Genomic DNA, 55,432 nt, shown 5'->3' with positions numbered 1-55,432 from the left:
GGCGCGCCGCGCCGGCAGCGGCTTCGGCAGCCGCGGCACCCGCACATTCTCGCAGCCGCCGGTCACCCGCACGGCCCCGGCCGATGCGACGCCGATCAACCGGACGATGACCCCGCAGAGCCAGGCCACCACGCCCGGCGCTGCCCAGCAGAACATGGGCCAGGCGGCCCGTCCCCAGCGTCCGGGCGGTTTCTTCGGCGGCTTCGCCGGCTCCATGCTCGGCGGTCTGGCGCTTGGCGGCCTGATCGGCATGATGATGGGCAACGGGCTTGGCGGCGCTGCCGGCTTCCTCGGGCTGATCCTGCAGATGGCGCTGATCGCCGGTGCGGTGATGCTTGCCCTGCGCTTCTTGCGCGGCCGCCAGACCGCGGCGCCAGCAGGCTACGCGCCGCGTGAGGCCGCTGGCAGCGCGCCGATGCAGGGTTTTGGCACGCAGGGCCAAAGTTCGGGTTCGGGCTTTGGATCGGGCATGCCGTCCTTCAAGATCCCTTCTATCGGTGGCGGGGCAGCGCGTCCGGCGCAGCCGCGCATGGCCGATCAATCGACTGACGAAATCGGCGTCGGCGAGGACGATCTTGGCCAGTTCGAGGCGATGCTGAAAAAGGTTCAGGCGGCCTATGCGGCAGAAGATTACGGCACGCTGCGCAAGCTGACGACGCCGGAGGCGATGTCGTGGCTGGCCGAGGAACTCAGCGAGAACGCCACGAAGGGCCTGAAGAACGAGGTCAGCGACGTGCATCTGGTTCAGGGCGATGTGGCGGAAGCCTGGAACGAAAACGGCGACGACTACGCCACCGTTGCCATGCGCTACGAGAGCATCGATGTCACCCGCGACCGCGTAACCGGCCGCGTCGTCGAGGGCGATCCGGACAAGCTGACGGAGGCCGTCGAACTCTGGACCTTCCTGCGCAAGCGTGGCGGCGATTGGCAGGTCTCGGCCATCCAGGGCATGGCGGCCTGAGCGCAGCTTCGACCGCCGGCWTTGCCGGCGGTCGTCCACCGTTGGCTTCCCCGCGGTTTCCTCTAAAGTTGCTTCCTGGCGATTGCCCCCTCACATCCGCTCACCCGGCAGATCGCTGGCCTGTCGCACCCAAACGGCCAGCTGCGCCTCATCCAGTTCATCATTCTCATAGATATGAAAATACCGCGTCTCCGCGTTCTTGGAACCGACCGGAGGGACGGGGGTGAGCGAGGTGCCGCGGAAGAAGGCGAGCTTGATGTATTTGGCGAAGCAGTGGATGCCGAGGAACCAGCCCTTGTCTTCTATTCCGTAGAGGGGCGAGTTCCATTTGACGGCCTTGTGCAGGCCGGGAACGGTGCGGGTGATCAGCGCGTCCAGGCGGCGGCCGGCGTCGCTTTTCCAGCCGGGCATGGCGGCGATATAGGCCTGCACGGGGGCGTCGCCATCGCCCTTGGGTATCTGGGGATTGCCGCCCGACAGAAGGACGGGTTTTGCGGGTGCCGCGGCGTTTTCGGCGGGCGCCGTCGTGGGTTGTTTCTTCGTTGCGGTCTTGCTGCGCGTGGGGGCGGGCGTTTTGCCCGGATTGGCCGGGGCCGTTTTCTTGGCGGTCTTTTCCGGCTTTCCTGACGGTTCGCTGGTCATTGTTCTCCTCCGCTAATCGAGGAAACATAGTCAACGGGGCCGGATTGGACCAGATGCCGGGCGTGCGGCCAATGTCTGCCGCAAGCTGCAGGACGAATGGTCGGACAGGCCCCGCAGGGCCTGTCCGATGGCGATCGGATTTCGCCGGGCGGCGTCAGGCGGCTTTCACGGCTGTCCCATAGGGATCAAACCGGCCATAGAACGTCTCGCCCTTGGCGGCCATGTCCTTCAACAGCGGCGTCGGCTGGAAGTGGTCGCCGTAGGAGGCGGCCAGCTTTTCGCACAGCGCCACGAAGGTCTTGACGCCCATGCCGTCGATGTAGCTCAGCGTGCCGCCGGTATAGGGGGCAAAGCCGAAACCGAGGATGGAGCCGACATCGGCCTCGCGCGGGTCGGTGACGATGCCTTCCTCGATGGTGCGGGCGGCTTCAAGCGCGATGGTGACGAGGAAGCGTTGCTTGATGGTCTCGACGTCGAAGGTCTCGGCCGGCTTCTGCTCGAAGAGGTCTTTCAGGCCCGGCCAGAGCGACTTCTTGGCGGGCTTGGCCGGATAATCGTAAAAGCCCTTGCCGTTCTTGCGGCCGCGGCGGTCGAGATCGTCCACCAGCTTGTTGATCAGCGTCATATGGCACGGATCGACCGAGGCTTCGCCCAGATCGGCGATCGAGGCCTTGAGGATCTTCTGCGAGAGGTCGATCGCCACTTCGTCGTTGAGCGACAGCGGGCCGACCGGCATGCCGGCCATCTTGGCGGCATTTTCGATCATCGCCGCCGGCACGCCTTCGATCAGCATGTCATAGGCTTCGTGGATATAGCGGAAGACGCAGCGATTGACATAGAAGCCGCGCGTGTCGTTGACGACGATCGGCGTCTTCTTGATGCTGGCGACGAAATCCAGTGCCGTGGCCAGCGCCTTGTCGCCGGTTTCCTTGCCGAGGATGACTTCCGTCAGCATCATCTTCTCGACCGGCGAGAAGAAGTGGATGCCGATGAACTGGGCCGGACGCTTCGAATTCTTGGCAAGGCCCGTGATCGGCAGGGTCGAGGTGTTGGAGGCGAAGATGGCGTCTTCGCCAAGCACCGCCTCGACCTTCTCGATCACGTCCTTCTTGACCTGGCGATCCTCGAACACGGCCTCGACAACGAGCTTGACGTCCTTCAGGTCGTTGTAGTCGGCAGACGGAGTGATCAGCGCCAGCAGGGCCTCGCCCTGTTCTTGCGTCAGCCGTCCCTTACCGATCGAGTCCTTCACCAGACCATCGGAGTGTGTTTTGCCCTTGGTGGCAGCCTCCATGTCGCGGTCGATCAGGGTGACGGCGATGCCGGCGGCGGCGGCGACATAGGCGATCGAGGCACCCATGAAGCCGGCGCCGACGACGCCGATCTGCTTCAGGTCCGACTTCGGGATGCCGGCCGGGCGGCGGGCGCCCTTGCCGAGTTCCTGCATCGAGATGAACAGCGAGCGGATCATCGAGAAGGCCTCGGTGGTCTGCAGGATCTCGGTGAAATAGCGTTGCTCGATCTTCAGTCCCGTATCGAAGGGGACTTGCAGGCCTTCATAGACGCATTTGAGGATGGCAAGGCCGCCCGGATAGTTGCCGGCGGTCTCGCGGCGCAGGATGGCCGACGCTGCCGGCCAGAGCTGGGCCGCAGCCGGCGTCCAGATGCCGCCGCCGGGAACCTTGTAGCCCTTTTCGTCCCAGGGCTGGACGGGCTTCAGGCCGTTCCTGATCATGGCCTTCGCCGCATTGATCAGCTCGGCGGGCTCGGCGATCTCGTGGATCAGGCCCATCGCCTTGGCGCGCTGCGGGGTGAGCGAGGAGCCGGTGGTCATCATCTGCAGGGCGTCCTGGGCGTTGGTCAGCCGCGGAACGCGCTGCGTGCCGCCGGCGCCGGGGAAGATGCCGACCTTGACCTCGGGCAGTGCCAGCTTCACCGTTTTGGAATTGGCGGCGACGCGGCCGTGGCAGGCCAGCGACAATTCAAACGCGCCGCCCATGCAGGTGCCGTTGATCGCCGAAACCCATGGCTTGCCGCAGGTTTCGAGCTTGCGGAACAGGCCGGTCATCTTGCCGGTCAGGTCAAACAGTTTTTGCGCGGCATTGTCAGGGTCGAGTTTCTTCTGTTCAGCTTGAAGCGTGAACATGCCCTTGATCATCGACAGATCAGCGCCGCCGGAGAAGGTCGACTTGCCCGACGTGAAGACGACGCCCTTGACGGCGGCGTCGGCGACGGTCTGATCGACGATGGCGTCGAGTTCGGTCATCACTTCGGCCGTGAACACGTTCATCGACTTGTCGGGCATGTTCCAGGTGACGAGCGCAATGCCGTCGGCATCGGTTTCGATGGTGAAATTGGTGTAGGTGCTCATGATGGGGTTCTCTCCCTGAAATTCTGTTCCGGTCATTCGCGCGTTCTCCTCTCCGTCATCCTCGTCCTCGGGTTGAACCCGAGGATGACCCGAGGATCCATGCCGCGGGGCTGTGGATGGTCGGGTCAAGCCCGACCATGACGAAGGCCTGGACTAGACCCGCTCGATGATCGTCGCCGTGCCCATGCCGGCACCGATGCAGAGCGTGACTAGCGCAGTCTGCAGGCCGCGGCGTTCCAGCTCGTCGAGCACGGTGCCGAGGATCATCGCGCCGGTGGCGCCGAGCGGATGGCCCATGGCGATGGCGCCGCCGTTGACGTTGATCTTGTCGTGCGGGATGTCGAAGGCCTGCATGTAGCGCAGCACGACGGCTGCAAACGCCTCGTTGAGCTCGAACAGGTCGATATCGGCGATGGTCATGCCGGCGCGCTTCAGGAGTTTTTCAGTGACGTCGACCGGGCCGGTCAGCATCAACGCCGGATCGGAGCCGATATTGGCAAACGCCTTGATGCGGGCGCGGGGCTTCAACCCCATCGCCTCGCCGCCGGCCTTCGAGCCGAGCAGGACTGCGGCCGAGCCATCGACGATACCCGACGAATTGCCGGCGTGGTGGACATAGTTGATGCGCTCGATTTCCGGATGCGCCTGGATGCCGACGGCCTCGAAGCCGCCCATCTCGCCGGGCATCTGGAAGGAGGGGTTAAGCTGGGCAAGGTTCTGCATCGTCGTCGTCGGACGCATGTGCTCGTCCTTGGCGAGGATGACGATGCCGTTCTGGTCCTTTACCGGGATGACCGACTTGTCGAAATAGCCTTTGTCCCAGGAATGGCCGGCGCGCTTCTGGCTCTCGACGGCATAGGCGTCGACGTCATCGCGGGAGAATCCGTATTTGGTGGCGATCAGGTCGGCCGAGACGCCCTGCGGCATGAAATAGCCGGGGAAGTTGACAGACGGGTCCATGTACCAGGCACCACCGGACATGCCCATGCCGACGCGCGACATGGATTCAACGCCACCGGCAATCACGATGTCGTCGGCGCCGTAGGCGATCTTGCCGGCGGCGAAGTTGATGGCGTCGAGGCCTGAGGCGCAGAAGCGCGAGATCTGCATGCCGGGGGCCTTGTTGGAATAACCGGCCTCGAAGGCCGCGGCCTTGGGGATGACGGCGCCGGCTTCAAACACCGGATCGACGCAGCCCATGATGATGTCGTCGACGGTGGACGTATCGAGCCCGTTGCGGTCGCGGATCGCCTGCAGCACCTTGGCGGCGAGCCGCGGCGTCGGCACTTCGTGCAACGCGCCATCCTTCTTGCCCCGGCCGCGCGGCGTGCGCACGTGGTCGTAAACGAAGACGTCGGTCATAGTTTCATCTCCCTATGGGGCGCGCTTGTCAGCGCCCTTCCATTCATGAATTCTATTCAAACAGTGTCGAAACCCGGGCCAGAACCTCATCCGTGATGAAATCCGGTACGGCTTCCGAAAATCTTGCATTTCGCGCCTTCAGGTCGATGGCGCGAAGCTGATTGCAAAGAACGACGCCGTTGGCTTTGGTGCCGGCTCCCGACAGCGACACCGCAAACCCCTGCATCCGGACGAATTCGCCGCCGCTGGTGATGGGTGCCACGACCGGTGTGCCAAGCTGATTGAATGCGCGTGGCGTCAATACCAGTACATATCGTGCCTTGGCTTGCTCGCGTCCCTTCGTTGGCTCCAGGTCGACATGCCAGATCTCGCCACGCTCCATCAGATGATTTCCCGGCCGACTGGCGGGGCGTCCATCCACTCACGGTCTTCGGGCGTCAACGGCGCATCCGGATCGCATTGAGCGAGCAATTCTTCCAGCGTGTACTTCGGACGGGCCTTCGGCACTGCCACAAGTTTGCCGTCCTCGATCGTCACATCAAGCTTGGCATTCGCCGTGAGGCCGAGCGTTTCGAGCAGGGGCTTCGGGATGGCCATCATCACCGAACCGCCCACATTGCGTAGTGTCGATACAGCCATTTTCATCTCCATCGGAAAGTTATATCAGTGTATAACTTTCCTTGGGTTTGTCCAACGCCTCAAAACGCCGCCGCATCGAGCGCCATCATCGTGTCGGCGCCGGTTTCGATGCGGGCTTTGCGCAGTGCCGTTTCCGGCATGATGCGCTCCATGAAGAATTTCGCCGTGACGAGCTTGTTCTTCAAAAAGGCTTCGCGGCCGCCAGCACCTTCCGCCAGTTTTTCCTCCGCGGTCTTGGCGATCTTCGCCCACATGTAGCCGAGCACGACGAGGCCGAAGAGGTGCATGTAGTCGGTCGAACCGGCGCCGGCATTGTCGGGCTTGGCCATGGCATTGCCCATGAACCACATGGTCGCCGCCTGCAGGTCGTTCAAGCCCTTCTTCAGACCCTTGGTGTAGGGACTAAGATTCTCGTGGGAACGGTTTTCCTCGCAGAAATCGCCGATTTCCTTGAACAGGGCGGTGATCGCCCGGCCACCGTTCAGCGCCAGCTTGCGGCCGACGAGGTCGAGCGCCTGGATGCCGTTGGCACCTTCATAGATCATGGCGATGCGGGCATCGCGGACATACTGGCTCATGCCGTGTTCTTCGATATAGCCGTGGCCGCCGAACAGCTGCTGGGCCATGACGGCATGGTCGAAGCCCTTGTCTGTCAGGACGCCCTTGAGGATTGGGGTCATCAGGCCGAGGATATCGTCGGCTGTCTGGCGGTCAGCGTCGTTGTCGCCGCGATGGGCGATGTCGGACTTGAGCGCCGTCCACAGCGTGAAGGCACGGCCGGCCTCGTTGAAGGCCTTGATGGTCATCAGGACGCGGCGCACGTCGGGATGGACGATGATCGGGTCGGCTTTTTTGTCCGGAGCCTTGGCGCCGGAGAGCGAGCGGCCCTGGATGCGGTCGCGGGCATAGTTGGCGGCGTTCTGATAGGCGACTTCGGCCACCGACAGACCCTGCAGACCGACGCCGAGGCGGGCCTCGTTCATCATCACGAACATGGCGTTCAAGCCCTTGTTCTCCGTGCCGATGAGATAGCCGACTGCCTCGTCATAGTTCATGACGCAGGTCGCGTTGCCGTGAATGCCCATCTTGTGTTCGATCGCACCGCACGAAACCGTATTGCGCGCACCGACGGAACCGTCTGCCTCGACATGGAATTTCGGCACGATGAACAGAGAAATGCCCTTCACCCCTTCCGGCGCACCTTCGATGCGGGCAAGCACCAGATGGATGATATTGCCGGCCATGTCGTGTTCGCCGGCAGAGATGAAGATCTTCTGGCCAGAAATCTTGTAGGAGCCGTCGCCTTGCGGCACGGCCTTGGACCGGAGCAGGCCAAGGTCGGTGCCGCAATGGGGCTCGGTGAGGTTCATGGTGCCGGTCCAGTCGCCCGCCACCATCTTCGGCAGATAGGTTGCCTTCTGCGCGTCGGTGCCGTGGACGAGGATGGCGGCGATCGCGCCCTGGGTCAGGCCCGGATACATGGTCAGCGCCATGTTGGCCGACGACATATATTCGCCAACCGCGGTGTGGAGCGTATAGGGCAGGCCCTGGCCGCCGAATTCTTCGGGAACCGACAGGCCGAGCCAGCCGCCCTCGCGGTACTGGTCGAAGGCCTGCTTGAAGCCCTTAGGCGTGGTCACCGTCGCATCGTCGTTGCGCTTGCAGCCTTCCTGGTCGCCCGAAAGGTTGACCGGGAACAGCACTTCCTCGGCGAGCTTGGCCGCTTCGCCGACGATCGCCTCGATCATGTCGGGCGTCGCATCGGCAAAGCCGGGCAAGTTGTTGTGGCGCTCGATGCCAAGAACGTCGTTGAGAATGAAAAGCGTGTCTTCGACCGGGGCCTTATAGCTGGGCATGTCTCGTGTTCCTCACCTGTAACCGTGTCATGGAGCAGCGTTTCCTGAACCGCTCCCATGTCATTTTCACTACGCTACAAAATTTTGACGTGCGCGTAAACGTCAAAATTTGTTGGCCGGCAAATTTTGATCGCTCATCGGCCGGCAAGCCGGCTATGCCGACACTGTCCTGTGGAAGCCTCCCGACGCCAGCATGCGCGCAAATCGTTAAAAAATTTTCAGTCAGGTTAACGGCTTATTTACCACGTTTCGTGAAAGTGCGTGTTGAGATGGTCACAGTTGCAATAGTCTTTGTCTTCGCGTCGTTGCAGCTCTGTCCGGATCGGTACCGGAACGCCCGGAAGGCGGGATTTGCCTTTCAGAAGCCCGGATTCCGATCAAGGCCGATGAAAGAGGCGAAGTACGATGAACGGATCGCGATCAAACACTCCACGTCCGGGCGCCGAGTCCTATGGCGACAGGTCATCCCTCGATGCGCTGAACCGCACGATCGAAGGGCTGGAAGCGCGCATCGAAGGATTGATGGGAGCAGCCGGGCGTGATCAGCGGGGCCGTGGCGCGGCCGAGCACGATCGTCCGCTGGCCACTCCCGACCCGATCACGGAAATCATGCAGCGGCAGCGCACACTGACGGCCACGCGGGAGCGCGATGCCTTTCGTGAACGTGACACCGTTCGCGATCGTATCCAGCCACCTTCGGAACCGCGTGCCTATGAAGAGCGCAGCGTTCCTTCGTTTCAGGCTCCGGCCTTCCAGCCTCCGGTGCAGTCCCGTCGTGAGCCCCCGGTGGCGCCGCCGCTCAGCGAACCGCTGCGCAGCGAGACCTATCGCAGCGAGCCGTTCCGTCGTGAGCCGGCCCGTCCAGACAACCTGCGTCGGGAAAACCTGCGCCCGGACACCATCCGCCAGCGCCCGGAACCTGTTCGCAGCGAACCGCTGCGCTCGGAGCAATACCGCAGCGAGCAACAGCGCCCGGATCCGGCCATGGCCGAGATCGCCCAGGCGCTTGTCGGTCTGCGCCAGGAATTGAAGAAGGACATTGCCGACGGATTGTCGCGCGAGATGACGGCGCTGCGCGCGGAAATCCGCGGCATCACCGCAGATGCGGCACAGGACCAGACGATGGCGGAGGATATCCGCGGCGATCTGCAGCGGTTGTCCGACAGTATCAACCAGCTTGGCCGGCAGGCATCGCCCTCACAGGCCGACGCGCTCAAGGTCGAGTTCGACGAGTTGCGCTTGATGATCGATGGTCTTGCCCGCGAGGACAGCGTGCATCGCATCGAGGCGCGCTGGACCGGTGTCGAAGACCGGATGAACGCGTTTGATGCGAACCGCGACGACGAGCTGGTGGCGCTTGCCTACCGGCTCGACGAGATCAAGTCGCAGATCGGCTCGATGAACAGCGGCCCGGCTATTCACGCTTTGGAAGACAAGCTGGTTTCGGTGGCGCAGGCGATCGAGATGATCGGCCGCCACATGCAGCCGGACGGCCGCCATATGGCGTCGCAATTCGCCGATCTGGATGCGCGTCTCGACGAGATCAGCCGCGCCATTGTTGCCAGCGGCCGTACAGCCGTTCCCGACAGCGCCGGCGTGACCCGTGTCGAAGGCCGTCTTGCCGATCTTTCCCGCCAGATCGACACCCTGCAGCGGCCGGCCGACGCTGGCGTCGGCTCGCGCATCGAGGCCCTGGCCGCGCGGGTCGAGGAACTGGCCAACGAAGAGGCAGCGGTGCGCCTTGAAGAGCGCCTCGAACAGCTATCGCAGATGCTGGAGCGCTCGCAGAAGGTTTCCGCCCAGCCGGACCTGACGGGATATCTCTCCGATATTTCCCGCAAGATCGATGCGCTCGACCAGGGTTCACTCAACGATGCGCTTGCCGAACGTCTCGACGATCTCGCCCGTCGGATCGACCAGCTGGACATGCCGCAGGCGTCCTATGCCGGCGATGCCCGTTTCGAACGGCTCGAAGGCCAGCTGTCCGATATCGCCATCCGCCTCGAGGAAACCCACGCGGCCCCTTACGATGACAGCGAGATGCTGCGCAGCCTGCAGGAGCAGATCGCCAACCTGTCGAGCCTCGTCAGCCAGCCGCGCGAAATGACGCCTGCTGCCGTTCCCGCCGAATTCGAAGGCCGGATGAGCGCGCTTGAGGATTATCTGGCGACCAGCGACGAATACATCATCGAGGCAGCCCGCCAGGCGGCCGAAGCGGTGATGGAGGCCTATTCGAAGAACGGCATGGGCCAATCCGCTTCGGGTGGCACGGACATGGCCGCGATCTCGGCGCTGGCCGACGATCTCAAGGTTCTGGAAGACATGAGCCGCTCGAGCGAGGAGCGCACGGCGCGCACCTTCGAGGCGTTGCACGAAACTCTTGTCCATATCGCCGAAAAGCTGGAGCGGCTGGAAGAGCGCGGCCAGCAACAGGACGTGCCCCGCGCCTTCGGTTCGCGTGGACTGGACAGCCAGCCGCAGATGCCCCGGGCGGCACAACCGGCCTTCGAGACGCAGGATGATCCCTTCGCCGAAGCTGATTTCGGACGCCGCTACGAAGATTTGAAGCGCGACATGCACGGGCTCGCCGATGCGGCGGAGCCTGCCGGCCCATCGCGTGAAGAGGTAGCTGAAGCCGTTGCCGTGGCCGCCGAACAGGCGGCCGTGCATCAGAGCGATATCAAGACCGCGCCGGCGCCCGCCGGTAAGCCCGGCCTCCTTGCCGGGATTGCCAAGCGGTTTACCGGCAAGCATACGGAGCCCGTTCGTGCCGTCGAGCGTCAGGTCATCGACCCGACGCCGCCGATCGACGCGGCTGACACGATCGAGCCGGATGTGGCCAACCAGTTGCTGGAGCCGGGCTCCGGCGTTCCGGACGTGAAGAAGATCCTCGAACGCGTGCGCGCCGGCCAGACCGGCCGCAGCGTGCCGCCGAGCGAAACGGACAAGGCAGACTTTATCGCGGCTGCCCGCCGTGCCGCACAGCAGGCGGCTGAAGAAGTCGATACGATGAACCGCGGCAAGGGCGGTGCGAGCGCATCTCCGATCGGCGGCGCTCTTTCCCGTCATCGCCGTCCGATCCTGATGGCGGTTGGCGCCGTACTTCTGGCGATCATGTCCTATCCGCTGGTCAATACGCTGATCCGTGGCGAGCAGGCACCTGTCGAGGCGCCGGTGGCCGCCATCGAACAGCCGGTGACCAATGAAATTCCCGTGGCAGCGGAAACGCCGGCAATGGCCAATGCCGCTCCTGCGACAGAGGCGGCCGACACCGATACCGACGTCGTGCCGCTAAGTTCGTTGCAGCCGCCGACCGAGGAACTCACAGCCGGAGAGCCCGCCGCCGGGCCGCAGACGATCCAGCCGGAAACGGCGGCATCCGGAACAACCGTGCAGCCGGAAGCCAAATTGCCGGACGCCGCGCAGGCCATGCCGGAAACCGGAGAGGCCAGCATCAAGATGCTGTCGCCAGTCATCGAAGGTGGAGCACCGGAAGCCGCAATAGGCCTGGACGGGGCAAAGGACGCTGCCACCACCGCCACGGCCCAGCCCGCCGCAGGCGAAACCGCGCTTGCCGTTCCCGCCGAGATCAAGCCGGAGGCGCTGGCCGAGGCTGCCAGAAAGGGTGATCCCCTGGCAATGTTCGAAATCGGCGCGGTCTATACCGAAGGCCGCGGCATCAAGGCTGATCTCGCCCAGGCGGCGAAATGGTATCAGCGCGCGGCCGATGCTGGCGTCATTCCCGCCGAGTACCGGCTGGCCAGCCTCTACGAAAAGGGCACCGGCGTTGGCCGCGACCTGAAGAAAGCCCGCACGCTCTATCAGCAGGCTGCCGAAAAGGGCAATGCCAGCGCCATGCACAATCTTGCCGTGATGCTGGCAAGCGGCGGCGATGCCGCGCCGGATTTTGCCGGTGCCGGTAAATGGTTTGCCATGGCCGCCGATCGCGGCATCCGCGACAGCCAGTTCAATCTCGCCATCCTCTTTGCCCGCGGCAACGGGGTGAGCCAGGATCTGGAAGAATCCTACAAGTGGTTTTCCGTTGCTGCCCGTGACGGCGATGCCGATGCCGCTCAGAAGCGCGACGAAGTCGGCAAGGCGCTGAAGCCCGAACAGTTGACGAGCGCCAAGGCGAAATTCGACGCCTGGAAACTGACGCCGCTCGACGCCAAGGCCAATTCGGTCGATGTGCCCGACACTTGGGTCGGCAAGGGTACCAAGACTGCCTCGATCGATATGAAAAAGGCGATGCGCAACATCCAGGCGATCCTCAACAATAACGGCTTCGACGCCGGCAAGCCGGATGGCGAGATGGGCAGCAAGACCATCGCCGCGATCAAGGCTTTCCAGAAATCGATCGGCCAGGAACCGACCGGACAGATCACCGACGCGCTGGTCAAGGAACTCCTGAAGCGGAACGGCTAAGCCTGTGGCCATTCGGGCACAGGCCGGCGATTTGACCGGCCGTGCTTCGCAACGGCGTCTGCGGCCGCAATAATGCCGCAGACCGGCCGGACACAGAGGCGTGCTTCGCGCTACTGTATAATTTCTTAAGTCGGTTCCGATCTAAGGAAAAATTATGCAGCAGATTTAAATGCTACAGCGACCTTTGCGTGTCATGAATGACGCGCGGCGCTATAGGGTTAAAGCTTGCAAAAGGTTGACAGGCCGGACCCCGGGGCGCATGACGGAACGACGTTGAATTCACGATTTTAACAATTGGTTTTCAAGGCTGTTCCATTCCTTATCTCCCGTGGTGAATCACTTGCCACTTTGATGTTTTCCGCCCGCCTTGCGGGCTATTGGCATATTTAGAGGTCTGGCCGTGACGGTGTATCTGCCCATCGCAGAGTTGTCGGTGAACATTCTGATCATTCTCGGCATGGGCGCGGCCGTCGGCTTCCTGTCCGGCATGTTCGGCGTCGGCGGCGGATTCCTCATCACGCCGCTCCTGATCTTCTACAATATCCCGCCCGTCGTCGCGGTCGCCACCGGTGCCAACCAGGTCGTCGCCTCCTCGATCTCCGGCGCCATCACCCATTTCCGCCGCGGCACGATCGATATCAAGCTGGGAACAGTGCTGCTCTGCGGCGGTCTGGCGGGGGCGACAGTCGGTATCTGGATCTTTTCGCTGCTGCGCCGCATCGGCCAACTCGACCTGGTGATTTCGCTCGCCTACGTGCTTTTGCTTGGAACCGTCGGCACGCTGATGCTGTGGGAGAGTATCATTGCGCTACGCCGTGCGTCGAAAAACGAGGCTGTGACGCTGCGCAGGCCGGGGCAGCACAACTGGATTCACGGACTGCCGCTGAAGATGCGGTTCAAAAAATCGAAGATCTACCTGAGCGTCATTCCGGTCGTCACGCTCGGCTTCTGCATCGGCATCCTGACATCGGTGATGGGGGTCGGCGGCGGCTTCATCATGGTGCCGGCGATGATTTATCTGCTGCGCATCCCGACCAATGTCGTTGTCGGAACCTCGCTGTTCCAGATTATCTTCGTGTCGGCCTATACGGTCATCGTCCAGGCGTCGGCCAACTACACCGTCGATATCGTGCTTGCCTTCGTTTTGATGATCGCCGGCGTCATCGGCGCACAATACGGCGTGCGGGTCGGCCAGCGACTGCGCGGCGAGCAGTTGCGGGCGCTTCTGGCCTTGCTGGTTCTGGCCGTCGGTATCCGTCTTGCCGTCGAGCTGGTGATCCCGCCGAAGGAGATCTATTCGGTCGTATCCGCGGGGCTCGGCTTCTGATGCGGGCTGGTCTGGCGCTTCTGTTCTGTGGTCTCCTGTTTGCAGCGCCGTTTGCCGCGCAGGCGGAGCCAATCGACTTCACCGAAAAGCTCGATATCGGCATCTCGACCGACGAGATCGCCATCACCTCCGATTTCCGTGGCGCCGACCTGACGATCTTCGGCGCCATTGACGGGGCCGACCCCGGGCTTCTGGTGCAGGGCAAATACAATATTGTCGTGGCGCTGGAAGGACCGAAGGAAAATACCACGGTGCGCAAGAAGGAGCGCATCTTCGGCATCTGGATCAACACCCATTCGATGACCTTCGAGAAGGTGCCGGAATCCTATTCCTTGTCGAGCACACGCGATATCGAGACGATAGCGCCGCCCGGCGACATGAACAATATGGGCATCGGCGTCGATCATATGCCGCTGACGCCGATCGGTTTTATCGGCGACGGCAGCAACCTCACCGAATTTCGCGACGCGTTCCGGCGGCTGCGGGAAACCACCGGCGTCTACCAGCGCGACCCCGGCGGTGTGCAGTTCATCAGTTCCAGCCTGTTCAAGGCCTCGCTGCGCCTGCCGGCCGACGTGCCGAACGGATCGCATATCGTGCGCGCCTATCTGTTTCGCTCCGGCGTTTTTGTTGCTGCCAAGGCGCTGGAGCTGCGGGTCGTCAAGACCGGGCTAGAACAGGCGATCACCGCGGCCGCGCATCGACAGCCGTTCCTGTACGGTCTGGTGGCCGTGCTTCTGGCCGTCATCACCGGCTGGCTGGCAAGTATCGTCTTCCGCAGGGACTGACCGGATCCCGTCTTTGCCTCGTCGCCAAAACAGGCTATTTGCGATCGAAACATCAGGAGACTGAGCCATGAAGCCGATTTTCGTCCAGCTGCAATGCGCGCCCGGCAAGACCTACGAGGTCGCCGACGTGATCTACAAGAAGGAGATCGTCTCCGAAATGTATTCGACCAGCGGCGACTATGACCTTCTGATCAAGGTCTATGTCGATGAAGAACAGGACATCGGCAAATTCATCAACGACAACATCGCCACGGTGCCGGGCATCAACCGGTCATTGACGACATTGACGTTCAACGCGTTCTAGAGCCGTTTTCGACCTCGTAGGTGAGGATTGCCGCGCCGCCTGCCGTCGTCGTGGAAGTTGCGAGTTTCAAGGCCGTCTTGTCGCGGCCGGGCTTGAAGAACGGTGTGCCCCGGCCAAGAAGCACGGGCACGACGCAGAGCATAATCTCGTCAACGAGGCCGGCCTTAAGCAGGCTGTCGCAGAGTTCGCTGCTGCCGAAAATGCGAATCGGCTTGGTGGCCGTCTGCTTCAGGCGGCGTATATCCCCAATGATATCGGCGGTGACCGTGGTGTTGTTCCAATCGCTGGTCGTGATGGTGTGCGAGGCGACGAGTTTCGGCAGGCCGTTCATGAAGGCCTTGACCTCGTCATCCTCGTCCGTCGTCGTCCAGTAGGCCTTCATTCCCTCATAGGTGATGCGGCCGAAGACGAGCAGTTCGGTCGTCTCGCCAAACTGCTTCGAAAGCGCAGCGAGTTCCGGCCCCCAGGCGCGCCCGTGAAATTCCAGATCCCATTTTTCCTCACCTTCGAAAAAGCCGTCCAGTGTTACGAGGTTCCAGATGCACAGTTTGGCCACGGTCATTCTCCCAAAGCCGGGTTTAATTTGAAACTGGTCCTACAGTGAGTAATCTGATTGCAAACTGCAATCTGTTTTTGACTGGTTGTTTGGCTTCGGCCAAAGGCGGACTCAGGGCGGCGCTTTCGACCGGAAGACTGCCTTCTCCTCGGGTGGCAGCTTTTCGGTCGCCATTCGCATAGCAGTTGCAGAAAGACGGCCCCGGTTTTCGGTGAGGAAGGTTTTCAGTTTGTCCCGGTCGGCCTCGCCAGCGGTGCGGACCCATGAGCCGATCGCCTTTTGCACCATATCGTGCGGGTCGGCCGCCAGCAGGGCGCAGATGGAAAACGTGTCATGCAGGTCAGCCTTGCGGATGAAGTAGTAGGTCGCGACGATCGCGGTGCGACGCCGCCACGGATCGGAGGAAGCAGCAAGGTCGTAGAGCGGGTCTCTGGGCTTGTCGTCGAGATATTGCCCGACGACGTAGGGTGCGGCGCGATCCACCAGATCCCAGTTGTTCAGTCGGTCGTGCCGGGCGAGATAGAGTTCGTAGAGCGCGGCCAAGGGGTTGGCAGGCTTCTTCTGGCGCGCCTGGAAATCCAGGATCGCGGCGGCGGCCATCCTTACCTCGTAGAAGGGGCTGTCAAGCAACCGGCTGATCTCGGGCAAGGACAGGGCGGCATGCGCCTTAGCAATGGGAAAGACCTTGCCTATGCCGACACCGAGCACCTGCGTTTCGCCAAGCCCGTCATGGAAAAAGCGGGCGACATCGGCGATTGCATTGTCGGAGCGGATGGCCCGCAACGCTGCTTCCAGGCTGTCGGCTGTCATGCTGCTCATCGCCGCCTCCTCCCGCCAGTATTTGCGGGCCGGTTGCAGCCATTTTGCCAAGGTCGATGCCGGGCGGCAAGATGCCGTCCCCGCTCCATCTATCCCAGCAGATTGGCGAACCGCACCGAATAGATCCGGTCCCGCCCCAGCATGTGCGCCACGAGGCTCTGGTGGTCGAAGAGGCCGCGCATGGCTTGGTGGCGCAGGTCCAGACCGCCGGTCGTGACGCCAAAGGCGGGCATGATCAGGCGGCGGCCATCGGTCGCGAAGCAGGCGCGACGCATGTATTTTTCGCGGCGGCGGACCGTGGCGGAGGGATGAAGGTGGCCGGCGATTTCGCCGGCTGCAGCGTTGAGCGCCGGTTCGTGACGGAAGATCAGGCCTGAATGGTTCAGTTCATCCATGGAAGAACCGGGCAGGGCAACGGTGCCGTCGGGATCGTGGTTACCGTTGATCCAGATCCATTCGCGGCCGCGCGCCATGGTCTCGATCATGCCGCGAAACAGCTCGGGCATCAAAGCCGAGCCGACGCGATCGTGAAAATTGTCACCGAGGCTGATCACGGTTTTCGGATTGTGCCGCGAGATCACCGCATCGAGAATGCGCAGCGTCGCCAGCGTGTCATAGGGCGGCAGCATCATGCCGCGGCGGGCAAAGGCCGAACCCTTTTCCAGATGCAGGTCGGAGACGACGAGAATATCGAGATCAGGCAGATAGAGGCCGCCGAGCGGATCGCAGACGCCGATGACACCGTTGACGACGATGCGGGCCGACAATGCCGGATTGTCCGGAAGAGCAGAAATGGCATGGGCGATGCGGTGCATAGGGTTTCCGGCGCGGCGTTGTTTTTCAGTATCTGATCAAGTTTATGGCGATGCCGTGGCCACAACATCGGCAAACAGTTCGTCGGCGGCTTCGGCGAGCAGAAAATCCTGCGCCTCGCCACCGACCGGAACCTTGCCGATTTCGAGCATCACCGGAACGGCCAATGGTGAAATGCGGTCGAGTGGACGGTGGGTGATATGGCCCTTGATTCGAGACAGCATATCGCCAAGCCGCTCGATTTCCAAAAGCCCGGTGGATGCGTCGTTGCGGGTGGCCTCCAGCAGGATGTGATCCGGCTCATGGCTGCGCAGGACGTCGTAGATGAGGTCGGCGGAGACCGTCACCTGGCGGCCGCTCTTTTCCTTGCCGGGATGGCGCTGGTCGATCAGGCCGGCGATGACGGCACAGTTGCGGAACGTGCGTTTGAGCAGGAAGCTTTCGTTCAGCCAGGCTTCGAGATCGTCGCCCAGCATATCCTCGTCGAACAGGTCGGCAAGCCGCGGCCGGCCGGACGTGAAGGCATTGCCGAGATCCTCCAGCCCCCAGACGGCCAGCGAATAATCGGTGGCGACGAAGCCGAGCGGCTTCAGCCCGGCCCGGTCGAGCCGGCGGGTGAGCAGCATGCCGAGCGTCTGATGCGCAAGCCGTCCCTCGAAGGCGTAGATCACCATGTAATGCCGGCTGCCGCGCGGAAACGTTTCGATCAGCAGCTCGTTCTCCTTCGGCAGCATCGAAAGGTCTTTTTGCAGGGACAGCCAGTCGCGCACCTGGTCGGGCAGGGTCACATGGCGTGTTGGATCGGCGAGCATCTTGCGGACCTGCTGGGCGAGATAGGTCGACAGCGGAAACTTGCCGCCGGCATAGGAGGGCACCTTCGGGTCGAGCTTGAAACCCTGGCTGACCAGGCACTCGCTTTCGCGGATGCCCTCGAAGCGCAGCACCTTGCCGGAAAACAGGAAGGTATCGCCGGGCGACAGCATCTCGATGAAATATTCCTCGACCTTGCCGAGCGACATGCCGCCGCGTCCGAGCGCGCCTCGAGAGTTGCGTTTGACCATGCGCACATTGAGCATTGGCGATTCGATGATGGTGCCGACATTGAGCCTGTATTGCTGGGCAATCACCGGATTGGACACGCGCCAAAGGCCTTCCGGCGTCTTGCGGATCTTGGCGTAGCGCTCGTAGGCGCGAAGCGCATAACCGCCTGTGGCGACGAAATCGACGATGCGTTCGAAGGTCTCCCAGGTGAGATAGGCGTAAGGTGCCGCGCTGGTGATTTCGGCATAGAGCGCCAGGGGATCGAAGGGGGCGGCGCAGGCCATGCCGAGCACGTGCTGGGCCAGCACGTCGAGTGCGCCCTTGCCGACCGGGGGCGTGTCCTGGGCGCCGATATAATTGGCGTCGAGCGCCGCCTGGCACTCCATCACCTCGAAACGGTTGGCGGGCACCAGGATGGCGCGGCTCGGTTCGTCCATGCGGTGATTGGCGCGACCGATGCGCTGGGCCAGACGCGATGCGCCCTTCGGCGCGCCGACATGAATGACCATGTCGACATCGCCCCAGTCGATGCCAAGATCGAGCGTCGAGGTAGCGACGACGGCGCGCAATTTGTTTTCCGACATCGCCGCCTCGACCTTGCGGCGCTGGCCGACATCGAGCGAACCATGGTGCAGCGCGATCGGCAGGTTGTCGTCGTTGATGGTCCAGAGCTCCTGGAAGATCCGCTCGGCCTGGCTGCGGGTGTTGACGAACAGCAGCGTGGTCCTGGTTTCGCCGATCGCCTTGTAGATGTCACCGATGGCATAGGCTGCCGAATGCCCGGCCCACGGCACGCTCTCTTCGGTGGAGAGGATGGAAATTTCCGGCCGGGCGCCGCCGGTGACGGTGATCAACCCGGCATGATTGTTTTCGCCGAGTCTCTGGGGGCTAAGCCAGCGCTGCAGGTCCATCGGATCGGCGACGGTGGCCGATAGGCCGATTGCCTGCATGGTTGGCGCCAGCTGGCGCAGGCGGGCAAGACCGAGCGATAGAAGATGGCCGCGCTTGGAGGTGACCAGTGAGTGCAGTTCGTCGAGCACCACATATTTCAGGTCCTTGAAGAAGCGCTCCGCCTCGCCATTGGCAAGCAACAGCGCCACCTGTTCCGGCGTGGTCAGAAGAATATCCGGCGGATTGAGCTTCTGGCGCTGGCGTTTGGCGGCCGGCGTATCGCCGGTGCGGTTTTCGATGCGAACCGGCAGGCCCATGTCGCCGACGGGTTTCATCAGGTTGCGCTCGATGTCGACGGCGAGCGCCTTCAAGGGCGAGATGTAAAGCGTGTGGATGCCGGTAAAGGCAGAACCCGGCGGGATTTTTCCGCGCCCGGTCAGCGACACGAGAGACGGCAGGAAGCCTGCCAGCGTCTTGCCGGCGCCGGTCGGCGCGATGAGCAGCATGCTTTCGCCGCCCTGGACGCGGGAAAGAAGCTCCAGCTGATGCGCACGCGGCTGCCAGCCCTTTTGCGCGAACCAGCGCAGGAAAGGCGGGGGCAGGAGCATTTGCGTCTCCGCGCGCAGGATGGAATCGATCTGGTTCACGCGAACAAATGTAGATCAAACGGCGGGGAATTGAAGAGCGCGGTTTCCGATAGGGGGCCTTTGTGCAAGCCGAGAGGATTTTCGCGCGGCAATCTTCGGTCCGCGAGGGAACATTACCGCTCGTCCGGCGTTTGGACACTTGCGCCAAAATCGAAGAGGCCGGTCGAAAAAGGAGAGGGGCATGCCTTCGTCAGCACCTGGTGAAACCATCATTCCGCCCGATGAACATATCCTGACAATGCAAGAGGCGCTTGAGGCGCTCTACCTAAGGCTGGAGCTGGAAGTGGAAACCAAGTTGGTGGAAGCAGCCGTCCATGCCGGTTGGTCCCCCTATGATGCATTGAACGCAATCGATCATCTGAAAAAAGAGTGATGGCTACGCCGCCGGGGCTGGAATGTCAGCGTCGCGGTTTTGCCGTTCACGACTGCGGCGTAAACACCGGGCATGGCGCGGCAATGCCGCGTAGTCTGTGTTCGCCGAGCGGGGTCAACGGATGCGTGGTTTCGGCCGCAAAGGCACCGGAGACCAATACCGTCTGGTCGAGCGGCCGGCACAAGCCTTGCAACCGGCTGACCAGGTTGACCGCGGGGCCGATCGCGGTGAAATCCAGCCGGTCAGCGGTGCCGATATTGCCCCAGAGCATTTCGCCGAGATGCAGCGCCATGCCAAACGACAGGGGCGGCGCCCCTTGCGCGGCGCGGACGTGGTGGAGGTGGTCCATTCCGGCGCGTGCAGCGGCAACCGCGCGCAGAGCCGCATCGCACGCGCCAGCCGCGTCACGTTCTCCGATCGGGAAAATCGCCAGCACGCCGTCGCCGATGAATTTGAGCACCTCGCCGCCGAAGGCGTGGACGGCGCCGGCGACACGGTCGAACCAGGCGTCGAGGGCGGCGATCACATCTTTCGCCTCGATTGATTCCGACAATTCGGTGAAGCTGCGCAGGTCGGCAAAAAGCAGCGCCGCCCGGATTGTCTCCCCGGGTTCGCGGCGCAAGCGGCCGGCCAGAACCTGCGCAGCGCTACGCCGACCGAGATAGGTCGTCAGCAGCGCCGCCAGTGTCGAGCGCGCGGCGAGCAGGGCCAGGGGGGCGACGGCAAAGCGCGCGACTTCACGCAGCAGTTCGGATTCGGCCTCGCTGAACGGCCGGCTCGCCGTCCAGGCAAGCATCGCCCCATCGGACGGGCCGCCGGCGAAATCCTCCTGGACGCCACCGGTGCCGAGCCCGGTCAGCCAATCGCGGGCGATATTGGTTGGTTGGGGATGGGCATGTCCGGGATCCAGAGGCCCGGCCAGCCCCAGCGCCTCGATCACCCTTCCGGTATCCGCACGCCAGAGCCAGATGCGCCGCTCGATGACGGGGTGGGGCGCGGCCTGGGTAAGCGCGCCGCCGGTCAGCGGCACACCGTCGGCGGCAAGCCGCGCAGCAAGCGCCGTCAGGAAGGCATTGCCGTCCGGCACGTCGATCGCCTTGTCGACCAGGAAGGAAAGAGCGGACGGCAGTCGCATGGCTGGCATCATGCCCCGGTGTCAGGCGCCTGTCACGAGATTTTGTTTCTTGCGCGGCGCTGTAGCACTCTAAATTTGCTGCATGATTTTTCCTTAAATCGATTCCGATCTAGGGTGTTATGCAGTAGATTGCGCCTGTTGGAATGCCGTTATATCCAGAGCTGGAAGGACATCCCGATGACGGAAACACTTCGCAGTGAGATCGAGGTCGCGGCCCCGCAGGCTACGGTCTTTGCTTTCCTCACCGATCCCGAGAAGATTCTGCGATGGGTCGGTACCAAGGCGACGATCGAGCCGCACCCCGGCGGCATATACCTGCTCGCCATGAGCGACACGCAAACGGCCCGCGGACAGTTCACCGAGGTGATTCCGGTGCATCGCCTGGCCTATAGCTTCGGCTGGGAAGGGAACGAGACCGTACCGCCCGGCTCCGGCCTGATCGAGATCGACCTCGTGGAGAAAGACGGCGGCACGCTGGTGCGGCTCACCCATGGCGGCCTGCCCAATGAGCAAGAGCGCGCCAAACACCAAAAGGGCTGGGACCACTATATGCGGCGGCTGGCCACCGCTGCGGCCGGCGGCGATCCCGGGCCGGACAGCATGCACGAATAGCGGCCTGAACCCGATCGTGCAGTTGCGCCGGCTGCCCGGTATTGACTACGGGTTGTCGCCTCCGGCCGGCGTGAGGTGGGTCAGCACGCATCGCCAGCCGCTCCCATCGCGGCGATAGACATCGGTGATCCATTCGTCGGCCGAGATCGGTTTGCCCCGGAACATGCCGGTGTTCTGCCCGCGCCCGGTGACCGTGGCAACGTCGCCGAGAAGATGGACGTGATGGGTCGTCTTGGTCATGGTGTCGTGTCTCAAAAGACCGGATTCGATCGCCGCAAGAACCGCCTGCGCGGGAACCGGGCCACGTTGCGGCGTCACCAGCACCCAGTCTGGCGTGATGCAGGCGGCGATCCGGACGGGGTCGTTGGATATCATCGCCGCGTTGAAGGCGCTCTCGGCGGCTTGGAGCGTCTCCATTTCCAAAATGCTCACGCCGACGCTCCCTCGTTCCAGCGCCGCTGCATCTCTTCCGGGGAGACCTGTTCGATGGTCTGCGACAGCATCCAGCGATGGCCGTAGGGATCGAGCACCTGCGCCACGCGCTCGCCGAAGCTTTGATCGGTCGCAGGGCGTAGCAGCGTCGCTCCGGCGGCGAGAGCCTGTGCCACGGCGGCATCGGTTGACCCGGTGGCCACGTGGAAGGTGACGGGCGATCCGCCGATGGTGTCCGGCGACAGGGCGCCGAAGTCCGGATATTCATCCGCAAGCATCATCAGCGTCTCGCCAAACCGCAGTTCGGCATGCCCGACGCGCCCGTCGGAGGGATCGGTCATGCGGAAGATTTCTTCGGCGCCGAAGGCCTGCTTGTAGAACTCGATGGCTTGCGCTGCGTTTTTGACGACGAAATAGGCACTGACTTTCCGGGCAGAACTCGACATCGACACTCCTCCTTGACTGGCTCGTATATTAACGTTACGTATCGTAATGATATGAGTCAAGATACAAACGCACCACTGAAGAAACGAGGGCGTCCGCCAAGCGCGGCCGCGCAACGGCGCGCGCTTGAGGCTGCCCATGATATCCTGATGGCTGAAGGCTTTGGCCGTCTGACGATCGAAGCCGTCGCCGCACGGTCCGGTGTCGGCAAACCGACGATTTATCGAAGCTGGGCCAACGCGCAGGAGCTGGCGATGGCCGCGCTCACAGTCAGCCCGCTGCCGGAAGCGGAGGCGGAAGGCGCCACCGCGCAGGCCGCGCTTGGCATGCAGATGCGTGGGCTAGTCACCGCCTTTGCCAGCACGCGCGGGCGCCAGATCACCATGGCGCTGGCCGCAGCCGACCCGGAAAGTGAATTCACCAAGGCATTCCGCAATCAGGTAATCCTGTCGAGCCGCAACGCCGGCCGGGCTATCCTGGAGCAGGCGATTGCCCGGGGAGAAATCACGCGGCCGCCTGATCTGGAGACGCTGCTCGACATGATCTACGGGCCGGTTTTCTTCCGGTTGCTGGTCGGGCATCGCCCGGTTTCGCCGGAATTCGGCGATGCGGTCGTTGCGACCGCCTTGCGGGCTGTCGCTCTTTAAGGATCGCAGCGGCCTGGCGTTCCTCACATCGCGATATAGCGGTCCTTGCGGTGGTTCATCGCCAGCGTGACATTCATCACCACGGCGCCCGCGATCGAGCAGGCGATGATGAAGGGGCTGGCAAGGAAAAACGAGCAGGCGACGATGGCGCCGTCGAAGCCGAGCTGGATCAGCCCGGCACGCCAGCCGAAACGATCCTGCAGGTAGAGCGCCAGAATGCCGACGCCGCCGAGGCTGGCGCGGTGGCGAAAGAGGGCGAGCAGGCCGGCACCGACAACAAGGCCGCCGAACAGCGCGCCGATCAGCGGATCGACATGGGTGATCCCGAGCGCGCGGGGCAGAACTTCGGACATGGCCGATGTCAGGGCGACGGCGATGAAGGTCTTGACCGTAAAGGCAAGACCCATGCGGCGGAAGGCGAGATAATAGAAGGGCAGGTTCACCGCGAAAAAGCAGGCGCCGAAGCTGAAGCCTGTCGCGTAGTGGACAAGAAAGGCGATGCCGGGCGTACCGCCGGTCAACAGCCCGGCGCTCGACAGAAGCGTGATGCCGAGCACGGCCAGCATGCTGCCGGAAATGACGCCCTGTGCATCATCGACAACCGAATGGCGCTCGGCGCTCGAATTCATCAATGCCGCAAAGGCAGATTTTGCTGGTGTTGCCATCATCGTCGCCGTCTCCCGTCGCCTGTGTCATGCCCTTCTATCTCCCGATTTTGCGAACGCAAGCCTTGTGATGAATTTCACCGCTTGACGTCGGGAATAATCATGGATACAAATTATCCACGATAGAAAGAGGAGGCAAGGCAATGAGGCTGGGTGAAGGGGTCGAGCAGGCTATCCATAGCGTTGCGATGCTGTCCGGCCTTTCGGACGGCGGCGTCTTGTCGGCCGCTGCGATCGCCGAGTTCCATGGCGTTTCGACCAGCTATCTGTTGAAACATCTGCAGTCGCTTTCCGGTGCCGGCATTCTCGATACCGTGCCGGGGCCGAAAGGCGGATACCGGCTGGCAAGACCCGCAGACAGGATCACGCTGCTTGACATCGTGCTAGCCGTCGAAGGTCCGGCACCGGCCTTCCGGTGCAATGAAATTCGCCAGCGGGGACCGAATCCTGTTGCCGACCATTTCTTTTCCAAGCCCTGCAATATCTCCGCCACGATGCTGAGGGCGGAGCGCGTCTACCGCGCTGAACTGGCCAAGACCACGGTTGCCGATCTCGGCGTGCAACTGGCCGAAATCGACGACGGATCAATCGCAGCCAGAGGCTGCGCCTTTCTTGAAATCCACGAACGCAAAACGGCTCGCTGAGCCCTCACAAAGGAGAAGACCATGCACCCGCGTCTCGATATGACAAAAGCATCTCCGGAAGCCTTCAAGGCCGTGTTGGCGCTTGAAAACTACGTGCAGAATTCCGGCCTTGAGCGCCGCTTCATCCACCTGATCAAGTTGCGCGCATCACAGATCAACGGCTGCGCTTATTGCGTCGATATGCATGTGAAGGAATCGCGTCATGACGGCCTGAGCGAACAGTGGATCAACATGATGTGCGTCTGGCGGGAATCGCCGGTTTACGACGCCCGCGAACGGGCGCTCCTCGGCTGGGTCGATGCGGTAACGAACATTGCCCAGACCGGCGCTCCGGACGACGCATTCGAAACACTGAAGGCGCATTTCTCAAGCGAGGAGATCGCCAAGATTACGGTTGCTATCGGCACGATCAACGTCTGGAACCGGATCGCCGTCAGCTTCCGGTCGCAGCATCCGATCGACAAGCCGGCCAAGGCTGCCTGAGCAGAAGAAAACGGCGGCGCGCTTCTGGAAAGGAGCGCGCCGCCGGAGAGCGGGATCGGGTTCGTTGCTTGTCCCGCTCTCACCACATGCTGACCATGGAAAGGTCGGGCGAGGGGCTGCCAGTGCTGCCCTTGCTTTGGCCGTCAGGCCCGTCGCCGAACCTGCGTGCCCCTCACCACCTTGCTTTGCTCGATCGTCTCCCCGCCTGAGAGACCGATGTCGTCACAAAGCGATGTAGCGGTCGGCGCGGTGGTTGATGGTCAAGAACAGGTTCAGCACGACAGCGCCGAGCACGGAATAGAACACGACCGGCGGCGTGGTGACGAAGAAGGCGGCGGCCAGCACGCAGAGATCGACGGCAAGCTGCACGAGCCCGGCGCGGATGCCGAAACGCTCCTGCATGTAGATGCCGAGAATGCCGACGCCGCCAAGGCTGGCGCGGTGACGATAGAGCGCCAGGACGCCGTAACCGAGCAGAAGACCGCCGAGCAGAGCCGCCCAGGCCGGATGGATGCTGGCGATCTGAAACACCTGTGTCTGGACGTTGGTCAAAAGCGAGGTGATAGCGATGGCGATGAAGGTCTTCACCGTGAAGGCCATACCGAGGCGCTTCCACGACAGGTAGAAGAACGGCAGATTAAGCAGGAAGAAGGCCAGTCCGAAATTGATGCCGAGCGCATAATGCAGCAGGAACGCGACACCGGCGGTACTGCCCGTCAACAGGCCTGCGCTGGCAAGCACATAAAGGCCCAGCGCCGCCACAAGGCTGCCGGAGAATATGCCCTGGACGTCCTCGACCGGCGTGTGGCGCGTTGCGCTGGTGTTCAAGAAGCCAAGGGCATTGACGATGCTCATGTCGCGATCTCCGAAGACGGCCAGATAGACGCGCCCGGGCGGACCCGAACGGCGATGACAGGAATGAATGAAGGTGCAGGTGCACCGGCAGTCATTCGACCGCGGCACCTGTGTGCAGTGCAGCAATTATCGGGAATCTGCCTGTCGCGATCAAGCGAAATATGTAAGCAATGCTGACCTATTTCAACTTCGCAAGAAAACTGCGCTCACACCGATTTACGCGTAAGGAACAGAATGCCATTGACCGGTTTGCCGCCATCATTGCGAATGACGGTTTTGCTGGTTGCCAGGATCGCGAGCCCAAAGCGGTTGCAGAGGCCTTGAATGTAGGTTTCCGAATGGGCGTAGCGCAGCGACGGCCGCAAAACGAAATCGCCTTTTGCATCCGCATCCTCGACCGAAAAGGCAAACAGGCCCTTGCTGCTCAAGAGCCTTGAGGCAATGACGAAGACGCTGTCGAGATTGCCGAGATACATCAGCACATCGGCGGCGCTGACGAGATCGGCCCGGTGTTGCGGCATGCCGGCCAACAGCCCGGATGTCTCCGGCGGCAGCGAAAGATCGGCCTGCGCCAAGTGATCGTAAAGGCCCTTGTCCTCTGCCTTTGCCAGCATGTTGGCGGAAAGGTCGAAACCTTCCAGGCGGTCCGCCTTTTCGCGGATGCGTTCGCCGAACAGGCCGGTGCCGCAGCCGAGATCGATCACATCGGCAAAACGCATATCCCCCGTGTACGCTGAAATAAGCGCTTCCAGCTTTTCTGGAACGGTGTAGCTGAGCTTTTCGACAAGCGCCTTGTCGAAGCGGTCGGCATAGTCGTCGAACAGCTGCGCGACATAGAGGCTCGACGGCTGATCTGGTGTCCCGCAGCCGCCAAGCAGGGCAAGTTTCAGGCCGGCGCCGAAGATATCCTCCGGATTGAGTTCGAGAACTTTTCGCAAGGCTTCGACGGCCGCCTCTTTGCGGCCGGATTTTTCCTCATAACCGGCAAGGCGGAACCAGCCGGCTGCCCAGTCAGGCACAAGCTCCAGCGCCTGGGTCATCAGGTCGGCGGCTTGCGCATGATCGCCGCTGTCGGCGAGCATGTGCGCATATTCGGCGCGACGGTCGGCAATGAGGTCGCCGGAGGAAAGCTGGTTGAGGGTCATGGTTCTGCGCCTCGATTTTGTGCCGTCTAGGCTTCACGCGCTTGTCGCGTGCAAGTGTAGAAATGGCAAGCGATGATTTGACGTCAAGGCCATCGCGATTGTTCGCGGCTTGCAGCAGGGCTCTTGGCGGCCTATGTGAGGAAAAACAGGAGAATCATGGGCCATGGCCGATGGAGTGAACAGATTTTTGGGTGACACGCCCGGCCGGGTGGCGATCAAGCTTCTGGTCGTGTCGGTGATCGTCGGTTTCGTCATGGCCGTTTTCGGCTGGACGCCCTATGGCATCCTCTACACCGCCAGGGATTTCATTCTCGATCTTTGGCATTCCGGCTTTGCGGCCCTTGGCCGGGTCGGCGACTATCTGCTGCTGGGTGCTGCCGTCGTGATCCCGATCTTCATCATCCTGCGTATCCTGAGCTACCGGCGGTAACATGCACGATCAGAACTTCCTTGCCTCCCGGCGCACGATCCTGCGGGCGGGCGCACTTTTTTCGCTCGGCCTGCTCGCCAGCTGCGGTACGCCCAAGGTTACGCCAAGTGGCGACGGCAGCGACCAGACGGATGCCACGCTCGGCTATGTCAACGATCTGAGAAAAGAAAAGGGGCTGAAACCCCTGGTGCGCGATCCGGCAGCGGCACAGGCAGCGCTGTCTCAGGCCGGCCGGATGGCCAAGGCCGGCAAGATGTCGCACCTGATCGGCATCGGCGACAGCTTCCTTGCCCGCATGAAGGGCGGCAGCGTGGCGTTGCCGGCGGCGGAAAACATTGCCATGGGACAGGACAGCGCCGAAAAGGCTTATGCCGCCTGGTTCCATTCGCCCAAGCATCTGGAGAACATGCTGGGCCCGAACTATAGCGGCCTCGGTGTCGCGGTGATGCGGAATCCGGCTTCCGGAAACCGGCCTTATTGGGCCATGGTGCTTTCGACCGCCTGATCTGATTCTGAAGTTTCGCGGCTGGCCTTGAGGACAAATCATGACGGCAGTGCAGACGACCGATATCGGCGAAAACGTCCACGGGGCGGGCCCGTTTCTCGTTACCAACCGGCTGATTCTGTCGATCGCCTTGCCGATGACGCTGGGGTTCCTGACGACGCCGCTGCTCGGCCTTGTCGATACCGCCGTCATCGGCCATCTCGGCCAGGCGACGCTTCTGGCCGGACTAGCGGTCGGCGCAATCCTGTTTGACCTGGTCTTCACCACGTTCAACTTCCTGCGCTCGGCCACCACCGGGCTGGTGGCGCAGGCGTTCGGGCGCGGCGACAAGGCGGAGGAGCAGGCGGTCTTCTGGCGGTCGCTGACCATCGCCGTGGTCTGCGGCATCGTCATGCTTGTGCTGTCGCCGCTGCTTTTGTCCGCCGGTCTCTGGCTTCTGGCGCCGGCGCCTGAGATCGAGAGTGTGACACGGACCTACTTCCAGTACCGCATCCTCGCATGCCCCGCATCGCTTGCCAATTATGCCATCCTCGGTTTCGTGCTTGGGCGCGGGCAGGGCACGACGGGGCTGCTGTTGCAGACGCTGATCAACGGCATCAACATCGTGCTTTGCATCGTCCTCGGGCTCTATCTCGGCTGGGGCGTGATGGGGGTGGCGCTGGCGACGGTCACCGGCGAAGCTGTCGGCGCGCTCGTCGGGTTTGCGATCGTTTATGCCCGTTTCGACCGGACTTTTGCGCCGAGCTGGACAACGATCTTTTCCACCGAGCGCCTGAAGCCGCTGTTCGGGCTCAACCGCGACATCATGATCCGCTCTTTCGTGTTGCTCGCGGCCTTCATGCTGATGACGCGCATCGGCACGTCGTTCGGGCCGGTGACGCTGGCGGCCAATGCGGTGCTGATGACGATCTTCCTGGTGGCCGGCTACTATCTCGACGGGCTTGCCAATGCCGCCGAGCAACTGACCGGCCGGGCGATCGGAGCCGGGTTCCGTCCGGCCTTCGACCGGGCTTTGAAGATGACGGCGACCTGGTCCTTTGCGCTGGCCGGCTTGACCACCATCGCTTTCCTTTTCTTCGGAAACCGGCTGATCGACCTGCTGACCACGGCGGCCGATGTGCGCAGCGAGGCCTATGTCTACATGCCCTGGGCTGCGATCACGGCGGTGACCGGCGCGCTCGCTTTCCTGATGGACGGCGTGTTCATCGGCGCCACCTGGTCACGCGACATGCGCAACATGATGCTGCTCGCCTTTATCGGCTATGGGGCAGCACTCTTTCTCCTCGTGCCGGCCTTCGGCAATCACGGCCTGTGGGCCGCGCTCAACCTGTTTTTGCTGTTTCGCGGTCTCTTTCTGATGGTGCTGGTGCCACGCCGTTCGGCTCAGACGTTTTTACCGGCCCAGTAATCCGTCCGGCTGCCGCGGATGTCGCTGATCGACGTCAGCTTCTCGCGGTCGCAGAGTGCGGACAGGCCGCGCACGATCTTGCCCGGCAGCGCGGGGCCTTCATAGACCATGCAGGAATAGAGCTGGACGAGATCGGCGCCGGCGCGGATCTTTTCCGCTGCTGTCTCGGCAGACGAGACGCCGCCGACGCCGATGATCGGCAGATCGGGGCCGACGCGCTTGCGCATCTTGGCCAGCACGATGGTGGATTTTTCAAACAGTGGCTTGCCGGAAAGGCCGCCGCTTTCCCTGGCCTGCCGCTGGTCCTTGAGGCCATCGCGCGACAGCGTCGTGTTGGAGACGATCAGGCCGTCGAGCGCGTGGGCGAGTGCCACAGCGGCGATATCGTCCATGCCTTCCTCGGTCAGATCCGGCGCGATCTTCAGGAACACCGGCACGCGGGCGCCAGCCTTTTTTGCTTCGTCATCACGGGAGGCAATAACGGCTAAGAGCAGTGCCGACAGACTTTCGCGCGCCTGCAGGTCGCGAAGGCCGGGCGTGTTCGGCGAGGAGATGTTGGCGGTGAAATAACGTGCGACGCCGTAGAAGGTGCGGATGCCGGTGACATAGTCGGCAATACGGTCGGCGCTATCCTTGTTGGCGCCGATATTGACGCCGATCATCGCCGAACGGTCGCAGGATTTCAGGCGCTGGAGCGCTGCCTGGTGACCTTCATTGTTGAAGCCGAGGCGGTTGATCACGGCCTCGTCCTCGACCAGCCGGAAGATGCGCGGCTTGTCGTTGCCGGCCTGCGGTTTGGGCGTCACGGTGCCGATTTCGGTAAAGCCGAAACCGAGCTTGAGCAGGGCTTCCGGCACCTCGGCATTCTTGTCGTAGCCGGCGGCAAGGCCGATCGGGTTGGCAAAGGAGAGGCCGGCGACCGTCTGTCTCAGGCGCGGATCGGCAGGGGCTGCGCAGGCGGGTAGGAGGCCGGTCTTCAGCCCCTTGATCGACAGGCCATGGGCCGCTTCCGGATCGAAAAGGAAAAGGCCGCGGCGGGCCAGCGACTGGAAGACATCGATCATCGGTCAAGCTCCGGAAAAATGTGGTTGCCATCGCTATCGAGCGGCAGCGGCTTTTCCCAAACCACGGCCGTCAAGGACAAAGGGGCGTAGAGATGCGGAAACAGGGCGCCACCGCGCGAGGTCTCGTAAATCAGCTTGTCGCCGAGCTTTCCGCCATCGACGGCGATCAATAGCAGGCCATCCTGCCCGGCAAAATGCCGTGCGGCGGTCTCTCTTGCCTGTTCGGCGGTCGAAAAATGGATGAAGCCATCGGTCAGATCGATGGCCGCGCCCTTGAATTCTCCGCTGTCGCGCGCATCCTGCCATAGAGTTGCCGGAACGATTTTATAAATAATGCTGCGCATGCCGCCGTTTCCTGAAAAGCCTGGACGATGTCCTTTGCGGGATTGCCGCAATCTTCTGCGAATGTCCACCGGCAAGCGGAGCTGGACCCGGATTTTTGGCGACCGCAGGACTTTTGTTGAGCAAGGAGAATGCAATGAACAGGATGCTAATGCCGGTCGTCACCCTTGGCGGCATGTTTGCAGCCTTTGCCGCCTTGGCGCAGGAGCCGGCGCCCGGCCGTTACGCCATGCAGAAAACCGACAGCGGCATTGCGCGGCTGGACACACAGACCGGCGAGGTCTCGCTCTGCCAGGAAAAGGACGGCGAGATCGTCTGCCGGATGGCGGCTGACGAGCGCACCGCTTTCGAGCTGGAACTCGATTTGCTGACCAAGCGGGTGGAAACCTTGGAAAAAGCCGCCGGAGAAGGGCAGACCGGGCTCAAACCGCGCCTTCCGACAAAGGAAGAGATTGACCAGACAATGAGCGTCATGGAAAGAATGATGCGCAGTTTCATGGGAATTGTGAAAGATCTGGAACGCGAGGAAAAGCCGCCGTCCGACAAGACGGAGGATGCGCCTCAAAAGACCTGACCGGATATTTACGGCACAGCGGACGAATTGGAGGATTTTTCCGCCGTGGCAGGCCTTCCGGCCAAGCTCTTGGGAGGGCGGGCCAAGCTCTTGGGAGGGAGCGTCATGACGTCAGGATTGACCATCATCATTGCGGACGATCACCCGCTGTTTCGTGGTGCCATGCGCCAGGCCCTGGCGGGCATGCCCGGCAACCCGGCAATCATCGAGGCCTGCGATTTCACATCCGCCCGGCAGGCGGTCATCGATCATGTTTCGACTGATCTGATGCTGCTTGATCTGACCATGCCGGGCGTCAGCGGGCTTTCCGGCCTGATTGCGCTTCGGGCCGAATTCCAGAGCCTGCCGGTCATGATCGTCTCTGCCCATGACGATCCGGCAACCATCCAGAGGGCGCTCGAACTCGGCGCCTGCGGCTTTCTGTCCAAATCCGCAGGCATCGACGAAATTCGCCAGGGGATCGATACGGTCATGGCCGGCGACATCTTCACCCCACCGGGCTTTGAACGCGGCATGGAGCACGAGCCGGAAGTGGCAGCACTGCTGCACCGGCTGCAGACGCTCACCCCGCAGCAATCGCGCGTGCTCGGCATGCTCGCCGAAGGCCTGCTCAACAAGCAGATCGCCTACGAACTCGGCGTCTCCGAGGCGACGATCAAGGCGCATGTTTCGGCGATCCTGCTGAAGCTCGATGTCGACAGCCGGACGCAGGCGGTCATTCAGCTGGGCAAGATTTCCGCTGTGGCGGCGTGATATTCCCAGAGAAATATAAGTTAAGGGTTGCGCTCTAGCGCATCCACACGCCTGCGAGATTTTCCGTCATGCCTTCTATTCTGGAAAGAGCGCTTTCGATTGCCGTCTGCAGGTGAGCTAGGCCACCGCCGAATTCCATTTTGATGGCGATCTCGAGATCATCCCTCAGTTCTGCTTGGCGTCTCTCGATGCGTCGGGAATACTCGTAGGTTTGCAGCGCCAAAGTCCGGACCTCGGAAATTTCCTGCCGGAAAGCGCGCATATCTTCGATGATTTTTTGACCCTGTTTGGCCAGAAAACGCAAATCCACTGTTTCTTCGATCATAGCCATACCGCCTAGGAATGCATCTTAGTCACGAACACAATAAATTTCCATTCAATGGCCCGGCATGCCCGTCGCTTGCTGCATGAGTTTCCTTAACTCGGCACCAGAAGTGCTACAGCGACCTTTGCGCGTCATGAATAACGCACGGCGCTGTCGGCGGTTTTACTCCGCCGCCGCTTTCATCGACACCGACAGCTGCGTCAGCCAGGCTCGCATCGAAGCCGGGCGGACGGGCTTGTTCTGCAGGCCGATGCCGTCGCGTTCAGCGCTTGCACGCACATCCGGGGAGCGGTCGGCCGTGACCAGCAGCGACGGGATGTCTGTGCCGAAATGACGCCGGATGGCACGGATCATGTCGATGCCGGTGCCGTCGTCCAGGTGATAGTCGGCGATGATGGCGTCGGGGCGCAGGTTGTGGGCGGTGAGGCTTTGTTGCCAGGCGTCGAGGGATGAAGTGATCGACACGCTGCACCCCCACCCCTCCAGAAGCAGCTTCATGCCTTCCAGGATCAGAGGCTCGTTGTCGACGCACAGAACACGCAGGCCATGCAGCGGTTCGGCGGTGCGAACGGGCTCGGACGGGGAGACCTTGGCGCTGCCGGCCGCCGTGCGGTCGATCGGCATCCTGACGCGGAAGCGTGTGCCTTTGCCCGGTTTGGATTGCAGGTCGACCGTGTGGTTGAGGACGCGGGAGATGCGATCGACGATCGACAGTCCGAGCCCGAGGCCGGAGGCGGTCTTGGCGCCCTCGTCGAGACGGGCGAACTCCTTGAAGACAGTGCGGAACTTGGATGCGGGAATGCCGATGCCAGAGTCGAGCACCTGGATTACCGCATCGCCGCCTTCGCGCCGCACACCGACGAGGACCTTGCCGGTCAGCGTGTACTTGATGGCGTTGGAGACGAGGTTCTGCACAAGGCGGCGCAAGAGGTTGGGATCGGTGCGGACGATCAGCGTGGTCGGCATGACGGTCAGCTTGAGGGAGGCTGCGCGGGCGACCGGCGCGAAATCGGTTTCGATGCGCCGCAACAGCTCGTTGAGCGGCACGGATTGCAGGCGCGGCTTCATCGCGCCGGTATCGAGCCGGGAGATGTCGAGCACGGCGCCGAGGATGGTCTCGACCGATTCCAGCGACGAATCGATATTCTGCACCAAAACACTGTTTTCCGATTCGCCGAGACGCTCCACCAGCGAGGATGAATAGAGGCGGGCGGCGTTGAGCGGCTGCAGGATATCGTGGCCGGCGGCGGCGAAGAACCGCGTCTTGCCGATATTGGCCTCTTCGGCAGCGGCGCGGGCCTCGGCCACTTGCCTGTTGACACGGGTGAGTTCGCCGGTGCGCTCGGCAACGCGCAGTTCCAGCGTCTCGTTCGCCTGTTTCAGCGCCATATCGGCCGCAACGCGCTGGGTAATATCGGTGTAGGTGGTGACGATCCCCTTGTCGGGCATGGCGTTTGTGCGCACCTCGATGATGCGTTCGCCGCCGGAAAGTTCGAGCAGGAAGGGTTTGTCGAGCGTCAGGAAGTTGGCAATCAGCCGCTTGCCGTCTTCCTTGCGGATATCGCCGCGCTGGGTCAGCATCGAGACGATCTCCGCCAGCGGGAAGCCGACCTGGCCGGCTGTTTCCGGCAGGTCGAGCAGCTGGCGGAAACGGCGGTTCCAGATGATCAGGTTGTTGGAGCTGTCGAAGACCGCGATGCCCTGGTCCATCTGGGACAGCGCTGTCTGCAGCATGTCCTGATTGTATTGCAGCGCTTCCGACGCCTGGTCGAGGAGCCAGGCCGTGTCTGAGGATGCGTCGTCCAGCCGCTGCAGCACCAGCGACAGGACGAGGCGGGCCGAGGACGAGCCGATGGCGCTACCGAGCAGCTGTTCGGAAAAATGGATCAGCCCCATATCGGCAGGCAGGTGATCTTCCAGCCAGCGGCCCGACTGGCGCTCGTAGGTCTGGAAGGAGCGCTGCATCCGTTCCTCGCCGAGATAGCGGGCAATCGTGGTCTTCAGATCGAGCACGGTGATCTTGGTCTTGCGGCCGCGGAACGCTTTTTCGGTGCGCGACTTGCGGCGGATGAACACCCCGGCCTGCAGCCGCTCCAGCGGTTTTGGCGCCCGGGTGAGGGAACCGATGACGTAGGCCAGCACGTTGACCAGCAGGCTGAGCGCCGAGGCATTGACCAGCGGGTCGGCGGCCGGGCCGGAAAACATGGTGGTGAAGGGGAAGAGGAAGCCGAGCACGGTTGCCGCGACATGGGAATTGTCCGGTCCGCCAAGGCTCGGCAGAAACAACAGATAGGCCCAGACGATAAAGCCGAGCGTCATTCCGGCAATGGCGCCGCGGGCGTTCGCCTGCCGCCAGACGAGCCCGGCGAACAAAGCCGGCGCCATCTGCGAGATGGCGGCAAAGGAGAGCAGGCCAAGCGAGGCAAGACCGGCGCTCATGTCGGCGGAGCGGTAGTAGGCGTAGCCGAGCAGCAGAACCACGAAGATCGCCGTGCGCCGGATATTGAGCAAGGTGCCGGCCACATCATGCGAACCGCCGCGCCCCATCAGGTTGCGCCTCAAGAACACCGGCATGATGATGTCGTTTGAGATCATGATCGACAGCGCCACCGAAGCGACGATGACCATGGCAGTCGCGGCGGAAAAACCGCCGATGAAGGTGATCATGCTCAGTACCGGCATGTCGGCGGCAAGCGGCAGCGTCAGCAGATAGAGATCGGCATCGCCGCTGCCGGCAAACGTCAGGATGCCGGCGATCGCGACAGGCAGTACGAACAGGTTGATGGCGACGAGGTAGATCGGGAACAGGATGCCGGCGGTGCGAAGATCCTTTTCCGTCCGATTTTCGACGACCGTGACGTGAAACTGCCGGGGCAGCATGATGATTGCGAAAGCGGAGAGCACGACGAGCATGATCCAGCGCGGCAGCGGCGTCTGGTAGTTGAGCGCCGTCATCACCTGCTGGTTGGCGAGTGCCTTTGTCCACAGGTCGCCCGGGCCGTCGAACAGGAAAAACACGACATAGAGCCCGGCGGTCACCAGGGCTAGCAGCTTGACCACCGATTCCATCGCGATCGCCAGGATCAGGCCATCCTGATGCTCGGTCGCGTCGGTGTGGCGCGTGCCGAAAACGATGGCGAAACAAGCGAGGAAGAGCGTCACCAGAAGCGGCAGATCGATGAAGTCCTGGCCGGAGCCGATACCGTAGCCGCTGGTATCGACCATGACCGATACCGAGCTCGAGACGGCCTTGAGCTGCAAGGCGATATAGGGGATGGCGCCGACCAGCGAGATCAGCGCAACGATGGCGGCAACCATCGGGTTCTTGCCGTAGCGCGCGGCAATGAAGTCGGCAACCGATGTCAGCCGCTCGGCCTTGGCAAGTGCGATGATGCGGCGGATGACCGGAAGGCCGATGGTGAACATCAGGATCGGGCCGATATAGATGCCGGTGAACTCCAACCCGCGCTCGGCGGCAAGGCCGACGCCGCCGAAATAGGTCCAGGAGGTGCAGTAGATCGCCAGGCTCAAGGCATAGACCAGCGGCCTGCCCTTGCCGGCAGGGGCGGTCTTGCGCGCCTTGCGATCGCCATAGCTTGCCACCGCAAACAGCAGCAACAGATAGGCGAAGGCGGCCGCGAAAATGATCGAGCCCGAGAGCATGTCTCCTCCTTGTCCTCCCGGGCAGCATAGGACAAGACGCCCGGGAAGAAAATCGGCCGTGACTAAGCCTTAAGTCAAAGAAACGACAACTGTTTCTCTGTTGAATCGTGATAGGGGGATGCCGCGCTATTTTTGATTGCGCGATTTACATGATTTCGATTTCGGCTAGCATCCACCGCACACCCGGCTGCGTAGGAACAGGCAGGCACCGCTGGTTTTAGGTTAGAGACAAGGAGAGAATAATGATAAATGAATTCAAGGCGTTTATTGCCCGTGGCAATGTCATGGACCTTGCGGTCGGTATCATCATCGGCGGCGCGTTCACGCTGATCGTCAATTCGCTGGTCAACGACATCATCATGCCGGTCGTCGGCGCGGTCACCGGCGGCCTCGATTTCTCCAACTTTTTCTTTCCGCTTTCCAGCAACGTGACGGCGACGTCGCTTGCCGCGGCACGCGAGCAGGGCGCTGTCTTTGCCTATGGTAACTTCCTCACCGTGGTGATCAACTTCCTCATCCTCGCCTGGATCATTTTCCTGCTGGTCAAGGCGGTCAACAGGATGCGCGCCTCGCTGGAGAAGCAGAAGAGCGAAGAGCCGGCAGCGCCGCCACCGGCAGACGTCCAGCTTCTGACCGAAATCCGCGACCTGTTGAAAACGCAGAGGGTATAAGGCGCGTTTTACGGTCGTGCGGCGGATGCCGATACATCACCAGAATCGATAAATCCGTCACCGAATATCGCGTGATCGTGATCTGAAAAACAGCTAGAAGCGGCAGGCAACGAGAGCGCCGCGCGCCCAACTGGGCGCGCAAAGGTCGCTCTCGCATTTTTAAGCTGCGCATACTCCTTATCCGGAAATCGATTCGGATTTTCGGGGGTAGGCGCGAGGAGCCCGCCGATGACCATTCTTGCCAGCCTCAGCCCCCGATCGCTTTCTGCGCCCGAAAGCGGCATCGTCGAACTGGTCAATTATGCACGTGGGCGCGAGGGGCTCATTCCGCTCTGGGTCGGTGAAGGCGACCTGCCGACACCGGATTTCATCTCGCAGGCGGCACAGGATTCGCTGGCAGCCGGAGAGACCTTCTACACCTGGCAGCGCGGCATCCCGCCATTGCGCGAAGCGCTGTCGCGCTACTACCAGCGCCATTTCGGCAAGACGCTGTCATCGGACAATTTCTATGTGACCGGCTCCGGCATGCAGGCGATCAAGCTTGCCATCGAGGCGGTGACATCGCCGGGCGACGAAATGGTGTTTCTGACGCCGGCCTGGCCGAACTTTGCCGCCAGCGCCGAGCTTTCCGGCGCCCGCCCGGTCGCCGTGCCGCTCAGCTTCGAGGATGGCAAATGGCAGCTCGACATCGACAGGCTGGAAGCTGCGATCACGAAAAAGACGCGAGCGCTGTTCGTCAATACGCCTTCCAATCCCACCGGCTGGACGGCGACGCATGACGACCTGAAAGCCATTCTGGCGCTGGCGCGCAAATACGGCCTGTGGATCATGGCCGACGAGATTTATGCACTCTATTCTTACAACGGCGCGCGCGCGCCCTCATTCCTAGACGTGATGGAGGAGGACGAGCGCATCCTGTTCGTCAATTCCTTCTCGAAGAACTGGTCGATGACCGGCTGGCGGGCCGGCTGGATCGTGGCGCCGCCGGCAATCGGCCAGGTGCTGGAAAACCTGATCCAGTACTCGACATCGGGCGTGGCGCAGTTCATCCAGGCGGGTGCCGTGGTGGCGCTTGACCAGGGCGATGGGTTCGTTGTGGAAAACGTTGCCAAGGCGGCCCGGTCACGCGATCTGCTTTGCGATGCGCTGATCGCCACAAACCGGGTGCAGACGCTCAAGCCGGACGGCGCGATCTATGCCTTCTTGAAGATCGATGGCGTCACCGACGCCCGGCGCGCGGCCCTCGATATCGTCGACAAGACCGGCGTTGGCCTGGCGCCCGGCACTGCGTTCGGCGAGGGCGGCTCGCTGTTCATGCGCGCCTGTTTCCTGCGCGATCCCGGCCAGATCGCCACCGCAGCCGAGCGGCTGGCGGGCTATATCGCTGCCCTTTGAACCGATTTTGCCCATGCGGCACCGCACAAAAGACTTGTGAAAGGCGCGCCGAACGGGTTTTATCCCGCTCACTTTGAACAGCGCAGGAGCAGGCAATGGCGGTTTTGGTAACGGGTGGCGGCGGTTATATCGGTAGTCACATGGTCTGGGCACTGCTCGATGCCGGCGAACAGGTCGTCGTCATCGATCGCCTGTCGACCGGCTTTCGGTGGGCCATCGCTCCCGAGGCGCGTTTCTATGAAGGCGATATCGCCGATAGCGGCCTGATGCGGCAGATTTTCGCCGATAACAGCATCGATTCCATCATCCATTTCGCCGGCTCGATCGTCGTACCGGAATCGGTCGCCGATCCGCTCGGCTACTACGAGAACAACACGGTCAAATCGCGCAGCCTGATTGCCAGCGCCGTCGAAGCCGGCATCCCGTATTTCGTGTTCTCCTCGACGGCCGCGGTCTACGGCACCCCGGACGTACTGGAGCCGGTGACGGAGAGCGTCAACCTCAAGCCGGAATCGCCTTACGGTTCGTCGAAACTGATGACCGAGATCATGCTGCGCGATACGGCCAATGCGCATGCCTTTACCTATACGGCGCTGCGCTATTTCAATGTCGCCGGTGCCGATCCGAAGGGGCGCAGCGGCCAATCCTCCGCACTTGCCACCCATCTGATCAAGGTTGCCTGCGCCACAGCACTTGGCAAGCGCCAGTCGATGAGCGTCTTCGGCACCGACTATCCGACCCCGGACGGAACCTGCGTGCGCGACTATATCCATGTGTGGGATCTGGTTCAGGCGCATCTGAAGGCCTTGCAGCGCATGCGCGCCGGCGGCGGCTCGCTGGCGGCCAATTGCGGCTATGGCCACGGCTTCTCCGTGCTCGAAGTGCTCGACGCCGTGCGCAAGGTGCATGGCGAGGACTTCCCAGTGACGTTCTCGGAGCGTCGCGCCGGCGATCCGGCGATGATCGTCGCCAACCCGGCGCTGGCCAAGCGGGAGCTTGGCTGGGTGCCGCAATATGATGATTTGAACGGCATCATCCGCAGCGCGCTGGATTGGGAATTGCATCTGATGCGCAAGAATTCTTTTTGATATCAGGCTGGTATCCTGCTGATATCCGGGGTGTTTTGCGCCACTCGGTCTGATGTGGAAGAGGCAGCCGGCTTTGCTCGCGCTGCCTCTCCAGTTTGACGACAGTTTCACCTTCTAGGGTCGTTGTCAGAATAGACTGACAGGACCCTGAGCATGATGGAGTTTTCGCGCCTTAAAAACCGTATGACCGCAAGGCTTCTGGCCCTGCAGTCGACGATGGCGCGTGATCCCGATTCTGCACAATCGCTGGGCAATCGCAATTTTCGTCCCTCTCGCCAAGCCATCGCCGGTGCTGCCTGCGATCGTCTTTGCATCTAACGGGAGGGGCGGATGAAAGCTGTCATTCTTGCCGGCGGCCTCGGGTCGCGCATCGCCGAAGAAACGCATCTTCGACCCAAGCCGATGATCGAGATCGGCGGCCGGCCGATCCTGTGGCATATCATGAAGCTCTATTACGCCCATGGCGTGCGCGACTTCATCGTCTGCTGTGGCTTCAAAGGCTACATGATCAAGGAATACTTCGCCAATTACGGCCTGCATATGTCGGACATCACCTTCGACCTGTCGCAGAACTCGATCGAATTTCACCGTCAGAGCGCCGAGAACTGGCGTGTCACGCTGGTCGATACGGGCGAAAGCTCGATGACCGGCGGCCGTCTGAAGCGGGTCGCGTCCTACCTCAAGGATGAGGAGGCGTTCTGCTTCACCTATGGCGACGGCGTCAGCAATGTCGATATCGGCAAGACCATTGCCTTCCACAAGAGCCACGGCAAGCAGGCGACGGTGACGGCCGTGCGGCCGCCGGCACGCTATGGCGCGTTGCAGCTGGAAGGCACCGAGGTTCAAGGCTTCATTGAAAAACCCGAAGGCGAAGGCGGCTTCATCAACGGCGGCTTCTTCGTGCTTTCACCCCGCGTCATCGACCGGATCGAGGCAGATCATTCAAGTTGGGAAGGGGAACCGTTGATGGGACTGGCCAGCGAAGGCGAGTTGCAGGCGTATTTCCATGACGGCTTCTGGCAGCCGATGGATACGCTGCGCGACAAGAATCATCTTGAAAGCCTGTGGCAGAGCGGCGCGCCCCCATGGAAGAGCTGGTGATGACGATGACGAACGATTTCTGGCGCGGAAAACGTGTCCTGGTCACAGGCCATACCGGCTTCAAAGGCAGTTGGCTGGCCCTGTGGCTGCGCGAACTCGGAGCCGACGTCTCCGGCCTGTCGCTGGCGCCGCAGACGGAGCCTGCGCTGCACCTGCTGCTCGGCGGCGGCATGGAGGGGCCGGGTATCATCGACATCCGCGACCGTGACGCAGTGACGCATCATGTGCTGAAAACCAGGCCGCAGGTCGTGTTTCATCTGGCAGCACAAGCTCTCGTGCGCGCCGGCTATCGCAATCCGGCCGAGACTTACGACATCAACGTCATCGGCACCGCCAATCTGCTCGACGCCCTGCGGCTGTCGGAAGATGTGCGTTCGATCGTCGTGGTGACGACGGACAAGGTGTACCATAACGCCGAGACAGGCCTTGCCTTCATGGAGAGCGATCCGCTCGGCGGCCATGATCCCTACAGCGCCAGCAAGGCAGCAGTGGAGATCGTCGCGGCGAGCTATCGCGCCTCGTTCTTTGCAGCCCGCAAGGTCGGTCTTGCCACGGCGCGTGCCGGCAACGTCATCGGCGGCGGCGACTGGGCGGAGGACCGGCTGATCCCGGATGCGGTGCGGGCCTGGCAGGGCGGCGAGACATTGCAGGTGCGCCGTCCGCGTGCCGTGCGTCCCTGGCAGCATGTGCTCGAGCCGCTCGGCGGCTACATGGGGCTGGCGCAGCGTTTGTGGCAGACGCCGGACGGGATCGAGAGCTACAATTTCGGTCCGGATCACGGCGAAGCCGCGTCTGTCGGCGCCGTCCTGAAAATGGCTGAGCGGCACTTTGGCGGCGGCGCGATGGTTCTGGGCGATGGCACGGACGGGCCGCACGAAGCGGGCTATCTGGTGCTCGACAGTGCCAAGGCGCGCGCCGACCTCGGCTACCAGCCGCGCTGGCGTCTGGCGGAAACCGTCAGGCGGACGATGGAGTGGTATAGAGCGCAAGGGCAGGGACAGGCGGCACTTGACCTGTGCCTAGGCGATATCCGCGATTTTGCCGGTCTTGCCACCAGCGACGAACCTTTGCGGGCGGCCGGATGAGTGCGCGGTTCACGGCGCACGCGACGCCACTCCAGGGGCTTTGCGTCATCCGCCGCAAAACGATGCCGGACGATCGGGGCTTCCTGTCGCGGCTGTTCTGCCAGGAAGACCTCGCGGCCTTCGGCTGGCAGGGACATGTGGCTCAGCTCAACGAAACCGGGACGCGCCACAAGGGCACGGTGCGTGGCATGCATTTCCAGCGTCCACCCCATGCCGAGATCAAACTCGTCACCTGCACCCGTGGCCGGATCCTCGACATCGCCGTCGATATCCGTGCGCAGTCGCCGACGTTTCTTCAGCATTTCGCCGTCGAGCTGTCGGAAGATAACGCCTGCTCGCTTTTGATTCCCAAGGGTTTCGCGCATGGATTCCAGGCACTGACCGATGACGTGCGGATGATCTATGCGCATTCAGAGCCCTATGCGGCTTCTTTCGAGGGCGGTCTCAACCCTGAAGATCCGGCGCTCGGCATCGACTGGCCGCTGCCGGTCGTCAACCTGTCACCGCGCGATGCGGCGCATCCTTTGCTGTCGCCGGACTATCGTGGAGTAGCCGCATGAAATGCCGTCACTGCGGATCGACACATATGGTGCCCTTCCTCGATCTGGGGACGGCGCCGCCCTCCAATTCCTATGTCAGTGCCGGCGAGCGGCACATGCCGGAACTCTGGTATCCGCTGGTGATCCGCTGCTGCCGGCAATGCCGGCTGGTGCAGACCGAGGATTTTGCCGACCGCGAGACGTTTTTTTCCTCAAGCTATGCCTATTTCAGCTCGTTTTCGACCTCCTGGCTCGATCACGCCAAGCGCTATGTCACCGATATGCAGGCCCGTTTCGGCCTGACCGAAGCCTCCCATATTGTCGAAGTTGCCGCCAATGACGGCTATCTGCTGCAATATGCGAAGGCGCGCGGCATCGGCTGCCTCGGCATCGAGCCGACGGCGAGCACGGCGGCGGCGGCGCGCGCCAAGGGCATCGAGATCACAGAGGAATTCTTTGGCGCGGAACTTGGCGCAAAGCTGGCGGCAGAAGGCCGTTCCGCCGATCTGACAGTCGCCAACAATGTGCTGGCCCATGTTCCCGACATCAACGATTTCGTTGCGGGTTTTACGCGGCTCTTGAAGGCAGACGGCGTTGCGACGTTCGAGTTTCCCCACCTGCTCAACATGGTGCGCGAGGCGCAGTTCGACACCGCCTATCACGAACATTATTCCTACCTGTCGCTGACATCCGTCAGCCGCGTCTTTGAAGCCAATGGACTATCCGTCTTCGACGTCGAGACGACCCCATGGCATGGCGGCAGCCTGCGTGTGCTCGCGCAGCGCAGCGAGACCGGAAAACATCCGGTCGCCGCGGCCGTGGCAGCGACACTGGCCGAAGAGCACGCTGCCGGCATGCGGGACGATGCCTTCTACACAGGCTTCCAGGAGGCAGCGCAAACCGTGCGCGATGGCTTCCTGACATTCCTGATCGAGAGCAGGCGGCAAGGTTTGAAAGTCGCAGCCTATGGCGCCGCAGCCAAGGGCAATACGCTGATCAACTTCTCCGGCGTCAAACCTGACCTCCTGCCGTTCGTCGTCGACAAAAACCCGGCCAAGCAGGGCCTGCTGCTCCCCGGCAGCCGTATCCCGGTTGTCACGGAAGAATTTCTCAAAGCCGAAAAACCGGAAAGAGTGGTGATACTGCCATGGAACCTTCAGGCCGAAATCAGACAGCAGCTTTCGTATATCAGCGATTGGGGTGGCAAGTTCGTGACGGCGGTGCCGGCGCTGACGGTGCATCCGTAGCGGACGACACTCTCACCGCTCTGCCCGAGGCAACGATCGAGGCTCCGGGTAAGAAGACCGGCACGGCCAACAAGATCGGCTGAACTACGGTTTCCGGCTACTTCCCGCTTTCACCGAGAATGTTCAACTCATGCTCGATCGAATGCTGGATCAGGCGTGCCCAGATGTCCTCGTAGAAGTCCGGATCAAGCCCCGCCATCTCGGCGTTCCGGCGGGCGTTCAACCGGACCTCATCGACGCGGGCGGGAATGTCGGCCTTGAGCCCGGCCGGCTTCTTGATCTCCGCAGCGCGGCCGATATAGCCCCAGCGCTCCTGGAAAAGAGCGATCAGGGCCCGGTCGATCCGGTCGATCTCGACGCGGATCTCTGCCATCGAGGCGCAGTCTGCCGGACGTTTCTGCATCGCGGGTCTCCGAATGTCTTCATCGCGGCTTTGCCTCAATCGCAAGACCGCTTGCGACGCTGCTTATCAAGCCGTCCGTCTCCTGAAAAGCCGAAAACCCGCCCTTTGGCCAAAGGGTCGCGGGCAAGCTTCGCAAAAGCCTTCGCCGCTAGTCTGCGGCAAACGGAGAAATTTCATGTTCGCCCAGCCGAAACTGACGATTTGTGTGCCATCGCGTAACCGCCAGCGGTATTTCCAGGAAACGATCAGAAGCCAGCTGATAAACCTGCGAACGGATGTCGAGTATGTTTTTGCCGATAACTCCGATGACGCCTTGATCATGAACGGCTTTATGGAGGACCTTCTTGCCGATCCGCGGGTGAAATACCTGCCATCGGTGGACCGGGTCCTGTCCATGGTCGAAAATTGGGACCGTTGCGTCGAGGCCGCCACCGGCGAATTCATCTGCATGATCGGCGATGACGACTATGTGGACGCCGATGTCGCCAGCCTGATTGCGCGGACACAGGCCGAGTATTCCAGCGTCGATGTCTTCGCCTGGAGCCGCCTGACCTATAATTGGCCGGGCAATCGTCCGACCCGTTGCAACGTCGCTGCACCGCTCTCGACAATCGTCCACAGGCTTCCGCGGGCCCCGCTCTATCAGGAGTTCTTTTCCTGGAAGGGAAACAAAGCCACGCCCAACATGGCGTTCGGGTTCTATCACAGCGCCGTCTCGAAACGGGTGATGGACAAGATCAAGGCGAAGTTCGGCGGAAAATACTGCGAATACCCGGTCGTCGATTTCGAGAATGTCTGCAAGGTTCTCGTCACTGCCGAGCATGTGTTTTACGCGGAGCGGCCCTTTTCGGTTCTCGGTTCCTGCGCGGAGAGCAACTCCGCGAGACTGAACCAGATCGACAAGGCCAAGGAGCAGCACGCGGCCTTCATGAAGGAAGTGGGGCGCAATATCGACGAAGACCCGCACATGAAGGATTTTCCATTTCCATCGATGCTCGGTCTTGCGGCCTGTATCGCCCAGACGCAACGCTGGTTTCTGACGCAATACGGCTACAGCCCGATGACGGGCTGGGAGGTCAATTTCGCCAAGGCAAGCGGCCTCAGCTGCAGCAAGATGGTCGGAAGGGCGGACTACGACAAGACTGTTGCCGGCTACCGCGCCGCCTTTGGCAAATGGAAGGGCGGCAAATATCTGAAGCATTTCCAGCCAGCCGACTATGTCGAGATAGCCGATGCAGCCCTCTTCACAGGGATTTCCAACAACCATCTCTATCTCGACGAGAATATTGGCGGCGTACAGACACCGGCAGAGCTCTACCATCTGGTCGATCAGATGCTTTCGCCTCAAGAGGCGCTGGATCTGAAATCTCAAGCGCATTTCAAGGCGGCCTGAGGTTTCACTTGCGCCGTTGCCTCTGCCCCGCGCCAATGGGTTCGCGGGTATTTTGACATCAAAGGGATGCAAAGCATGCTTCAGAATGAAGTCCTCATTCCCGCTTCGGCCAAGGAAGATTTCGCCACCAAGGGCTATACGATGCTGCCGCAGTTCTACGACGCGCAGCGCGACGTGGCCCCGATCCAGGAAGGCATCCGCGTCATCCTGGAACTGCTCTGCCGCAAATACAGCGTCGATGCGCCGACGGACACGTCCTGGAACGCGATGACCAAGGCCTATCCGGCGCTGATCGCCAAAAACCGCGCTTGGGGCGGGGAGGTCTATGACGCCGTCAAGCAAATCCCCGCGTTCATGCAGCTCGTCACCAAGACCGTGAACCAGACCGTATTCCAGCATCTGCATCCGGGCTCCGTTCCGGGCATTGCGGCTGGCGGCTATGGCATCCGTATCGACAACCCGGGCGAGGAAAAATTTCGGGCACAGTGGCACCAGGAATTCCCCGGCCAGCTTCGCAGCCTTGACGGCATCGTGTTCTGGACGCCGCTTCTGCCGGTGACACCGGATATGGGACCGGTTCAGATTGCCGAAGGCTCGCATGCCGAAGGCCTGATCCCGGTCTACCGCGACGATGCGGGCCTGGGCAAAAGCGGCGCCTACGCGCTGTACATGGACGGTGCAGAGGAACGCCTGGCGAAATATGAGACGGTCGCGCCGCTGACCCAGCCGGGCGACCTGATCCTGATGGACTTCCTGACCATGCACCAGGGCGGGCACAATGTATCCGCCATGCCGCGCTGGAGCATCCAGTTCCGCTACTTCAATTTCGCCGATCCGCTCGGCACCCGCATTGGCTGGTGCGGCTCGTTTGCCGCCGGCGTGGATTTCTCGAAAGTCCTGCCGGAACTGGTGGCGGATGGGGAGAAAGCAGTATGACCGCATGCCGGGTCTGCGGATCGCACATTGCCGAGGCCTCCTACGAGGCCTCGGCGCCCGCCCTGACGTCGATGATGGCCTTCATCGACATCCCGACGCTGGCCTATGTCTGCGACGAATGCGGTCACGCGCAATCCGCCGACCTGCCGGATATCGAGAGCTTTTACGATACAACCTACCGGATTTCGCTGGAATCGGACGATCACGATCAGATTTTCGCCGTGGCTGCGGATGGTACGCCGATCTTCCGGACCGACCATCAGGCCGCGATCGGCCTGCGACTTCTGGATCTGCCGCAGGGCGCATCCATCCTCGATTATGGTGCCGGCAAGGCGGACACGCTGCGCAAGATGTGCGCGGCGCGTGCCGATCTTCATCCGCATGTATTCGATGTCAGCCGCGACTACGCGCCGGCTTGGAACGGCTGGGTAAAGCCTGAGGATCAGGCGAGCTATCGTGTGCCGGCTGCTTGGGCCGGCCGGTTCCAGGCGATTATCAGCCATTTCGTCATCGAGCATGTGGCCGAACCTGTTTCCTTCCTGAAAGCCTTGCGCGAGCTGCTTGCTCCCGGCGGCCGGCTACTCCTGTCGATGCCCGACGTGGCGGCCAATCCCGGCGACATGACGGTTGCCGACCATCTCAACCATTTCAGCACTGCGTCTTTGAAGCGGGCGCTGGCACTGTCCGGTTTCGCGCTGGAAACGGTGGACAGTGCAGCCTTTCCAGGCGCCTTCTTCATCGTGGCAGTCTCTTGCGAACAACCGGTGGCGAGCGTTTCTGACCAGCAGGCAGCCGCAGATGCCGCAAGGAAAGCCAGGGAAATCTGCGCTTTCTGGAAAAAAGCCACCATCCGCCTCGATGACGCGGCCAAGCGGTTTTCCGGCAAGCGCGCGGCAGTCTACGGCTCCGGCTTCTATGGCAGCTGGATCTGCAGCCGGATCGAGGCGGATGTCGATTTCCGTGTCTTCCTCGACCAGAATCCGAAGCTGCAGGGTTCCGTTCATTTCAACCGGCCCGTCCTGCCGCCATCGAAACTCGATGATGACGTCGATGTCGTCTTTGTCGGTCTCAATCCGCTGAAGGCGCGCGCCGCCATCGCCGGTCAGGCGGCCTTGCACCGGCCGGGTCTCGATCTCGTCTGGATCGACGGCTGACCGGAAAGGCCGGCAGCCAGCCTCGCGAAAGGCTTTGGCGATAGTTTCCCCCTGTCGAATTGTCTGGGTGCGCTGCCATGGTGGCAGCCTCCCGGCAAGCCGGGCAATGCTTGAACGGATCATGAGCCGGAATATCGTTATTTCACAATCGATGTACTTTCCCTGGGTGGGTCTGCTGGAGCAGATCCGTCTGGCGGATGTCTTCGTTCATTATGACGACGTGCAATATTCCAAGGGCAGTTTCAGCAACCGCGTCCAGGTGAAGGGGATCAACGGCGTCAGCTGGATGACGCTGCCGTTGCGCGACTATCATCTTGGCCAGCGGATCGACGAGGTGATGCTCGACGACCGCACCGATTGGCGGAGCAAACATCGCGAGATTCTGCGTCAGGCCTATCTGAAGGCACCGTTTCGCGACGAGATGCTCGGTTTGGTGGACCGCGTTTTCGCGCAGAAAGCATCGACGGTCGCCGATGTTTCACGCCAGTCCATGCTGGAACTCGCTTCTTACTTCGGCCTCGAGCGGCCGCAGTTTCTCTCATCGCAGACGCTGCCGGTTGCCGGCGCAAGCAGTGAGCGGGTGTGCGACATCGTCGAGCATCTTGAGGGAACGGTCTATATCACCGGGCACGGCGCTAGAAACTATCTGAACCATGGGCTGTTCGAGGAGAAGGGCATCTCCGTCGAATACATGCGCTACGAGCGCACGCCCTATCCACAATTGCACGGCGACTTTACCCCTTATGTGACCGCATTGGACCTGATCGCCAATTGCGGTGCGGATGGCGCCGGGTTGATTCATTCGGGAACGATCGGTTGGAAGGAATTCACGCAATGACGACAGAAAATCTCGATGCAGTCACATCCGAGTATCTTCCGAATGCCGCGACGGCAATCGAGAACGATCTCATTCTCAACTGGTATCCGGAGCGCATCATCCGCCGGTTCGGCTCGGTCGGTTCGATCCTCGAGCTTGGTATCGGCCACGGGTATACGCCAGGTCTGTTCAACGCGGCCTGCGACCGTCATGTGATCGTCGAGGGCTCACAGCTGGTCATCGATCTCTTCAAGGAAAGAAGCCCGGATTTCGCCGGCGAAGTCGTGTTCTCCTATTTCGAGAATTTTGACACGGACGAGCGCTTCGACGTCATCGTCATGGGCTTCATTCTGGAGCATGTCGATGATCCGGGCATGCTGCTCGACCGCTTCAAGACGTTCCTGAAGCCGGGCGGCCGCATCTTCGTTGCGGTTCCCAACGCCAAGTCGATGAACCGGCGGCTCGGTGTCGAACTCGGCAAGATCGACGATATCTACAGCCTCAATGCCAACGATCACGCCCTCGGCCACAAGCGCCAATATTGCCGCGATACACTGAAGCAGGAAATTCAGAGCCATGGCTACCAGGTCAGCCTTGAAGAAGGCATCTACCTGAAGCCGCTGCCGCTCGGCGTCTTGAAGACGCTCCCGGATTTCCAGGAGAATCTTGAGGCGATGTTGCGCGTCGGGATCGATTTCCCCGATCTTTGCGTCGGGTTGCTGATGGAAGCCACCGTGCAATGAGGACTGCCGCCATCATCGGCGCACGGTCCATGCTCGGCAGCCAGCTGATTGAACGGCTGCATGCACAGGATATTGCCACGATAACGATCGGGCGGTCGGCAGTGGATGATATCCACTTCGATCTTCGCGGCGAGCCGGCAAAGATACAGAACGGCCTTCATGCCGATGTGATCTTTCACTGCGCTGCGAGTTTTGCCGGCGATGACGATGATGGTGTTGGCGAGAATTTTTCGGCGAATGCGGCAAGTGCCCTGCCGATTGCCGGCTTGGTGCAGGAACTTGGCGCGAAAACACTGATCTATGCCGGATCGATATTTTCCGATCAGACGCTGGGTGCCGGCAATTTCACATCCTATGGGCTGACAAAGGCAATTGCAGAACAGGTCATGAGCTGGGCTTTGGAAAAGCAGGGCAAGCTTTTCTGCAGTCTTCGCTTTGCGCAATTCTATGATACCGCCGGCCGTTGCTGCGCACATCAACCCTGGTTCGGACGCATCATCGCCTACGCATCGCAAGGTCTGGACATGCGCTTGCCGCGATCTGACGGCGTCCGCAACTTCCTGCATGTCAGAGACGCGGCCGATTTGATGATCCAGGCCGCAACACGCGGCATGACGGGAATTGTCAATGCCGTGCATCCCTTGTCGCTGACTGTCGATGAGATCGCGACCATCGCCTACGAGGTCTTCGGAAAAGGCGGCAAGATCGTCAGAGCACCGGAAAAACCGCCTTTCCGGCCGATCCATTTTCCCGAAGGTTCCGAAGCCTTYGCGCAGCTGACTTCAGGGCCTGCGATCGGCATGCACCAGGGTATCCGCATGATCAGGGATGCCGGCACAGCCAAGGCCTTCGGGCCGATGGACATTACATGACGGCCACGAAACCGGAACATTCAACCAAGCCAATCACCGTTGTCGTAACGGCGGTTGGCGCGCTGATCGGGCAGGGGATCATCCGGTCGCTGCGTTTGTCGGGGCTGTCGGTGCGGGTCATCGGCGTGGATCGCGATCCGCATGGCATCGGGCCTTACTGGTGTGATGCGTTCTTTGCCAAGCCCGCATTTGACGAGAGCTCGGATGCATATCTCGGCTTCTGGAAAGACCTGCTGGTCGATCAGGCCGTCGATCTCGTCCTGCCGGGACTCGAACTCGACGTCCTGTTCTTCAGCCGTAACCGGGCGGCCTTTGCTGATCTGGATGCGCGTATTGTGCTCAACGATCCCAGGGTCATCGAGCTGGCGCAGGACAAATGGGACTTCGGCCTTGAACTGGAACGGCTGGGATTGCCGGCCATTCCGGCACGCCTGGGCGCAGGCTGGACGGACTGCGTCCGGGAGCTCGGCCTGCCGCTGCTCCTGAAACCCCGACAGGGCAACGGCTCGCGTGGCATCGCCGTGCTGCGGGACGAGGACGATTTCAACTATTGGAGCCGCAGGAGCAGAGACGAGTTCCTGATCCAGAAATTCATCGGCAACGACGAGCAGGAATTCACCATTGGCGCCTTCGGGCTTGGCGACGGCGCGGCATTGCCGCCGATCATCTTTCGGCGAAAACTATCGGTCGCCGGCAATACGCAATATGCCGAGGTCGTCGAGCACCCTGTCCTGGCCGATGCCGTGACCCGGCTGGCGGCGATCTTCAAGCCGGTCGGGCCGACGAACTACCAGTTCCGCATGGACGGCGGGACGCCTTATCTTTTGGAAATCAACCCGCGCTTTTCCAGCAGCACGTCGCTGCGCGCCGCGTTCGGCTACAACGAGGCAGCCATGGCTGTCGAATATTATCTCAGGGGCAAGAAGCCGCTTGTGCCCGAAATCCGCCCCGGACGCGGCTGGCGCTATTACGAAGACCTTGTGGTGACATGATCGCGATCATTTCGGACGTTCACGGTAACCTCCCGGCACTGAAGGCAGTGCTCGAAAAGATCGATGCGCTCGGCTGCGAAACGGTCATCTCGCTCGGTGACGTCGTTGGCTATTACGCGCAACCGGGCGAGTGCATCGACCTGTTGCGCGACCGGGGCATCGTCAATATCCTCGGCAACCATGACCACTACATCGTCAGTGGCGAGGGGTGCCCGCGATCGAAGCTGGTGTCGGACATTACCGAGTACCAGCGCGGCATCATCTCGCCGCAGCAGGTCGCCTGGCTCGCCCAATCGCATTCCTATATCATCGACGGTTCGACCTATTTCATCCATGGCGGCTGGCAGGATCCGGTCGATCAGTATCTCTACACGATTGCACAGACGGATATTCCCGCGGAGGCCGAGACATTCTTTGCCGGGCATACGCATGTGCAGGTCCTGCTTGACGTGAAAGGCAGGACTTTTTGCAATCCCGGTGCCGTCGGCCAGCCGCGCGATGGCGATCCGCGCGCGGCGTTTGCCACGTTCGAGGATGGCCGCATCGAATTGCGCCGGGTCGGCTACGACATCGACGAGACCGCCTTCCACATGAAGGAAGCCGGGTTTCCGGCCAAATGCTATGAAAACCTCTACCTCGGCGCGCAGATCGGCGGCCGGATCGACAAGATCACGCTGGCGGTCTGACTGCGGCACCCGTCGAGGCCCGCGTCTCGCTTCAGCGAAACACGGGCCTCTAGACAGAAATTGACTGCGTGTCAGGCCGCGTCGGGCAGGCGGATGCAGTATCCGCCCGGAGACGAAGCCAGCACGAGCTTGCCGTTGATTACCGGATCGACCTGGAAACGATCGGTCTCCTTGAGATAGTCGTTGACCGCGGTCAAAGGATCGTTGCCTCTGAACCAGGATTTCGAGCGTTTCTTCGGTGCCTGGTCCTCGGTCAAATGACCCGCCGCCGTGTCGGCCACGACGAGGTAGCAGCCCGGCGTCACCAGAGAACCATAGGCGCGGCACTCAGCCAGCACGTGGCCGTAGGAATGGTCGCTATCGAGAACGACCATGACCCTTGCGCCTTCCGGAATGAGATCGCGCACGGCCTGCAAGGTACTGTCATCGACGGAGCCGCCTTCGATGAGGGCGATGCGGCTTGCCATCGGATGGGTCTCGATCGCTTCGCGGTTATGGGCGCGGATGTCGATATCGACGCCGATCACCTTGCCCTTGTCGTTGCCGGTCATCGCCAGCAGCGAGGCCATGAAGATCATCGAGCCGCCACGCGCGACCCCGGTTTCGATGATGATATCGGGCCTGGTGTTCCAGATGATCTCCTGCGTCGCCATGATATCGGCCGGCAGCTGGATGATCGGAACGCCCATCCAGCTCCAGAGGTAGGAGTAGTCGTAAGCGTCGAGCGCCAGCATCGTGTCGATGGACTGCTTGAAAACCTGGGTGTCCTTGCCCAGCGCCAGGCACATCTCCTGCCTGTGCGCTTCAAACTCCTGGCGATCATCTTTAGTTGTCATGGGATGTGGTGCCTTTGTCATTCAAGACGGCTGTCTTAAGCCGTGTGGTCGGCGGCGAAAGATGTGCCAGTTTTTCAAGCGGATTTCGCCAAGGGCGGTTCGCCGGCTGTCCGGCTGTCGATCAGGCTGACGACGACATCGGTGACGCGTCCGATCTCCTCCTCCGTCATGTCATGATAGCTTGGCAGGTTGATGGCGCGTTCCGGTATATCCCAGGCATGCCGGTTTTCCCGCCGCTCTGGAAACATCGGCAGGCTCGTCAAGGGATGGAAAAAGACGCGGGCGTCGATGTTGGCCGCGCTGAACGCCTGCTGCAGCATCTCGCGGGTGATGCCGGTGTCGCGGTCAAACACGGCGGTCGGCATCCAGGCGCCGTTGACGGTGCCGGTGTTTTCAGGATTGAGGCTGATGCTCTTATGGGCCTTCAGCCTTTCGGCATAGCTTGCGAGGATCTCACGCTTGCGGGCGATCAGGCTCCCGATGCGTTCAAGCTGGGCACATCCGAGTGCCGCCTGGATGTTCGACATCTTGTACTTGAAGCCGACATCGTCCGGCCAGAACTGTTTTTTCTGGTTGCGGGCGCGGCCGTGATTGCTGAGCGTCAACACCTTCTCGAACAGGGCATCGTCGCTAGTGACGAACATGCCGCCTTCGCCCGTCGTCAGCGTCTTGGTGCCGTGAAAGGAGAAGGTGCCGAACGTGCCCATCGATCCGGCGCGCCGGCCGTGCCATTCGGAGCCTATTGCCTCGGCCGCGTCTTCGATGACCGGAATGCCGTGGCGGCGGCCGATATCCAGAAGGCGGTCCATATCGCAAAGGTTGCCATAGATGTGCGTGGCGATGATCGCCCTGGTCTTTTCCGTGATATGGCGCTCGACGTCACCCGGATCGATGCACCAGCTGTCGGGCCGGATATCGACGAAGACGGGCGTGGCGCCGAGATGAACGATCGGAGCAGCCGTGGCGATCCAGTTGGTGTCGGCCAGGATCACTTCGTCACCGCGGCCGATGCCAAGCGCCGAAAGCCCCATATGCATGGCGCCGGTGCAGCTGGATGTGGCAATCGCGTGGGTGGTGCCGAGATGCCGGCGGAAGCCGTCCTCGAACCGGACGATATAGTCGTAGCAACGCTCGCCCCAGCCATTGGCGGCGGCGTCGGCGGCATAGGCGACTTCCAGCTCGGTGATCGAGGGCCTGGTATAGGAGATTCTCGACGCGGTCTGGTTCATGCGGGCTTGGTGTCCTTGCCGTAAAGGGCTCCGCCACAGATCAGCCCGACCGGCGCCAGCATCAGCCGGACCGTCGTGTAGAATTCTTTTGCGTCGCGCGCTCCAGCGACGAAACGGTCGATCAGCAGCGCGCCGTCATGCAGGCCGCGCCGTTGATCCTTTTGCCGGACTTCGTGGAATTCCGGGCGGAAGAACGCCGCTAGACGGCCGCCCTCGAACGCCTTCAGCGCTGTGAAATAGGCGTTGCCCTTGTTCTTGTAGGCCTCGCGGTTGGTCTCCATCATGCAGTCGATCATCAGCGCCCGTACAAAAGCCTCGCCGCCGCCGGACCAGGGCGTATCGAGTTCGCGCAGCACATGAAACTGCACCTCTGCCACCGCCCCAGCAATGCCGATGCCGGAATGGAACGGGAAGGTCCAGGGGTGACGCGGCGCTTGCGCGGCAAATGGCGAAACGTTGATCGCCGACATCGGCCGGGCGCAGAAGGCCAGTTCATTGGCAAACAACAGCACTTTGGCCGCCCATTCATATTGCGGCACCGGCGTCGACCAGTCCTGTGGCTCCGGCAATTGCAGCAGCGCATCCAGAAGCGACCGGCGGATTGCCGCGTGATAGAGGCCAAACGGCATTTTCGGGCTGCTGAGGCTGTTCTCCCAATAGAAGAAAGCCTTCAGCATGACGGTCTTGTCGAGCTTTTCGATGTGGTAGCTGGYCGGGATGGCGACGGAGCTGGCATTGCCGGGTTCCGCATGGCGGTCGATCTGGAAAGCATTCCACGCGAGGGCATCGACACCAGGCGAACTGGTTTCGAGAAAGGCGACCATCGTTGCAAGATCGCTTTCGATCATGTCGGCGGGATTGGCCAGCGTCACCCAGTCGCCCTTGGCGGCCAAGGCCGCATGGCGCCATAGATGCTGGCGGGTAATCCCTGCGGCTGCATCGGCAATCACGATGTTTGTGCCGCCGGTAGCAAGTGCGAGAAGCGCGCCCGGGAGCGCGACATCTGCAGGTTTTGCGATGACGATCTCGAAATCTTCGCTCTGCTTCTCCAGAAGCAGCGTCACCAGCGGCAACGCATCCTGCGCGGCGGTTTCCACGGGGATGCAGATCGAGAGTTTGGTCATGGCTTGCCTCGTGCGTGTCGCGGTCGCCGCCGAGCCGCCACCGCGAGCGGCGATTTCGGAAGCTGGTCACATCAGCAGGCAAGTGCCTTCTGCGCAGAGCAGGGTGCGGTCCTGTCTCTCAGCGGAAGCCATTGCCTACTGACATGTGTTTCAAATGTAGCGTGGGAAACTGGAGCGAGGCTTTGCTTCCAACCTGTTTCATAATTCCAGGCTGCGCCGCAGCATAGAGGAGGCTACTCCTTCAAGAAGTTTTTGCTCTCTGTCGTCGGCACGTACTGGAAAGTATCTTGTCCTTGCTCAATGGCCGGGCCGGACCCGCCTTCGTAAGCGAGGCTCCAGCTCGTGACGATCTCAGTGTTGTTGCCATTGATCTGGGCGTAGCCGGTCCATCCGGTTGCAGAATTGCAATTCTCCGTCGAATTGTTCCATCCGACCGAAAATGCGATGAACTTCCCGTTTACCTTTCCTGTTAGCGGGTAGGGCGAGTTCTGGCATCCGGTGCCCTTGGCTCTGTTTACATATTGGCCGGAGACATTTCCGAACGAGTCGATTTGAATGATCATCGTCGAGCCGGACTGGTTCTGCCAACTGCTGGAGGCCGATGCGACGCTTGAAAAATCCTTAAAGCTGCTTGCATCAAAAGCAAAAGCTGAGGTTGCTACAGCAAACACAAGTGCCGCAGCCGCAATAGTACGGGTCATGGCTTTTTCTCCTGGGATGCGCCGACCGCCGACGCAGACCTCCATGGTGCACATAATTTCAACTATTGCAATCATGCCGAGTGTGATTGGTTGCAGGCGGACGATGCCGCCATCGTGGCCGAAGAACGATATCGCTTCCACCCGTGATCCCGATTGGCGAGTCCTGAACCTAAGCGCCCAGCGACAGTTTGATGGCAAAACCGACGATCGTCACCGCAAGCACGCCCAGCAACCAGAGGCCGGCGAACCAGAGGAGCTTTTTGGGCAGGCTGTTTTCCGTCGTCATCAGTGATAGCCCTCCTCGGGGTCCATCTTTCCGCGGAAGACCCAATAGGCGTAGCCGGAGTAGATCAGGATGACCGGCACGAGGAAGGCCGCCCCCCACAACAGGAAGGCAAGGCTCGAATCAGGTGCTGCCGCATCCCAGATCGTTACCGTTGGCGGCACCATATAGGGATAGAAGCTGATGCCGATGCCGG

57 protein-coding genes (2 of these 57 only partly in view) are annotated in these 55,432 nt (G+C 61.8%); 31 read left to right on the top strand and 26 right to left on the bottom strand.

The genetic code is table 11. The features are described 5' to 3' along the window. Nucleotides 1–961, top strand: the 3' portion of a protein-coding gene (locus AC1D17_RS13690) for a Tim44 domain-containing protein (RefSeq protein WP_477565944.1). 77 nt of this gene lie to the left of the window's left edge; 961 of the gene's 1,038 nt are visible here — the last part of the coding sequence; its start codon lies off the left edge, out of view; the stop codon is at nt 959–961. 90 nt (nt 962–1,051) lie between these two features. Here AC1D17_RS13690 and AC1D17_RS13685 read toward each other — a convergent pair whose 3' ends face one another. The 6 genes from AC1D17_RS13685 to AC1D17_RS13660 all read right to left on the bottom strand — a co-directional run bounded on the left by AC1D17_RS13685 (nt 1,052) and on the right by AC1D17_RS13660 (nt 7,831). Then, complete coding sequence (locus AC1D17_RS13685) at nt 1,052–1,603, bottom strand: DUF1801 domain-containing protein (RefSeq protein ID WP_477565943.1); 552 nt, start codon at nt 1,601–1,603, stop codon at nt 1,052–1,054. 154 nt (nt 1,604–1,757) lie between these two features. Further along, nucleotides 1,758–3,974: an FAD-dependent oxidoreductase gene (locus AC1D17_RS13680; RefSeq protein WP_477565961.1), complete on the bottom strand. Its 2,217-nt coding sequence runs from the start codon at nt 3,972–3,974 to the stop codon at nt 1,758–1,760. A 153-nt stretch (nt 3,975–4,127) separates the two neighbouring features. Continuing rightward, nucleotides 4,128–5,336, bottom strand: coding sequence for an acetyl-CoA C-acetyltransferase (locus AC1D17_RS13675; protein ID WP_477565942.1), 1,209 nt, complete (start codon nt 5,334–5,336; stop codon nt 4,128–4,130). Between the two features lie 52 nt (nt 5,337–5,388). Next, a complete protein-coding gene (locus AC1D17_RS13670; RefSeq protein ID WP_477565941.1) occupies nt 5,389–5,718 on the bottom strand; it encodes a type II toxin-antitoxin system PemK/MazF family toxin in 330 nt (109 codons plus the stop codon). Next, nucleotides 5,718–5,975, bottom strand: coding sequence for an AbrB/MazE/SpoVT family DNA-binding domain-containing protein (locus AC1D17_RS13665; protein WP_477565940.1), 258 nt, complete (start codon nt 5,973–5,975; stop codon nt 5,718–5,720). The genes AC1D17_RS13670 and AC1D17_RS13665 overlap by 1 nt, the downstream gene beginning before the upstream one ends. A 59-nt stretch (nt 5,976–6,034) precedes the next feature. Beyond that, the gene (locus tag AC1D17_RS13660; protein WP_477565939.1) at nt 6,035–7,831 is read right to left on the bottom strand and encodes an acyl-CoA dehydrogenase C-terminal domain-containing protein; all 1,797 of its coding nucleotides are present in this window, start codon (nt 7,829–7,831) and stop codon (nt 6,035–6,037) included. 405 nt (nt 7,832–8,236) lie between these two features. Here AC1D17_RS13660 and AC1D17_RS13655 point away from each other — a divergent pair, with 405 nt between their 5' ends. The 4 genes from AC1D17_RS13655 to AC1D17_RS13640 all read left to right on the top strand — a co-directional run bounded on the left by AC1D17_RS13655 (nt 8,237) and on the right by AC1D17_RS13640 (nt 14,675). After that, the gene (locus tag AC1D17_RS13655) at nt 8,237–12,256 is read left to right on the top strand and encodes a peptidoglycan-binding protein (RefSeq protein WP_477565938.1); all 4,020 of its coding nucleotides are present in this window, start codon (nt 8,237–8,239) and stop codon (nt 12,254–12,256) included. 400 nt (nt 12,257–12,656) lie between these two features. After that, on the top strand, nt 12,657–13,583 hold the full coding sequence (locus AC1D17_RS13650; RefSeq protein WP_477565937.1) for a sulfite exporter TauE/SafE family protein: 927 nt from the start codon (nt 12,657–12,659) through the stop codon (nt 13,581–13,583). Beyond that, nucleotides 13,583–14,371: a TIGR02186 family protein gene (locus AC1D17_RS13645; RefSeq protein WP_477565936.1), complete on the top strand. Its 789-nt coding sequence runs from the start codon at nt 13,583–13,585 to the stop codon at nt 14,369–14,371. The genes AC1D17_RS13650 and AC1D17_RS13645 overlap by 1 nt, the downstream gene beginning before the upstream one ends. 67 nt (nt 14,372–14,438) lie before the next feature. Next, a complete protein-coding gene (locus AC1D17_RS13640; RefSeq protein ID WP_037104964.1) occupies nt 14,439–14,675 on the top strand; it encodes an Lrp/AsnC ligand binding domain-containing protein in 237 nt (78 codons plus the stop codon). Here the strand turns inward: AC1D17_RS13640 and AC1D17_RS13635 are convergent. From AC1D17_RS13635 to AC1D17_RS13620, 4 genes are all read right to left on the bottom strand, one after another. Then, the gene (locus AC1D17_RS13635) at nt 14,662–15,237 is read right to left on the bottom strand and encodes a dihydrofolate reductase family protein (RefSeq protein WP_477565935.1); all 576 of its coding nucleotides are present in this window, start codon (nt 15,235–15,237) and stop codon (nt 14,662–14,664) included. The two genes, AC1D17_RS13640 and AC1D17_RS13635, sit on opposite strands and share 14 nt — an antisense overlap. Nucleotides 15,238–15,342: 105 nt before the next feature. Continuing rightward, nucleotides 15,343–16,050 (bottom strand): DNA alkylation repair protein, encoded by a 708-nt coding sequence (locus tag AC1D17_RS13630; protein ID WP_477565934.1) that lies wholly within the window; start codon nt 16,048–16,050, stop codon nt 15,343–15,345. A gap of 89 nt (nt 16,051–16,139) precedes the next feature. Next, a complete protein-coding gene (pdeM, locus tag AC1D17_RS13625; RefSeq protein ID WP_477565933.1) occupies nt 16,140–16,865 on the bottom strand; it encodes a ligase-associated DNA damage response endonuclease PdeM in 726 nt (241 codons plus the stop codon). A gap of 42 nt (nt 16,866–16,907) precedes the next feature. Then, nucleotides 16,908–19,403, bottom strand: a complete 2,496-nt coding sequence (locus tag AC1D17_RS13620) for a ligase-associated DNA damage response DEXH box helicase (protein ID WP_477565932.1) — start codon at nt 19,401–19,403, stop codon at nt 16,908–16,910. A gap of 220 nt (nt 19,404–19,623) precedes the next feature. Between AC1D17_RS13620 and AC1D17_RS13615 the strand changes: the two genes are divergently transcribed. After that, on the top strand, nt 19,624–19,815 hold the full coding sequence (locus AC1D17_RS13615) for a hypothetical protein (protein ID WP_477565931.1): 192 nt from the start codon (nt 19,624–19,626) through the stop codon (nt 19,813–19,815). A gap of 46 nt (nt 19,816–19,861) precedes the next feature. On the opposite strand, the gene AC1D17_RS13610 is transcribed toward AC1D17_RS13615, so the two are convergent. Then, the gene (locus AC1D17_RS13610) at nt 19,862–20,950 is read right to left on the bottom strand and encodes an adenylate/guanylate cyclase domain-containing protein (RefSeq protein ID WP_477565930.1); all 1,089 of its coding nucleotides are present in this window, start codon (nt 20,948–20,950) and stop codon (nt 19,862–19,864) included. Nucleotides 20,951–21,127: 177 nt separating this feature from the next. On the opposite strand from AC1D17_RS13610, the gene AC1D17_RS13605 reads away from it, so the two are divergent. Beyond that, nucleotides 21,128–21,562, top strand: coding sequence for an SRPBCC family protein (locus AC1D17_RS13605; RefSeq protein ID WP_477565929.1), 435 nt, complete (start codon nt 21,128–21,130; stop codon nt 21,560–21,562). Between the two features lie 45 nt (nt 21,563–21,607). Here AC1D17_RS13605 and AC1D17_RS13600 read toward each other — a convergent pair whose 3' ends face one another. Together AC1D17_RS13600 and AC1D17_RS13595 are read right to left on the bottom strand one after the other, a co-directional pair. After that, entirely contained in the window at nt 21,608–21,994 is a 387-nt protein-coding gene (locus AC1D17_RS13600; protein ID WP_477565928.1) for a nuclear transport factor 2 family protein, read from the bottom strand. Further along, nucleotides 21,991–22,440, bottom strand: a complete 450-nt coding sequence (locus AC1D17_RS13595) for a VOC family protein (RefSeq protein ID WP_477565927.1) — start codon at nt 22,438–22,440, stop codon at nt 21,991–21,993. The genes AC1D17_RS13600 and AC1D17_RS13595 overlap by 4 nt, the downstream gene beginning before the upstream one ends. Nucleotides 22,441–22,491: 51 nt before the next feature. Between AC1D17_RS13595 and AC1D17_RS13590 the strand changes: the two genes are divergently transcribed. Further along, the gene (locus AC1D17_RS13590; RefSeq protein WP_477565926.1) at nt 22,492–23,085 is read left to right on the top strand and encodes a TetR/AcrR family transcriptional regulator; all 594 of its coding nucleotides are present in this window, start codon (nt 22,492–22,494) and stop codon (nt 23,083–23,085) included. 23 nt (nt 23,086–23,108) lie between these two features. Here the strand turns inward: AC1D17_RS13590 and AC1D17_RS13585 are convergent, their stop codons facing one another. Further along, nucleotides 23,109–23,750 (bottom strand): YitT family protein, encoded by a 642-nt coding sequence (locus AC1D17_RS13585; RefSeq protein ID WP_477565925.1) that lies wholly within the window; start codon nt 23,748–23,750, stop codon nt 23,109–23,111. A gap of 143 nt (nt 23,751–23,893) precedes the next feature. Here AC1D17_RS13585 and AC1D17_RS13580 point away from each other — a divergent pair, with 143 nt between their 5' ends. Continuing rightward, entirely contained in the window at nt 23,894–24,394 is a 501-nt protein-coding gene (locus AC1D17_RS13580; RefSeq protein ID WP_477565924.1) for an RrF2 family transcriptional regulator, read from the top strand. A gap of 21 nt (nt 24,395–24,415) precedes the next feature. Next, nucleotides 24,416–24,877, top strand: a complete 462-nt coding sequence (locus tag AC1D17_RS13575) for a carboxymuconolactone decarboxylase family protein (protein WP_477565923.1) — start codon at nt 24,416–24,418, stop codon at nt 24,875–24,877. 222 nt (nt 24,878–25,099) lie between these two features. On the opposite strand, the gene AC1D17_RS13570 is transcribed toward AC1D17_RS13575, so the two are convergent. Further along, nucleotides 25,100–25,732 (bottom strand): YitT family protein, encoded by a 633-nt coding sequence (locus AC1D17_RS13570; protein WP_477565922.1) that lies wholly within the window; start codon nt 25,730–25,732, stop codon nt 25,100–25,102. Between the two features lie 206 nt (nt 25,733–25,938). Next, complete coding sequence (locus AC1D17_RS13565) at nt 25,939–26,877, bottom strand: class I SAM-dependent methyltransferase (protein WP_477565921.1); 939 nt, start codon at nt 26,875–26,877, stop codon at nt 25,939–25,941. A gap of 163 nt (nt 26,878–27,040) precedes the next feature. On the opposite strand from AC1D17_RS13565, the gene AC1D17_RS13560 reads away from it, so the two are divergent. Genes AC1D17_RS13560 through AC1D17_RS13550 form a run of 3 tightly spaced genes read left to right on the top strand, consistent with a single transcriptional unit; the run spans nt 27,041 to nt 29,220 of the window. Continuing rightward, nucleotides 27,041–27,307, top strand: coding sequence for a DUF6460 domain-containing protein (locus tag AC1D17_RS13560; protein WP_477565920.1), 267 nt, complete (start codon nt 27,041–27,043; stop codon nt 27,305–27,307). 1 nt (nt 27,308) lies between these two features. Then, nucleotides 27,309–27,812, top strand: coding sequence for a CAP domain-containing protein (locus AC1D17_RS13555; protein ID WP_477565919.1), 504 nt, complete (start codon nt 27,309–27,311; stop codon nt 27,810–27,812). A 40-nt stretch (nt 27,813–27,852) separates the two neighbouring features. Then, the gene (locus tag AC1D17_RS13550; RefSeq protein ID WP_477565918.1) at nt 27,853–29,220 is read left to right on the top strand and encodes an MATE family efflux transporter; all 1,368 of its coding nucleotides are present in this window, start codon (nt 27,853–27,855) and stop codon (nt 29,218–29,220) included. On the opposite strand, the gene AC1D17_RS13545 is transcribed toward AC1D17_RS13550, so the two are convergent. Together AC1D17_RS13545 and AC1D17_RS13540 are read right to left on the bottom strand one after the other, a co-directional pair. Then, a complete protein-coding gene (locus AC1D17_RS13545) occupies nt 29,196–30,284 on the bottom strand; it encodes a quinone-dependent dihydroorotate dehydrogenase (RefSeq protein ID WP_477565917.1) in 1,089 nt (362 codons plus the stop codon). The genes AC1D17_RS13550 and AC1D17_RS13545 overlap by 25 nt on opposite strands. Beyond that, nucleotides 30,281–30,628 carry a DUF952 domain-containing protein gene (locus AC1D17_RS13540; protein ID WP_477565916.1) on the bottom strand — a complete coding sequence of 116 codons (348 nt, stop codon included), beginning with the start codon at nt 30,626–30,628 and terminating at the stop codon, nt 30,281–30,283. The genes AC1D17_RS13545 and AC1D17_RS13540 overlap by 4 nt, the downstream gene beginning before the upstream one ends. 134 nt (nt 30,629–30,762) lie before the next feature. Between AC1D17_RS13540 and AC1D17_RS13535 the strand changes: the two genes are divergently transcribed. Both AC1D17_RS13535 and AC1D17_RS13530 read left to right on the top strand, forming a co-directional pair. Beyond that, on the top strand, nt 30,763–31,200 hold the full coding sequence (locus AC1D17_RS13535) for a hypothetical protein (protein ID WP_477565915.1): 438 nt from the start codon (nt 30,763–30,765) through the stop codon (nt 31,198–31,200). 105 nt (nt 31,201–31,305) lie between these two features. Further along, complete coding sequence (locus AC1D17_RS13530; protein WP_477565914.1) at nt 31,306–31,953, top strand: response regulator transcription factor; 648 nt, start codon at nt 31,306–31,308, stop codon at nt 31,951–31,953. A gap of 34 nt (nt 31,954–31,987) precedes the next feature. Here the strand turns inward: AC1D17_RS13530 and AC1D17_RS13525 are convergent, their stop codons facing one another. Beyond that, on the bottom strand, nt 31,988–32,278 hold the full coding sequence (locus tag AC1D17_RS13525) for a hypothetical protein (RefSeq protein WP_477565913.1): 291 nt from the start codon (nt 32,276–32,278) through the stop codon (nt 31,988–31,990). A gap of 162 nt (nt 32,279–32,440) precedes the next feature. Continuing rightward, nucleotides 32,441–35,941, bottom strand: coding sequence for a PAS domain-containing hybrid sensor histidine kinase/response regulator (locus AC1D17_RS13520; protein ID WP_477565912.1), 3,501 nt, complete (start codon nt 35,939–35,941; stop codon nt 32,441–32,443). A gap of 242 nt (nt 35,942–36,183) precedes the next feature. Between AC1D17_RS13520 and mscL the strand changes: the two genes are divergently transcribed. From mscL to AC1D17_RS13480, 8 genes are all read left to right on the top strand, one after another. After that, the gene (mscL, locus tag AC1D17_RS13515) at nt 36,184–36,612 is read left to right on the top strand and encodes a large conductance mechanosensitive channel protein MscL (protein WP_477565911.1); all 429 of its coding nucleotides are present in this window, start codon (nt 36,184–36,186) and stop codon (nt 36,610–36,612) included. Between the two features lie 228 nt (nt 36,613–36,840). Then, nucleotides 36,841–38,007 (top strand): pyridoxal phosphate-dependent aminotransferase, encoded by a 1,167-nt coding sequence (locus AC1D17_RS13510; protein ID WP_477565910.1) that lies wholly within the window; start codon nt 36,841–36,843, stop codon nt 38,005–38,007. 95 nt (nt 38,008–38,102) lie between these two features. Further along, nucleotides 38,103–39,095 carry a UDP-glucose 4-epimerase GalE gene (galE, locus tag AC1D17_RS13505; protein WP_477565909.1) on the top strand — a complete coding sequence of 331 codons (993 nt, stop codon included), beginning with the start codon at nt 38,103–38,105 and terminating at the stop codon, nt 39,093–39,095. Between the two features lie 153 nt (nt 39,096–39,248). Beyond that, nucleotides 39,249–39,413 (top strand): hypothetical protein, encoded by a 165-nt coding sequence (locus AC1D17_RS13500; protein WP_477565908.1) that lies wholly within the window; start codon nt 39,249–39,251, stop codon nt 39,411–39,413. A 12-nt stretch (nt 39,414–39,425) separates the two neighbouring features. Beyond that, nucleotides 39,426–40,196, top strand: coding sequence for a glucose-1-phosphate cytidylyltransferase (gene rfbF / locus AC1D17_RS13495; protein WP_477565907.1), 771 nt, complete (start codon nt 39,426–39,428; stop codon nt 40,194–40,196). Beyond that, nucleotides 40,196–41,281: a CDP-glucose 4,6-dehydratase gene (gene rfbG, locus AC1D17_RS13490; RefSeq protein WP_477565906.1), complete on the top strand. Its 1,086-nt coding sequence runs from the start codon at nt 40,196–40,198 to the stop codon at nt 41,279–41,281. The genes rfbF and rfbG overlap by 1 nt, the downstream gene beginning before the upstream one ends. Further along, nucleotides 41,278–41,841, top strand: a complete 564-nt coding sequence (locus AC1D17_RS13485; RefSeq protein WP_477565905.1) for a dTDP-4-dehydrorhamnose 3,5-epimerase family protein — start codon at nt 41,278–41,280, stop codon at nt 41,839–41,841. The genes rfbG and AC1D17_RS13485 overlap by 4 nt, the downstream gene beginning before the upstream one ends. Beyond that, a complete protein-coding gene (locus AC1D17_RS13480; protein ID WP_477565904.1) occupies nt 41,838–43,067 on the top strand; it encodes a methyltransferase domain-containing protein in 1,230 nt (409 codons plus the stop codon). Before AC1D17_RS13485 ends, AC1D17_RS13480 begins: the two co-directional genes overlap by 4 nt. Before the next feature lie 97 nt (nt 43,068–43,164). Here AC1D17_RS13480 and AC1D17_RS13475 read toward each other — a convergent pair whose 3' ends face one another. Further along, nucleotides 43,165–43,470: a chorismate mutase family protein gene (locus tag AC1D17_RS13475; RefSeq protein WP_477565903.1), complete on the bottom strand. Its 306-nt coding sequence runs from the start codon at nt 43,468–43,470 to the stop codon at nt 43,165–43,167. 175 nt (nt 43,471–43,645) lie between these two features. Between AC1D17_RS13475 and AC1D17_RS13470 the strand changes: the two genes are divergently transcribed. From AC1D17_RS13470 to AC1D17_RS13435, 8 genes are all read left to right on the top strand, one after another. Next, complete coding sequence (locus AC1D17_RS13470; protein ID WP_477565902.1) at nt 43,646–44,863, top strand: glycosyltransferase; 1,218 nt, start codon at nt 43,646–43,648, stop codon at nt 44,861–44,863. Between the two features lie 75 nt (nt 44,864–44,938). After that, nucleotides 44,939–45,799 carry a phytanoyl-CoA dioxygenase family protein gene (locus tag AC1D17_RS13465; protein WP_477565901.1) on the top strand — a complete coding sequence of 287 codons (861 nt, stop codon included), beginning with the start codon at nt 44,939–44,941 and terminating at the stop codon, nt 45,797–45,799. Next, entirely contained in the window at nt 45,796–46,953 is a 1,158-nt protein-coding gene (locus AC1D17_RS13460; protein ID WP_477565900.1) for a class I SAM-dependent methyltransferase, read from the top strand. The genes AC1D17_RS13465 and AC1D17_RS13460 overlap by 4 nt, the downstream gene beginning before the upstream one ends. A 121-nt stretch (nt 46,954–47,074) precedes the next feature. Then, a complete protein-coding gene (locus AC1D17_RS13455; protein ID WP_477565899.1) occupies nt 47,075–47,791 on the top strand; it encodes a WbqC family protein in 717 nt (238 codons plus the stop codon). Then, nucleotides 47,788–48,513: a class I SAM-dependent methyltransferase gene (locus tag AC1D17_RS13450; protein WP_477565898.1), complete on the top strand. Its 726-nt coding sequence runs from the start codon at nt 47,788–47,790 to the stop codon at nt 48,511–48,513. Before AC1D17_RS13455 ends, AC1D17_RS13450 begins: the two co-directional genes overlap by 4 nt. After that, the gene (locus tag AC1D17_RS13445) at nt 48,510–49,385 is read left to right on the top strand and encodes an NAD-dependent epimerase/dehydratase family protein (protein WP_477565897.1); all 876 of its coding nucleotides are present in this window, start codon (nt 48,510–48,512) and stop codon (nt 49,383–49,385) included. Before AC1D17_RS13450 ends, AC1D17_RS13445 begins: the two co-directional genes overlap by 4 nt. Continuing rightward, nucleotides 49,382–50,377 (top strand): ATP-grasp domain-containing protein, encoded by a 996-nt coding sequence (locus AC1D17_RS13440; protein WP_477565896.1) that lies wholly within the window; start codon nt 49,382–49,384, stop codon nt 50,375–50,377. Before AC1D17_RS13445 ends, AC1D17_RS13440 begins: the two co-directional genes overlap by 4 nt. Further along, complete coding sequence (locus AC1D17_RS13435; RefSeq protein WP_477565895.1) at nt 50,374–51,063, top strand: metallophosphoesterase family protein; 690 nt, start codon at nt 50,374–50,376, stop codon at nt 51,061–51,063. Before AC1D17_RS13440 ends, AC1D17_RS13435 begins: the two co-directional genes overlap by 4 nt. Nucleotides 51,064–51,134: 71 nt before the next feature. Here AC1D17_RS13435 and AC1D17_RS13430 read toward each other — a convergent pair whose 3' ends face one another. The 5 genes from AC1D17_RS13430 to cydB form a co-directional block, all read right to left on the bottom strand. Next, nucleotides 51,135–51,899, bottom strand: a complete 765-nt coding sequence (locus AC1D17_RS13430) for a cephalosporin hydroxylase family protein (RefSeq protein ID WP_477565894.1) — start codon at nt 51,897–51,899, stop codon at nt 51,135–51,137. Nucleotides 51,900–51,973: 74 nt separating this feature from the next. Then, nucleotides 51,974–53,128 carry a DegT/DnrJ/EryC1/StrS family aminotransferase gene (locus AC1D17_RS13425; protein ID WP_477565893.1) on the bottom strand — a complete coding sequence of 385 codons (1,155 nt, stop codon included), beginning with the start codon at nt 53,126–53,128 and terminating at the stop codon, nt 51,974–51,976. Continuing rightward, entirely contained in the window at nt 53,125–54,252 is a 1,128-nt protein-coding gene (locus AC1D17_RS13420; RefSeq protein ID WP_477565892.1) for a hypothetical protein, read from the bottom strand. The genes AC1D17_RS13425 and AC1D17_RS13420 overlap by 4 nt, the downstream gene beginning before the upstream one ends. A 233-nt stretch (nt 54,253–54,485) precedes the next feature. After that, nucleotides 54,486–55,094, bottom strand: a complete 609-nt coding sequence (locus AC1D17_RS13415; protein WP_477565891.1) for an avidin/streptavidin family protein — start codon at nt 55,092–55,094, stop codon at nt 54,486–54,488. A 144-nt stretch (nt 55,095–55,238) separates the two neighbouring features. Further along, nucleotides 55,239–55,432, bottom strand: the end of a protein-coding gene (gene cydB / locus AC1D17_RS13410) for a cytochrome d ubiquinol oxidase subunit II (RefSeq protein ID WP_477565890.1). It continues 811 nt past the right edge of the window; the window shows 194 of its 1,005 coding nt (coding positions 812–1,005); its start codon lies beyond the right edge, outside the window; the stop codon is at nt 55,239–55,241.

Source organism: Pararhizobium sp. P1_E7 (assembly GCF_056405855.1).
This window is presented reverse-complemented; position numbering and strand designations above follow the sequence as displayed.

Coding starts and splice junctions, on each gene's coding strand:
- AC1D17_RS13425 (WP_477565893.1), bottom strand. CDS start 53,128: ATGAACCAGACCGCGTCGAGAATCTCCTATACCAGGCCCTCGATCACC.
- mscL (WP_477565911.1), top strand. CDS start 36,184: ATGATAAATGAATTCAAGGCGTTTATTGCCCGTGGCAATGTCATGGAC.
- AC1D17_RS13565 (WP_477565921.1), bottom strand. CDS start 26,877: ATGACCCTCAACCAGCTTTCCTCCGGCGACCTCATTGCCGACCGTCGC.
- AC1D17_RS13500 (WP_477565908.1), top strand. CDS start 39,249: ATGATGGAGTTTTCGCGCCTTAAAAACCGTATGACCGCAAGGCTTCTG.
- AC1D17_RS13460 (WP_477565900.1), top strand. CDS start 45,796: ATGACCGCATGCCGGGTCTGCGGATCGCACATTGCCGAGGCCTCCTAC.
- AC1D17_RS13635 (WP_477565935.1), bottom strand. CDS start 15,237: ATGACCGTGGCCAAACTGTGCATCTGGAACCTCGTAACACTGGACGGC.
- AC1D17_RS13540 (WP_477565916.1), bottom strand. CDS start 30,628: ATGCGCAGCATTATTTATAAAATCGTTCCGGCAACTCTATGGCAGGAT.
- AC1D17_RS13450 (WP_477565898.1), top strand. CDS start 47,788: ATGACGACAGAAAATCTCGATGCAGTCACATCCGAGTATCTTCCGAAT.
- AC1D17_RS13670 (WP_477565941.1), bottom strand. CDS start 5,718: ATGGAGCGTGGCGAGATCTGGCATGTCGACCTGGAGCCAACGAAGGGA.
- AC1D17_RS13620 (WP_477565932.1), bottom strand. CDS start 19,403: ATGCTCCTGCCCCCGCCTTTCCTGCGCTGGTTCGCGCAAAAGGGCTGG.
- AC1D17_RS13475 (WP_477565903.1), bottom strand. CDS start 43,470: ATGCAGAAACGTCCGGCAGACTGCGCCTCGATGGCAGAGATCCGCGTC.
- AC1D17_RS13630 (WP_477565934.1), bottom strand. CDS start 16,050: ATGAGCAGCATGACAGCCGACAGCCTGGAAGCAGCGTTGCGGGCCATC.
- AC1D17_RS13605 (WP_477565929.1), top strand. CDS start 21,128: ATGACGGAAACACTTCGCAGTGAGATCGAGGTCGCGGCCCCGCAGGCT.
- AC1D17_RS13655 (WP_477565938.1), top strand. CDS start 8,237: ATGAACGGATCGCGATCAAACACTCCACGTCCGGGCGCCGAGTCCTAT.
- rfbF (WP_477565907.1), top strand. CDS start 39,426: ATGAAAGCTGTCATTCTTGCCGGCGGCCTCGGGTCGCGCATCGCCGAA.
- AC1D17_RS13575 (WP_477565923.1), top strand. CDS start 24,416: ATGCACCCGCGTCTCGATATGACAAAAGCATCTCCGGAAGCCTTCAAG.
- AC1D17_RS13480 (WP_477565904.1), top strand. CDS start 41,838: ATGAAATGCCGTCACTGCGGATCGACACATATGGTGCCCTTCCTCGAT.
- galE (WP_477565909.1), top strand. CDS start 38,103: ATGGCGGTTTTGGTAACGGGTGGCGGCGGTTATATCGGTAGTCACATG.
- AC1D17_RS13660 (WP_477565939.1), bottom strand. CDS start 7,831: ATGCCCAGCTATAAGGCCCCGGTCGAAGACACGCTTTTCATTCTCAAC.
- AC1D17_RS13435 (WP_477565895.1), top strand. CDS start 50,374: ATGATCGCGATCATTTCGGACGTTCACGGTAACCTCCCGGCACTGAAG.
- AC1D17_RS13555 (WP_477565919.1), top strand. CDS start 27,309: ATGCACGATCAGAACTTCCTTGCCTCCCGGCGCACGATCCTGCGGGCG.
- AC1D17_RS13545 (WP_477565917.1), bottom strand. CDS start 30,284: ATGATCGATGTCTTCCAGTCGCTGGCCCGCCGCGGCCTTTTCCTTTTC.
- pdeM (WP_477565933.1), bottom strand. CDS start 16,865: ATGCACCGCATCGCCCATGCCATTTCTGCTCTTCCGGACAATCCGGCA.
- AC1D17_RS13550 (WP_477565918.1), top strand. CDS start 27,853: ATGACGGCAGTGCAGACGACCGATATCGGCGAAAACGTCCACGGGGCG.
- AC1D17_RS13430 (WP_477565894.1), bottom strand. CDS start 51,899: ATGACAACTAAAGATGATCGCCAGGAGTTTGAAGCGCACAGGCAGGAG.
- AC1D17_RS13610 (WP_477565930.1), bottom strand. CDS start 20,950: ATGCGACTGCCGTCCGCTCTTTCCTTCCTGGTCGACAAGGCGATCGAC.
- AC1D17_RS13640 (WP_037104964.1), top strand. CDS start 14,439: ATGAAGCCGATTTTCGTCCAGCTGCAATGCGCGCCCGGCAAGACCTAC.
- AC1D17_RS13535 (WP_477565915.1), top strand. CDS start 30,763: ATGAACAGGATGCTAATGCCGGTCGTCACCCTTGGCGGCATGTTTGCA.
- AC1D17_RS13525 (WP_477565913.1), bottom strand. CDS start 32,278: ATGATCGAAGAAACAGTGGATTTGCGTTTTCTGGCCAAACAGGGTCAA.
- AC1D17_RS13510 (WP_477565910.1), top strand. CDS start 36,841: ATGACCATTCTTGCCAGCCTCAGCCCCCGATCGCTTTCTGCGCCCGAA.
- AC1D17_RS13485 (WP_477565905.1), top strand. CDS start 41,278: ATGAGTGCGCGGTTCACGGCGCACGCGACGCCACTCCAGGGGCTTTGC.
- AC1D17_RS13520 (WP_477565912.1), bottom strand. CDS start 35,941: ATGCTCTCGGGCTCGATCATTTTCGCGGCCGCCTTCGCCTATCTGTTG.
- AC1D17_RS13680 (WP_477565961.1), bottom strand. CDS start 3,974: ATGAGCACCTACACCAATTTCACCATCGAAACCGATGCCGACGGCATT.
- AC1D17_RS13645 (WP_477565936.1), top strand. CDS start 13,583: ATGCGGGCTGGTCTGGCGCTTCTGTTCTGTGGTCTCCTGTTTGCAGCG.
- AC1D17_RS13560 (WP_477565920.1), top strand. CDS start 27,041: ATGGCCGATGGAGTGAACAGATTTTTGGGTGACACGCCCGGCCGGGTG.
- AC1D17_RS13470 (WP_477565902.1), top strand. CDS start 43,646: ATGTTCGCCCAGCCGAAACTGACGATTTGTGTGCCATCGCGTAACCGC.
- AC1D17_RS13665 (WP_477565940.1), bottom strand. CDS start 5,975: ATGGCTGTATCGACACTACGCAATGTGGGCGGTTCGGTGATGATGGCC.
- AC1D17_RS13585 (WP_477565925.1), bottom strand. CDS start 23,750: ATGGCAACACCAGCAAAATCTGCCTTTGCGGCATTGATGAATTCGAGC.
- AC1D17_RS13455 (WP_477565899.1), top strand. CDS start 47,075: ATGAGCCGGAATATCGTTATTTCACAATCGATGTACTTTCCCTGGGTG.
- rfbG (WP_477565906.1), top strand. CDS start 40,196: ATGACGATGACGAACGATTTCTGGCGCGGAAAACGTGTCCTGGTCACA.
- AC1D17_RS13580 (WP_477565924.1), top strand. CDS start 23,894: ATGAGGCTGGGTGAAGGGGTCGAGCAGGCTATCCATAGCGTTGCGATG.
- AC1D17_RS13570 (WP_477565922.1), bottom strand. CDS start 25,732: ATGAGCATCGTCAATGCCCTTGGCTTCTTGAACACCAGCGCAACGCGC.
- AC1D17_RS13590 (WP_477565926.1), top strand. CDS start 22,492: ATGAGTCAAGATACAAACGCACCACTGAAGAAACGAGGGCGTCCGCCA.
- AC1D17_RS13685 (WP_477565943.1), bottom strand. CDS start 1,603: ATGACCAGCGAACCGTCAGGAAAGCCGGAAAAGACCGCCAAGAAAACG.
- AC1D17_RS13530 (WP_477565914.1), top strand. CDS start 31,306: ATGACGTCAGGATTGACCATCATCATTGCGGACGATCACCCGCTGTTT.
- AC1D17_RS13675 (WP_477565942.1), bottom strand. CDS start 5,336: ATGACCGACGTCTTCGTTTACGACCACGTGCGCACGCCGCGCGGCCGG.
- AC1D17_RS13465 (WP_477565901.1), top strand. CDS start 44,939: ATGCTTCAGAATGAAGTCCTCATTCCCGCTTCGGCCAAGGAAGATTTC.
- AC1D17_RS13615 (WP_477565931.1), top strand. CDS start 19,624: ATGCCTTCGTCAGCACCTGGTGAAACCATCATTCCGCCCGATGAACAT.
- AC1D17_RS13595 (WP_477565927.1), bottom strand. CDS start 22,440: ATGTCGAGTTCTGCCCGGAAAGTCAGTGCCTATTTCGTCGTCAAAAAC.
- AC1D17_RS13440 (WP_477565896.1), top strand. CDS start 49,382: ATGACGGCCACGAAACCGGAACATTCAACCAAGCCAATCACCGTTGTC.